At 67.7% G+C, this 55,748-nt stretch carries 64 protein-coding genes (1 of these 64 only partly in view); 48 read left to right on the top strand and 16 right to left on the bottom strand.

All coding sequences use genetic code 11. The features are described from left to right. The 21 genes from rplD to map all read left to right on the top strand — a co-directional run. Positions 1-99: the 3' portion of a 50S ribosomal protein L4 gene (rplD, locus tag RS86_RS04560; RefSeq protein WP_045271041.1), read on the top strand. Its footprint begins 558 nt before the window's first position; only the last 99 of its 657 coding nucleotides appear in the window; its start codon lies off the left edge, out of view; its stop codon occupies positions 97-99. Further along, positions 96-413: a 50S ribosomal protein L23 gene (rplW, locus tag RS86_RS04565; RefSeq protein WP_045249924.1), complete on the top strand. Its 318-nt coding sequence runs from the start codon at positions 96-98 to the stop codon at positions 411-413. The genes rplD and rplW overlap by 4 nt, the downstream gene beginning before the upstream one ends. A gap of 20 nt (positions 414-433) precedes the next feature. Continuing rightward, a complete protein-coding gene (rplB, locus tag RS86_RS04570) occupies positions 434-1,273 on the top strand; it encodes a 50S ribosomal protein L2 (RefSeq protein WP_045271042.1) in 840 nt (279 codons plus the stop codon). A 12-nt stretch (positions 1,274-1,285) separates the two neighbouring features. Then, the gene (gene rpsS, locus RS86_RS04575) at positions 1,286-1,567 is read left to right on the top strand and encodes a 30S ribosomal protein S19 (protein WP_045271043.1); all 282 of its coding nucleotides are present in this window, start codon (positions 1,286-1,288) and stop codon (positions 1,565-1,567) included. Continuing rightward, positions 1,567-1,947: a 50S ribosomal protein L22 gene (gene rplV, locus RS86_RS04580; RefSeq protein ID WP_045271044.1), complete on the top strand. Its 381-nt coding sequence runs from the start codon at positions 1,567-1,569 to the stop codon at positions 1,945-1,947. The genes rpsS and rplV overlap by 1 nt, the downstream gene beginning before the upstream one ends. Next, positions 1,947-2,702, top strand: a complete 756-nt coding sequence (gene rpsC / locus RS86_RS04585; RefSeq protein WP_045271045.1) for a 30S ribosomal protein S3 — start codon at positions 1,947-1,949, stop codon at positions 2,700-2,702. Before rplV ends, rpsC begins: the two co-directional genes overlap by 1 nt. Next, on the top strand, positions 2,702-3,121 hold the full coding sequence (gene rplP / locus RS86_RS04590) for a 50S ribosomal protein L16 (protein WP_045271046.1): 420 nt from the start codon (positions 2,702-2,704) through the stop codon (positions 3,119-3,121). The genes rpsC and rplP overlap by 1 nt, the downstream gene beginning before the upstream one ends. Continuing rightward, entirely contained in the window at positions 3,121-3,435 is a 315-nt protein-coding gene (rpmC, locus tag RS86_RS04595; RefSeq protein WP_045271047.1) for a 50S ribosomal protein L29, read from the top strand. The genes rplP and rpmC overlap by 1 nt, the downstream gene beginning before the upstream one ends. Continuing rightward, a complete protein-coding gene (gene rpsQ / locus RS86_RS04600; RefSeq protein WP_052680074.1) occupies positions 3,435-3,752 on the top strand; it encodes a 30S ribosomal protein S17 in 318 nt (105 codons plus the stop codon). Before rpmC ends, rpsQ begins: the two co-directional genes overlap by 1 nt. After that, the gene (rplN, locus tag RS86_RS04605; protein WP_045271048.1) at positions 3,749-4,117 is read left to right on the top strand and encodes a 50S ribosomal protein L14; all 369 of its coding nucleotides are present in this window, start codon (positions 3,749-3,751) and stop codon (positions 4,115-4,117) included. Before rpsQ ends, rplN begins: the two co-directional genes overlap by 4 nt. A gap of 3 nt (positions 4,118-4,120) precedes the next feature. Then, entirely contained in the window at positions 4,121-4,480 is a 360-nt protein-coding gene (gene rplX / locus RS86_RS04610; RefSeq protein WP_045271049.1) for a 50S ribosomal protein L24, read from the top strand. Then, the gene (rplE, locus tag RS86_RS04615; protein WP_045271050.1) at positions 4,480-5,070 is read left to right on the top strand and encodes a 50S ribosomal protein L5; all 591 of its coding nucleotides are present in this window, start codon (positions 4,480-4,482) and stop codon (positions 5,068-5,070) included. Before rplX ends, rplE begins: the two co-directional genes overlap by 1 nt. A 151-nt stretch (positions 5,071-5,221) precedes the next feature. Beyond that, positions 5,222-5,620, top strand: a complete 399-nt coding sequence (gene rpsH, locus RS86_RS04620) for a 30S ribosomal protein S8 (RefSeq protein ID WP_045271051.1) — start codon at positions 5,222-5,224, stop codon at positions 5,618-5,620. Between the two features lie 6 nt (positions 5,621-5,626). After that, positions 5,627-6,163, top strand: a complete 537-nt coding sequence (gene rplF, locus RS86_RS04625; protein ID WP_045271052.1) for a 50S ribosomal protein L6 — start codon at positions 5,627-5,629, stop codon at positions 6,161-6,163. A 2-nt stretch (positions 6,164-6,165) separates the two neighbouring features. Beyond that, entirely contained in the window at positions 6,166-6,525 is a 360-nt protein-coding gene (gene rplR / locus RS86_RS04630; RefSeq protein WP_045271053.1) for a 50S ribosomal protein L18, read from the top strand. Beyond that, positions 6,522-7,211, top strand: coding sequence for a 30S ribosomal protein S5 (rpsE, locus tag RS86_RS04635; protein WP_045271054.1), 690 nt, complete (start codon positions 6,522-6,524; stop codon positions 7,209-7,211). The genes rplR and rpsE overlap by 4 nt, the downstream gene beginning before the upstream one ends. Next, entirely contained in the window at positions 7,211-7,396 is a 186-nt protein-coding gene (gene rpmD, locus RS86_RS04640) for a 50S ribosomal protein L30 (RefSeq protein WP_018171461.1), read from the top strand. Before rpsE ends, rpmD begins: the two co-directional genes overlap by 1 nt. Then, positions 7,396-7,917, top strand: coding sequence for a 50S ribosomal protein L15 (gene rplO, locus RS86_RS04645; protein WP_082076561.1), 522 nt, complete (start codon positions 7,396-7,398; stop codon positions 7,915-7,917). Before rpmD ends, rplO begins: the two co-directional genes overlap by 1 nt. Before the next feature lie 103 nt (positions 7,918-8,020). Next, on the top strand, positions 8,021-9,343 hold the full coding sequence (gene secY, locus RS86_RS04650) for a preprotein translocase subunit SecY (protein ID WP_045271055.1): 1,323 nt from the start codon (positions 8,021-8,023) through the stop codon (positions 9,341-9,343). After that, a complete protein-coding gene (locus RS86_RS04655; protein WP_045271056.1) occupies positions 9,340-9,954 on the top strand; it encodes an adenylate kinase in 615 nt (204 codons plus the stop codon). Before secY ends, RS86_RS04655 begins: the two co-directional genes overlap by 4 nt. Position 9,955: 1 nt before the next feature. After that, the gene (gene map, locus RS86_RS04660; protein ID WP_082076562.1) at positions 9,956-10,807 is read left to right on the top strand and encodes a type I methionyl aminopeptidase; all 852 of its coding nucleotides are present in this window, start codon (positions 9,956-9,958) and stop codon (positions 10,805-10,807) included. A 387-nt stretch (positions 10,808-11,194) separates the two neighbouring features. On the opposite strand, the gene RS86_RS04665 is transcribed toward map, so the two are convergent. Beyond that, the gene (locus tag RS86_RS04665; RefSeq protein WP_235281616.1) at positions 11,195-11,896 is read right to left on the bottom strand and encodes a hypothetical protein; all 702 of its coding nucleotides are present in this window, start codon (positions 11,894-11,896) and stop codon (positions 11,195-11,197) included. Between the two features lie 266 nt (positions 11,897-12,162). On the opposite strand from RS86_RS04665, the gene RS86_RS04670 reads away from it, so the two are divergent. From RS86_RS04670 to rplQ, 7 genes are all read left to right on the top strand, one after another. Continuing rightward, positions 12,163-12,834 (top strand): DsbA family protein, encoded by a 672-nt coding sequence (locus tag RS86_RS04670; RefSeq protein ID WP_045271057.1) that lies wholly within the window; start codon positions 12,163-12,165, stop codon positions 12,832-12,834. 145 nt (positions 12,835-12,979) lie between these two features. Then, positions 12,980-13,201 (top strand): translation initiation factor IF-1, encoded by a 222-nt coding sequence (gene infA / locus RS86_RS04675; protein WP_018171468.1) that lies wholly within the window; start codon positions 12,980-12,982, stop codon positions 13,199-13,201. Between the two features lie 66 nt (positions 13,202-13,267). After that, the gene (gene rpmJ, locus RS86_RS04680; protein ID WP_005050492.1) at positions 13,268-13,384 is read left to right on the top strand and encodes a 50S ribosomal protein L36; all 117 of its coding nucleotides are present in this window, start codon (positions 13,268-13,270) and stop codon (positions 13,382-13,384) included. Between the two features lie 163 nt (positions 13,385-13,547). Next, a complete protein-coding gene (rpsM, locus tag RS86_RS04685) occupies positions 13,548-13,922 on the top strand; it encodes a 30S ribosomal protein S13 (protein WP_045271058.1) in 375 nt (124 codons plus the stop codon). A 30-nt stretch (positions 13,923-13,952) separates the two neighbouring features. Continuing rightward, positions 13,953-14,351, top strand: coding sequence for a 30S ribosomal protein S11 (gene rpsK, locus RS86_RS04690; RefSeq protein ID WP_017829189.1), 399 nt, complete (start codon positions 13,953-13,955; stop codon positions 14,349-14,351). A gap of 126 nt (positions 14,352-14,477) precedes the next feature. Continuing rightward, complete coding sequence (locus tag RS86_RS04695; RefSeq protein WP_045271059.1) at positions 14,478-15,467, top strand: DNA-directed RNA polymerase subunit alpha; 990 nt, start codon at positions 14,478-14,480, stop codon at positions 15,465-15,467. A 33-nt stretch (positions 15,468-15,500) separates the two neighbouring features. Further along, complete coding sequence (gene rplQ / locus RS86_RS04700) at positions 15,501-16,034, top strand: 50S ribosomal protein L17 (protein ID WP_045271060.1); 534 nt, start codon at positions 15,501-15,503, stop codon at positions 16,032-16,034. Between the two features lie 167 nt (positions 16,035-16,201). On the opposite strand, the gene RS86_RS04705 is transcribed toward rplQ, so the two are convergent. Further along, positions 16,202-17,755, bottom strand: a complete 1,554-nt coding sequence (locus RS86_RS04705; protein WP_045271061.1) for a hypothetical protein — start codon at positions 17,753-17,755, stop codon at positions 16,202-16,204. Then, positions 17,752-18,558, bottom strand: coding sequence for a glycosyltransferase family 2 protein (locus tag RS86_RS04710; RefSeq protein WP_082076563.1), 807 nt, complete (start codon positions 18,556-18,558; stop codon positions 17,752-17,754). Before RS86_RS04710 ends, RS86_RS04705 begins: the two co-directional genes overlap by 4 nt. Positions 18,559-18,699: 141 nt before the next feature. Here RS86_RS04710 and RS86_RS04715 point away from each other — a divergent pair, with 141 nt between their 5' ends. Beyond that, the gene (locus RS86_RS04715; protein WP_160299668.1) at positions 18,700-19,176 is read left to right on the top strand and encodes a GtrA family protein; all 477 of its coding nucleotides are present in this window, start codon (positions 18,700-18,702) and stop codon (positions 19,174-19,176) included. A 69-nt stretch (positions 19,177-19,245) separates the two neighbouring features. Here RS86_RS04715 and RS86_RS04720 read toward each other — a convergent pair whose 3' ends face one another. Then, entirely contained in the window at positions 19,246-20,820 is a 1,575-nt protein-coding gene (locus RS86_RS04720) for an AMP-binding protein (RefSeq protein ID WP_045271064.1), read from the bottom strand. A gap of 199 nt (positions 20,821-21,019) precedes the next feature. Here RS86_RS04720 and truA point away from each other — a divergent pair, with 199 nt between their 5' ends. The 5 genes from truA (at position 21,020) to RS86_RS04745 (ending at position 26,508) form a co-directional block, all read left to right on the top strand. Beyond that, positions 21,020-21,895, top strand: a complete 876-nt coding sequence (truA, locus tag RS86_RS04725; protein ID WP_045271065.1) for a tRNA pseudouridine(38-40) synthase TruA — start codon at positions 21,020-21,022, stop codon at positions 21,893-21,895. 212 nt (positions 21,896-22,107) lie between these two features. Next, a complete protein-coding gene (locus RS86_RS04730) occupies positions 22,108-23,037 on the top strand; it encodes a hypothetical protein (RefSeq protein WP_045271066.1) in 930 nt (309 codons plus the stop codon). A gap of 52 nt (positions 23,038-23,089) precedes the next feature. After that, on the top strand, positions 23,090-23,758 hold the full coding sequence (locus RS86_RS04735) for an endonuclease/exonuclease/phosphatase family protein (RefSeq protein WP_045271067.1): 669 nt from the start codon (positions 23,090-23,092) through the stop codon (positions 23,756-23,758). Between the two features lie 123 nt (positions 23,759-23,881). After that, entirely contained in the window at positions 23,882-25,192 is a 1,311-nt protein-coding gene (locus tag RS86_RS04740) for a UDP-glucose dehydrogenase family protein (RefSeq protein ID WP_045271105.1), read from the top strand. A gap of 113 nt (positions 25,193-25,305) precedes the next feature. After that, the gene (locus RS86_RS04745; RefSeq protein WP_045271068.1) at positions 25,306-26,508 is read left to right on the top strand and encodes a hypothetical protein; all 1,203 of its coding nucleotides are present in this window, start codon (positions 25,306-25,308) and stop codon (positions 26,506-26,508) included. 26 nt (positions 26,509-26,534) lie between these two features. Here the strand turns inward: RS86_RS04745 and RS86_RS04750 are convergent, their stop codons facing one another. Both RS86_RS04750 and RS86_RS04755 read right to left on the bottom strand, forming a co-directional pair. Further along, entirely contained in the window at positions 26,535-28,457 is a 1,923-nt protein-coding gene (locus RS86_RS04750; protein ID WP_045271069.1) for a DUF4012 domain-containing protein, read from the bottom strand. Between the two features lie 135 nt (positions 28,458-28,592). Continuing rightward, on the bottom strand, positions 28,593-28,901 hold the full coding sequence (locus RS86_RS04755) for a PqqD family protein (RefSeq protein ID WP_045271070.1): 309 nt from the start codon (positions 28,899-28,901) through the stop codon (positions 28,593-28,595). Positions 28,902-29,231: 330 nt separating this feature from the next. On the opposite strand from RS86_RS04755, the gene RS86_RS04760 reads away from it, so the two are divergent. The 6 genes from RS86_RS04760 to RS86_RS04785 are packed head-to-tail and all read left to right on the top strand — an operon-like array spanning position 29,232 to position 35,956. Continuing rightward, complete coding sequence (locus RS86_RS04760) at positions 29,232-31,118, top strand: nucleoside-diphosphate sugar epimerase/dehydratase (RefSeq protein WP_235281617.1); 1,887 nt, start codon at positions 29,232-29,234, stop codon at positions 31,116-31,118. Further along, complete coding sequence (locus RS86_RS04765) at positions 31,111-32,244, top strand: DegT/DnrJ/EryC1/StrS family aminotransferase (RefSeq protein ID WP_045271071.1); 1,134 nt, start codon at positions 31,111-31,113, stop codon at positions 32,242-32,244. The genes RS86_RS04760 and RS86_RS04765 overlap by 8 nt, the downstream gene beginning before the upstream one ends. Positions 32,245-32,247: 3 nt before the next feature. Then, entirely contained in the window at positions 32,248-32,862 is a 615-nt protein-coding gene (locus tag RS86_RS04770; RefSeq protein ID WP_082076566.1) for a sugar transferase, read from the top strand. After that, on the top strand, positions 32,855-33,499 hold the full coding sequence (locus tag RS86_RS04775; protein ID WP_045271072.1) for an acetyltransferase: 645 nt from the start codon (positions 32,855-32,857) through the stop codon (positions 33,497-33,499). Before RS86_RS04770 ends, RS86_RS04775 begins: the two co-directional genes overlap by 8 nt. Before the next feature lie 20 nt (positions 33,500-33,519). After that, the gene (locus RS86_RS04780; protein ID WP_160299669.1) at positions 33,520-34,662 is read left to right on the top strand and encodes a glycosyltransferase family 4 protein; all 1,143 of its coding nucleotides are present in this window, start codon (positions 33,520-33,522) and stop codon (positions 34,660-34,662) included. Next, the gene (locus RS86_RS04785) at positions 34,655-35,956 is read left to right on the top strand and encodes a lipopolysaccharide biosynthesis protein (RefSeq protein ID WP_045271074.1); all 1,302 of its coding nucleotides are present in this window, start codon (positions 34,655-34,657) and stop codon (positions 35,954-35,956) included. The genes RS86_RS04780 and RS86_RS04785 overlap by 8 nt, the downstream gene beginning before the upstream one ends. 42 nt (positions 35,957-35,998) lie before the next feature. Here the strand turns inward: RS86_RS04785 and RS86_RS04790 are convergent, their stop codons facing one another. The 3 genes from RS86_RS04790 to RS86_RS04800 all read right to left on the bottom strand — a co-directional run bounded on the left by RS86_RS04790 (position 35,999) and on the right by RS86_RS04800 (position 40,120). Further along, complete coding sequence (locus tag RS86_RS04790) at positions 35,999-37,270, bottom strand: glycosyltransferase (RefSeq protein ID WP_045271075.1); 1,272 nt, start codon at positions 37,268-37,270, stop codon at positions 35,999-36,001. Further along, the gene (locus tag RS86_RS04795) at positions 37,267-38,469 is read right to left on the bottom strand and encodes an O-antigen ligase family protein (RefSeq protein WP_045271076.1); all 1,203 of its coding nucleotides are present in this window, start codon (positions 38,467-38,469) and stop codon (positions 37,267-37,269) included. The genes RS86_RS04790 and RS86_RS04795 overlap by 4 nt, the downstream gene beginning before the upstream one ends. A 340-nt stretch (positions 38,470-38,809) precedes the next feature. Then, complete coding sequence (locus RS86_RS04800; protein WP_082076567.1) at positions 38,810-40,120, bottom strand: glycosyltransferase; 1,311 nt, start codon at positions 40,118-40,120, stop codon at positions 38,810-38,812. Positions 40,121-40,134: 14 nt separating this feature from the next. Here RS86_RS04800 and RS86_RS19790 point away from each other — a divergent pair, with 14 nt between their 5' ends. The 7 genes from RS86_RS19790 to RS86_RS04835 all read left to right on the top strand — a co-directional run bounded on the left by RS86_RS19790 (position 40,135) and on the right by RS86_RS04835 (position 47,987). Then, complete coding sequence (locus tag RS86_RS19790; RefSeq protein WP_082076568.1) at positions 40,135-41,091, top strand: glycosyltransferase; 957 nt, start codon at positions 40,135-40,137, stop codon at positions 41,089-41,091. Between the two features lie 23 nt (positions 41,092-41,114). After that, positions 41,115-42,023 carry a nucleotidyltransferase family protein gene (locus RS86_RS04810; RefSeq protein ID WP_082076569.1) on the top strand — a complete coding sequence of 303 codons (909 nt, stop codon included), beginning with the start codon at positions 41,115-41,117 and terminating at the stop codon, positions 42,021-42,023. A 74-nt stretch (positions 42,024-42,097) separates the two neighbouring features. Then, positions 42,098-43,390, top strand: coding sequence for a nucleotide sugar dehydrogenase (locus RS86_RS04815; protein WP_045271077.1), 1,293 nt, complete (start codon positions 42,098-42,100; stop codon positions 43,388-43,390). A gap of 35 nt (positions 43,391-43,425) precedes the next feature. Beyond that, on the top strand, positions 43,426-44,037 hold the full coding sequence (locus tag RS86_RS04820) for an acyltransferase (RefSeq protein WP_045271078.1): 612 nt from the start codon (positions 43,426-43,428) through the stop codon (positions 44,035-44,037). After that, a complete protein-coding gene (locus tag RS86_RS04825) occupies positions 44,034-45,131 on the top strand; it encodes a DegT/DnrJ/EryC1/StrS family aminotransferase (protein ID WP_045271079.1) in 1,098 nt (365 codons plus the stop codon). Before RS86_RS04820 ends, RS86_RS04825 begins: the two co-directional genes overlap by 4 nt. Beyond that, positions 45,128-46,117: a Gfo/Idh/MocA family protein gene (locus tag RS86_RS04830; protein ID WP_200892749.1), complete on the top strand. Its 990-nt coding sequence runs from the start codon at positions 45,128-45,130 to the stop codon at positions 46,115-46,117. Before RS86_RS04825 ends, RS86_RS04830 begins: the two co-directional genes overlap by 4 nt. Before the next feature lie 58 nt (positions 46,118-46,175). Beyond that, positions 46,176-47,987, top strand: a complete 1,812-nt coding sequence (locus RS86_RS04835; protein WP_045271081.1) for a DUF4012 domain-containing protein — start codon at positions 46,176-46,178, stop codon at positions 47,985-47,987. A 10-nt stretch (positions 47,988-47,997) separates the two neighbouring features. On the opposite strand, the gene RS86_RS04840 is transcribed toward RS86_RS04835, so the two are convergent. The 7 genes from RS86_RS04840 to rplM all read right to left on the bottom strand — a co-directional run bounded on the left by RS86_RS04840 (position 47,998) and on the right by rplM (position 54,076). After that, the gene (locus RS86_RS04840; protein ID WP_160299670.1) at positions 47,998-48,474 is read right to left on the bottom strand and encodes a VanZ family protein; all 477 of its coding nucleotides are present in this window, start codon (positions 48,472-48,474) and stop codon (positions 47,998-48,000) included. Between the two features lie 28 nt (positions 48,475-48,502). Beyond that, the gene (locus RS86_RS04845) at positions 48,503-49,606 is read right to left on the bottom strand and encodes a glycosyltransferase (protein WP_045271082.1); all 1,104 of its coding nucleotides are present in this window, start codon (positions 49,604-49,606) and stop codon (positions 48,503-48,505) included. 17 nt (positions 49,607-49,623) lie between these two features. Continuing rightward, positions 49,624-51,081: a sugar transferase gene (locus RS86_RS04850; RefSeq protein ID WP_045271083.1), complete on the bottom strand. Its 1,458-nt coding sequence runs from the start codon at positions 51,079-51,081 to the stop codon at positions 49,624-49,626. A 238-nt stretch (positions 51,082-51,319) separates the two neighbouring features. Beyond that, positions 51,320-51,769 carry a VanZ family protein gene (locus RS86_RS04855; RefSeq protein WP_045271084.1) on the bottom strand — a complete coding sequence of 150 codons (450 nt, stop codon included), beginning with the start codon at positions 51,767-51,769 and terminating at the stop codon, positions 51,320-51,322. Next, positions 51,750-53,105, bottom strand: coding sequence for a phosphoglucosamine mutase (glmM, locus tag RS86_RS04860; protein ID WP_045271085.1), 1,356 nt, complete (start codon positions 53,103-53,105; stop codon positions 51,750-51,752). The genes RS86_RS04855 and glmM overlap by 20 nt, the downstream gene beginning before the upstream one ends. A gap of 15 nt (positions 53,106-53,120) precedes the next feature. Next, complete coding sequence (gene rpsI / locus RS86_RS04865; RefSeq protein WP_045271086.1) at positions 53,121-53,603, bottom strand: 30S ribosomal protein S9; 483 nt, start codon at positions 53,601-53,603, stop codon at positions 53,121-53,123. Positions 53,604-53,629: 26 nt separating this feature from the next. After that, positions 53,630-54,076: a 50S ribosomal protein L13 gene (gene rplM / locus RS86_RS04870; protein ID WP_045271087.1), complete on the bottom strand. Its 447-nt coding sequence runs from the start codon at positions 54,074-54,076 to the stop codon at positions 53,630-53,632. 365 nt (positions 54,077-54,441) lie between these two features. Between rplM and RS86_RS04875 the strand changes: the two genes are divergently transcribed. Next, positions 54,442-55,644: a glycosyltransferase gene (locus RS86_RS04875; RefSeq protein ID WP_052680079.1), complete on the top strand. Its 1,203-nt coding sequence runs from the start codon at positions 54,442-54,444 to the stop codon at positions 55,642-55,644. The last annotated feature ends 104 nt before the right edge of the window (positions 55,645-55,748 follow it).

The following is a 55,748-nucleotide window of genomic DNA, read 5'->3' on the forward strand; positions in this document are numbered from 1 at the left end:
TACGACGTGGTCAACTCCGACGACATCGTCTTCACCAAGGCGGCCTTCGACGCGTTCGTCGCGCTGAAGTCCGGCGCAACCGAGGAGGTCTCCGCATGAGCGACAACATCCTCGCCGCGGCTGCCAACAAGGACCCGCGCGACATCATCCTGAAGCCGGTCGTCTCCGAGAAGAGCTACGGCCTGATCGACGAGGGCAAGTACACCTTCCTGGTGGACCCCCGCGCCTCCAAGACCGAGATCAAGCTCGCCATCGAGAAGATCTTCGACGTCAAGGTCGCGAGCGTCAACACGATCAACCGCGTCGGCAAGGCTCGCCGCACCCGCTTCGGCACGGGAAAGCGCAAGGACACCAAGCGCGCGATCGTGGCCCTGAAGTCGGGCACCATCGACATCTTCACGGCAGTGAACTGACCGGGGGATAAGGACAGAACATGGCTATTCGCAAGTACAAGCCCACGACCCCGGGTCGCCGCGGCTCGTCGGTGGCAGACTTCGCCGAGATCACCCGATCGACGCCTGAGAAGTCGCTGCTGCGCCCGCTGAGCAAGACCGGTGGCCGTAACAACCAGGGCCGCATCACGACCCGTCACATCGGTGGTGGCCACAAGCGCCAGTACCGCGTCATCGACTTCCGTCGCAATGACAAGGACGGCATCGACGCCAAGGTCGCTCACATCGAGTACGACCCCAACCGCACCGCGCGCATCGCGCTGCTGCACTACTTCGACGGCGAGAAGCGCTACATCATCGCGCCGAACAAGCTGAAGCAGGGCGACATCGTCGAGTCGGGTGCCGGCGCTGACATCAAGCCGGGCAACAACCTGCCGCTGAAGAACATCCCGACGGGTACCGTCATCCACGCCATCGAGCTCCGCCCCGGCGGCGGCGCGAAGATGGCCCGCTCGGCCGGCGTCTCCGTGCGCCTGGTCGCGAAGGATGGCGCCTACGCCCAGCTGCGCCTGCCCTCGGGCGAGATCCGCAACGTCGACGCGCGCTGCCGTGCGACGATCGGCGAGGTCGGCAACGCCGAGCAGTCCAACATCAACTGGGGTAAGGCCGGCCGCAAGCGCTGGTTGGGCGTTCGCCCGACCGTCCGCGGTGTCGCGATGAACCCGGTGGATCACCCGCACGGTGGTGGTGAGGGCAAGACGTCCGGTGGACGTCACCCCGTCTCCCCGTGGGGCCAGGCTGAGGGACGCACCCGTCACGCCAACAAGGAAAGCGACAAGTACATCGTGCGTCGCCGTAACGCTGGCAAGAAGCGCAAGTAGGAGTAAGAGAAGATGCCTCGCAGTCTTAAGAAGGGCCCCTTCGTCGACGAGCACCTGCTTCGCAAGGTGATCGTTCAGAACGATGCCGGTACCAAGAACGTCATCAAGACCTGGTCGCGCCGGTCGATGATCATCCCCGCCATGCTGGGACACACCATCGCCGTGCACGACGGACGCAAGCACATCCCCGTGTTCGTGTCCGAGACCATGGTCGGTCACAAGCTGGGCGAGTTCGCGCCCACCCGCACCTTCCGCGGCCACGAGAAGGACGACAAGAAGGGGCGGCGCCGCTAATGGTCGAATCCGTCGCACGCGTGAAGCACATCCGCGTGACCCCGCAGAAGGCTCGTCGTGTCGTCGCCCTCATCAAGGGCAAGCAGGCGCAGGAAGCCCTCGCCATCCTGAAGTTCGCGCAGCAGAGCGCCTCCGAGCCGATCTACAAGCTCGTGCACTCCGCGATGGCCAACGCTCAGGTGAAGGCCGATCGTGACGGCGAGTTCCTCGATGAGCAGGATCTCTACATCAAGAACGCCTTCGTGGACGAGGGGACGACGCTCAAGCGTTTCCAGCCCCGCGCCCAGGGCCGCGCGTTCCAGATCAAGAAGCGCACGAGCCACATCACGGTCGTGCTGGCCACCCCTGAGGTCGCCAAGAACGAGAAGGCGAGCAAGTAATGGGACAGAAGGTAAACCCGTACGGCTTCCGCCTCGGCATCACCACGGACCACGTGTCCCGGTGGTTCTCTGACTCGACCAAGCCGGGTCAGCGCTACGCCGACTACGTCGCCGAGGACATCAAGATCCGCAAGCTCCTGCAGACGCAGCTCGACCGCGCCGGCGTGAGCAACATCGAGATCGAGCGCACCCGCGACCGCGTGCGTGTGGACATCCACACCGCGCGCCCGGGCATCGTCATCGGCCGCCGCGGCGCCGAGGCCGAGCGTATCCGCGGTGACCTCGAGAAGCTCACCGGCAAGCAGATCCAGCTGAACATCCTCGAGGTGAAGAACCCCGAGGCCGACGCTCAGCTGGTCGCCCAGGGCATCGCCGAGCAGCTCTCTGCTCGTGTCGCCTTCCGTCGCGCCATGCGCAAGGGCCTCCAGGGTGCCCAGCGCGCGGGTGCGAAGGGCATCCGAATCCAGGTCTCGGGCCGCCTCGGCGGCGCGGAGATGAGCCGGTCGGAGTTCTACCGCGAGGGTCGTGTGCCGCTGCACACGCTGCGCGCGAACATCGACTACGGCTTCTACGAGGCCAAGACCACCTTCGGCCGCATCGGCGTGAAGGTCTGGATCTACAAGGGCGACCTCACCAACAAGGAGCTTGCTCGCGAGCAGGCCAACGCACCGAAGTCCCGTCGTGACGACCGTGGTGGCGACCGCCGCCGTGGCCCGCGCAGCGAGGCTCCCGTCGCAGAAGGAGCGTCTGCCTGATGCTTATCCCTCGTAAGGTCAAGTACCGCAAGCAGCATCACCCCAAGCGTGATGGTGCTGCGACCGGCGGCACGAAGGTCTCCTTCGGCGAGTTCGGCATCCAGGCCCTCACCCCCGCTTATGTGACCAACCGTCAGATCGAGTCCGCTCGTATCGCGATGACCCGTCACATCAAGCGTGGTGGAAAGGTGTGGATCAACATCTACCCCGACCGTCCGCTCACGAAGAAGCCTGCCGAGACCCGCATGGGTTCCGGTAAGGGTTCCCCCGAGTGGTGGGTCGCCAACGTCAAGCCGGGTCGCGTCCTCTTCGAGGTCGCGGGCGTCAGCGAGGAACTTGCTCGTGAGGCCCTGACCCGTGCCATTCACAAGCTGCCGCTCAAGGCACGCATCATCAAGCGCGAGGAGGGCGACGCGTAATGGCGATCGGCACCAAGGAGCTCGGTGTGACCGAGCTCGACACGTTCGAAGACCAGCGCCTCGTCGAGGAGCTGCGCAAGGCCAAGGAGGAGCTGTTCAACCTCCGTTTCCAGTCGGCCACCGGCCAGCTGGAGAGCCACGGCCGCATCCGCGCCGTCAAGCGCGACATCGCGCGCCTGTACACCGTGATCCGCGAGCGCGAGCTGGGCATCCGTGCGACGCCCGCTCCGGTCGAGGCTCCGGCCAAGAAGGCGTCCAAGGCAAAGGCGAAGAAGGCCGACGAGGCTGACGCGCCGAAGGAGGAGGCCGAGTAATGGCTGAGAAGAAGGCTGCTGCCGCTGAGGCAGAGGTCGTCTCGCACGATGTGCGTGACGCCGATGCTCGTGGCTACCGCAAGTCGCGCCGCGGCTACGTCGTCAGCGACAAGATGGACAAGACCATCGTCGTCGAGGTCGAGGACCGCGTGAAGCACCCGCTGTACGGCAAGGTCATCCGCCGTACGACGAAGGTCAAGGCGCACGACGAGAACAACGCCGCCGGCATCGGCGACCTCGTTCTCATCAACGAGACCCGCCCGCTGAGCGCCACCAAGCGCTGGCGTCTGGTGGAGATCCTGGAGAAGGCAAAGTGATCCAGACCGAGTCCCGACTCAAGGTCGCCGACAACACCGGCGCCAAGGAGCTCCTCACCATCCGCGTGCTCGGCGGCTCCAGCCGTCGTTACGCGGGCCTCGGCGACATCATCGTCGCCACGGTCAAGGACGCGATCCCCGGTGGGAACGTCAAGAAGGGCGATGTGGTCAAGGCCGTCATCGTCCGTACCAAGAAGCAGACCCGTCGTCCCGACGGCTCGTACATCAAGTTCGACGAGAACGCCGCCGTGATCCTGAAGAACGACGGGGAGCCCCGCGGCACCCGTATCTTCGGTCCGGTCGGCCGCGAGCTTCGTGACAAGAAGTTCATGAAGATCGTCTCGCTCGCCCCGGAGGTGCTGTAACTCATGGCGAACATCAAGAAGGGTGACCTGGTTCAGGTCATCTCCGGCCGCAAGCAGGAAAAGGGCGGCGACCGCGGCAAGCAGGGCAAGGTCCTCGAGGTCCTCGTCGAGCAGAACCGCGTGATCGTGGAGGGCGTGAACTACGCCACCAAGCACACCCGCGTCGGCCAGACGCAGCGCGGCACGAAGACGGGCGGCATCGAGACCATCGAGGCCCCCATCCACATCTCGAACGTCGCCCTGGTCGACCCCGAGACGAAGAAGCCGACCAAGATCGGCCACCGCGTCGAGGAGCAGGTCAAGGACGGCGTGAAGCGCACGGTCCGCGTGCGCTACGCGAAGAAGAGCGGTAAGGACCTCTGATGGCGGCTGCTGACGCCGCGGGCGCTGTCAAGGTGCAGCCCCGCCTGAAGGCGAAGTACAACAACGAGATCAAGAAGGCTCTGCAGGACGAGTTCGGCTACGAGAACGTCATGCAGATCCCCGGCCTGGTCAAGGTCGTCGTCAACACCGGTGTCGGTGAGGCGGCTCGCGACTCCAAGGTGATCGATGGTGCGGTCGACGACCTCACCAAGATCACCGGCCAGAAGCCGATCGTCACGAAGGCCCGCAAGTCCATCGCGCAGTTCAAGCTGCGCGAGGGTCAGCCCATCGGCGCGCACGTCACCCTCCGCGGTGACCGCGCCTGGGAGTTCGTGGACCGCCTCGTGAACCTCGCACTGCCCCGTATCCGCGACTTCCGCGGTCTCTCGGACAAGCAGTTCGACGGCAACGGCAACTACACCTTCGGTCTCACGGAGCAGAGCGTGTTCCACGAGATCGATCAGGACCGGATCGACCGCGTCCGCGGTTTCGACATCACTGTCGTGACCACGGCGAAGAACGACGACGAGGGTCGCGCCCTGCTGCGCCTCCTCGGCTTCCCGTTCAAGTCGGCCGACGCGCAGGCGTAAGACCATGTTCTGAAGGCCGGATCCCGGGGTTCTCCTCGGGATCCGGTCTTCGGGCGTGTCTCGCTTGACGTACAATTGAATATTGCGTGCTCATCGCAGGCCGTCTGCCGTGTAACGGCAGTCGGAACCTCATGAACGAAAGAAGACAACTATGACGATGACAGACCCGGTCGCAGATCTGCTGACCCGTCTGCGCAACGCGAACTCGGCGCATCACGACTCCGTGACCCTGCCGTCGAGCAAGCTGAAGACCCACATCGCTGAGATCCTCCAGCAGGAGGGCTACATCTCCGGCTGGGAGGTCACCGACGCCCGCGTCGGCACCAACCTCACCATCTCGCTGAAGTACGGCCCGAACCGCGAGCGGTCGATCGCCGGCATCAAGCGCGTTTCCAAGCCCGGCCTCCGCGTGTACGCGAAGTCGACCGAGCTGCCCAAGGTCCTCGGTGGCCTCGGCGTCGCGATCCTGTCCACCTCCTCGGGGCTCCTCACGGACCGCCAGGCAGAGCAGAAGGGCGTGGGCGGAGAAGTTCTCGCCTACGTGTGGTGATCTGAAATGTCGCGTATTGGACGACTTCCCATCGAGATCCCCGCGGGCGTGACCGTTTCGGTCGACGGCCGTGCGGTTTCGGTGAAGGGCCCTAAGGGCGAGCTCGCGCTCACCGTGGCCTCTCCCATCGAGGTGTCGGTCGAGGAGAACCAGGTTCTCGTCACCCGCCCGGACGACGAGCGCTCCTCGCGTTCGCTGCACGGTCTGACCCGCACGCTCATCAACAACGACATCATCGGCGTGACCCAGGGCTACTCCAAGGGCCTCGAGGTCGTCGGCACCGGTTACCGCGTGCAGCAGAAGGGCAGCTCGGTCGAGTTCGCCCTCGGCTTCTCGCACCCGGTCCTGATCGACCCGCCCGCCGGCATCACCCTGACGGTCGAGGGCAACAACAAGCTCACCGTCAGCGGCATCAGCAAGCAGGCCGTCGGCGAGGCGGCTGCGAACATCCGCAAGATCCGCAAGCCCGAGCCGTACAAGGGCAAGGGTGTGCGCTACGCCGGCGAGATCGTGCGTCGCAAGGCCGGAAAGAGTGGTAAGTAACGATGGCTATCAAGACGAAGTCCGACGCCCGCTCGCGTCGTCACGCCCGTCTTCGCAAGAAGATCCAGGGCACCGAGGCGCGTCCGCGCCTGGTCGTCACCCGTTCGGCCCGCCACGTCTTCGTGCAGCTGGTCGACGACAGCAAGGGCCGCACCGTGGCCAGCGCCTCCACCCTCGAGACCGACCTGCGCGGCTTCGACGGTGACAAGACCGCCAAGGCCCGCAAGGTCGGCGAGCTCGTCGCCGAGCGTGCGAAGGCCGCCGGCGTCTCGGAGGCTGTGTTCGACCGTGGCGGCAACCGGTACGCCGGTCGCGTCGCGGCCATCGCCGATGGCGCCCGTGAAGGGGGGCTGGCACTGTGAGTGACATCAAGGAGAACGAAGTGACCGAGACGGCTCCTGCCGCCGAGAACGCGGCCGGTTCCGAGGCCCCGCAGCGCGATGAGCGCCGCGGCGGCCGTGGTGGCCGCGACCGCGGCCAGGGCGGCCGCGACCGCAACTCCCGCGACCGTGGGGACAACCAGTTCCTCGAGCGCGTGGTGACCATCAACCGTGTGTCGAAGGTCGTCAAGGGCGGCCGTCGGTTCAGCTTCACCGCGCTCGTCGTGGTGGGTGACGGCAACGGTCTCGTGGGCGTCGGCTACGGCAAGGCCCGCGAGGTCCCGCTCGCCATCTCGAAGGGTGTCGAGGAGGCCAAGCGGAACTTCTTCCGCGTGCCGCGCTCCGCGAGCACCATTCCGCACCCGGTGCAGGGCGAGGCCGCTGCCGGCGTCGTGCTGCTCCGTCCGGCCGCTGCCGGTACCGGTGTCATCGCCGGTGGTCCGGTCCGCGCCGTGCTCGAGTGCGCCGGTATCCACGACGTGCTGTCGAAGTCGCTCGGTTCGTCGAACACGATCAACATCGTGCACGCGACGGTGGCGGCCCTGAAGCAGCTCGAGGAGCCCCGTGCGGTCGCCGCGCGTCGTGGCCTCGAGTTCGACCAGGTCGCCCCGGCGCGTCTCGTCCGCGCAGAGGCCGAGGCCATCGCTGCGCAGAAGGCAGGTGCCTGATGGCTGCGCGCCTCAAGGTCACGCAGGTCAAGTCCAAGGTGAGTGAGAAGCAGAACCAGCGCGACACGCTGCGTTCGCTCGGCCTCAAGCGGATCGGCGACTCGGTCGTCCGTCCCGACGATGCCCAGACCCGCGGTTACGTCCGCACGGTCGCTCACCTCGTCAAGGTTGAGGAGATCGACTAATGGCTGAGAAGAAGGAAGCGGCCACCAAGACCGCTGCCAAGAAGCCCGCCGCCAAGAAGGCCGAGGAGACCACGGTCTCCCGTCCCGGCGTCCTGAAGGTGCACCACCTGCGTCCGGTCCCCGGCGCCAACACCGCGAAGACCCGTGTCGGTCGCGGTGAGGGCTCCAAGGGCAAGACCGCCGGTCGCGGCACCAAGGGCACCAAGGCCCGCAACACCGTTCGCGTCGGTTTCGAGGGTGGGCAGATGCCGCTGCACATGCGCACCCCGAAGCTGCGCGGGTTCAAGAACCCGTTCCGCGTGGAGTACCAGGTCGTGAACCTGGAGAAGCTCGCCGAGCTCTACCCGGCCGGTGGCGACGTGACCGTCGCCGACCTGGTCGCCAAGGGCGCGGTCCGCAAGAACGAGAAGGTCAAGGTCCTGGGCAACGGCGACATCGCCGTGGCTCTGACCGTGTCGGTCGACAAGGTCTCCAGCTCTGCGGAGCAGAAGATCGTCGCCGCCGGCGGATCCGTCAAGTAACACCCGTCGAGAGGGGCCGGAGATATCTCCGGCCCCTCTTGCGTTACCCTGGGTAATTGACTGTCCCTCGTCGGGCGTCATCCCTTTGCAGGAAGGCAAGCTTTTGTTCAGCGCCATCGCGCGGATCTTCCGCACGCCTGATCTTCGACGCAAGATCGGCTTCACGATCGCTATCATCGCGATCTACCGCCTCGGATCCACCGTGCCCGCCCCGTTCGTGAGCTTCCCGAACGTCTCAGAGTGTCTCGCGCAGAACAGCGGCACCGAGGGACTGCTCGGGCTCGTCAACCTGTTCTCCGGCGGCGCGCTGCTGAAGCTGTCGATCTTCGCCCTCGGCGTCATGCCGTACATCACGGCCTCGATCATCACGCAGCTGCTCCGCGTGGTCATCCCGCACTTCGAGGCGCTGCACAAGGAGGGCCAGGCCGGCCAGGCACGGCTCACGCAGTACACGCGCTACGTCACCATCGCGCTGGCGCTGCTGCAGTCCACGACCCTCGTCACGGTCGCGCGCACCGGCCAGCTGTTCGGTCAGACCGGCGTCGCCGCGTGCAACCAGCTGCTCACCAACGACGTGTGGTGGGCGCAGCTGCTCCTGATCATCACGCTGACCGCCGGCACCGGCCTCATCATGTGGTTCGCCGAGCTCGTCACGGAGAAGGGCATCGGCAACGGCATGTCGCTGCTGATCTTCACCTCGATCGCCGCGACGTTCCCCGGCGCCATGTGGGCCATCTGGCAGACGAAGGGCTTCGAGGTCTTCTTGCTCGTCCTGCTCGTCGGCATCATCGTGATGACGCTGGTCGTCTTCATCGAGCAGTCGCAGCGCCGGATCCCGGTGCAGTACGCGAAGCGCATGGTCGGTCGCCGCACGTACGGCGGCACCAACACTTACATCCCGATCAAGGTCAACATGGCGGGCGTGATCCCGGTCATCTTCGCCTCGTCGCTGCTGTACATCCCGATGCTCGTCGCGCAGTTCAACATCCCGCAGGACGGCAAGACGCCGCCCGCGTGGGCGACGTGGATCATGACGTACTTCGTCAAGGGCGACCACCCGATCTACATGATCACGTACTTCCTGCTGATCATCGGCTTCACCTACTTCTACGTCGCGATCACGTTCAACCCGACCGAGGTCGCGGACAACATGAAGAAGTACGGCGGCTTCATCCCGGGCATCCGTGCTGGACGTCCCACGGCCGAGTACCTCGACTACGTGCTCACCCGCATCACGCTGCCCGGATCCCTCTACCTCGGTCTCATCGCGCTGATCCCGTTGATCGCACTGGCCACGGTCGGGGCGAACCAGAACTTCCCGTTCGGCGGGGCGTCGATCCTGATCATCGTCGGCGTCGGCCTGGAGACGGTCAAGCAGATCGATGCACAGCTGCAGCAGCGACACTACGAAGGGCTCCTACGATGACGGCATCCGCAACCTCCACCGCACGCCTGCTGATCGTGGGCCCGCAGGGCTCCGGCAAGGGCACGCAAGGAGTGCGGGTCGCTGAAGCGTACGGTGTTCCGGTGGTCTCCACGGGTGACATCTTCCGCGCCAACATCAAGGCGGGCACGCCGCTCGGCAAACAGGTCACAGCGATCCTCGATGCGGGCGACCTCGTCTCGGACGAGCTGACCGGCGAACTCGTGCGCGACCGTCTGTCGCAGCCCGACGCCGAGGCCGGCTTCCTCCTGGACGGCTATCCCCGCAACGCCGCGCAGGTCGTGCACCTGGACGCGTTCCTGGCCGAGTCGGGCACCGCGCTCGACGCGGTGATCCTGCTCGACGTGCCGCGCGAGGAGAGCATCGCCCGCCTCGAGCTGCGCGCGACCGAGCAGGGCCGCGCCGACGACACCCCCGAGGCGATCGCGCACCGTCTGGACATCTACGAGGCGCAGACCGCCCCGATCCTCGACGCCTACGGCGCGCGCGGCATCGTCGACACGATCGACGGCGTCGGCAGCCTCGACGAGATCACCGAGCGCATCTTCGCGGCGCTGGGCGCCCGCGGTCTCGTGCGCACGGCTGCGGTCTGACGTGGCGTTCCGCCGCTCCATCTACAAGAGTCGTGCCCAGTTGGGGACGATGGTCGAGCCCGGCCTGATCACGGGCGCGGCGCTCACAGCGGTGCGCGCGGCCGTGCGTCCCGGCATCACGACGGGGGAGCTCGACGCGATCGCCGAGCGCGTGATCCTGGATCGCGGCGCCGAGTCGAACTTCAAGCTCGTGCGCGGCTACCGGCACACCACCTGCATCTCGGTCAACGACCAGGTCGTGCACGGGATCCCCGGATCGCGCGTGCTGCAGCCCGGTGACATCGTCTCGATCGACTGCGGTGCGCAGTTCCGCGGCTGGAACGGCGACAGCGCGATCACCGTGATCGTTCCCGACGAGGCGCAGGCGGAGGTCGTCGCCGCGCGACAGGCCCTGTCCGACGCGACAGAGGGATCCATGTGGGCCGGGATCGCCGCGATGGCGTCCGCGAAGCACCTGGGCGACATCAGCGCGGCCATCGAGGACCACATCCTCGGCGCGGGCCCCTCGCCCGTCTCGGGGAAGCCCTACGGGATCCTGCGCGAGTACGTCGGACACGGCATCGGCCGCAAGATGCACGAGGCGCCGAGCCTGTTCAACTACCGCACGCCGGACCGCGGCGCGGAGGTGCGCCCCGGTCTCGTACTCGCGATCGAGCCCATGGTGACCGCGGGCTCCGACCAGACGTACGTCGAGGACGACGACTGGACCGTCTCCACGACCGACGGATCAGACGGCTCGCACTGGGAGCACAGCGTCGCTCTGCACGACGACGGCATCTGGGTGCTCACCGCCGCCGACGGGGGTGCGGCGGGCCTCGCCGCCTACGGCATCACGCCAGCCCCGATCGCCTGACGGTCGGCCCGCGCTCGTACGAGAAACCACCTCCCGCACGAGGCACCACGACTGACATGGTGTCTCATGCAGGAAGTGGTTTCTCGCGTTCTGGTCGCACGGCACGAGGTCGGGTGCGGAGCGTAGCGAGCATTGCGAGCTGAGGCGGGCGCAGGAGGGGCACGCCGGCAGCCGACAGAGCGCGCTGCAGGGGCGCGATGCGCCAGACGTCGCTCAGATCCCACCGTGCGAACGGGTGTCCGCGCCGACGCAGACGATCCTCGCGGCGTTTTTCGTCCTTGAGACGCGCGGCCGCGTTCGCCGCGTCTTGGAAGTCGTACTTGCGCCAGCCGTCGCTCTCGCCGATCGCGCCGACCGAGGGGAAGAAGAAGTCCACACGGTCGCGTACTACCTCGTAGTGGAACTTCTCCTGGAGTTCGGGGTCCTCGAATCCGCACCACTCGATCGCGGCACGGCTGACGCTTTCCGCAGCGACTCGGAGCGGCCGTCCGCCCGTTCCCAGAGCCAGCGCTGCCGCGCGGAGCCCCTGGTCGTGGTCTGTGCGGCGGCGTGCTCGCGCAACTCCGTCAGGTCAAGCGGGCCACCCTGCGTCCGGGACATCGCCGCGTCCACGACCGCCAAAGCCTCGGCGGGAGGCAGGACACGGCTGAGGTCGATGACCGTGTCGATCATCGAGGTGCAGAGGAGCGAGCCTCGGCGAGCGACCGCGCGGTCGTGCATGCTCGTGTGCACGCACACATCGCCGAAGCGCCGCGATCGACTGCGGTCCGCGTCGAAGACGTGGATGTCCCGTGTCTCGCCGAAGAGTGGAAGCCCCCACATGACCGCCGCCGACTCCAGGCACAGCACGGCGGCGGGGTGCGCGCGGACGAAGGCGTGCACGCGCGCCGCATAGCGTTCCCATGGGGGCAGTGTCAGATACGCGGTGCGCGGCGCGTAGATCCCCGAACGTACTCGGACATGCGCCGTGGAGGCGACGCGGATCCCCAGCATGCGGGCCTCCGCGGACGTCACGAGCGGCACGGGAGAGGTCAGCGCGGCGCGGTCGGAGAGCAGGAGCGGCATGATCGCATCCTGCGCCTTCAGCACGATCCAGATCCTGCCCGCCTCGCAATCTGTGCAGAACCTCGGCGCGCAGGTTCGCGAGTGGACCGAATGGACGTCGGCGAGAAACCAGATCCCGCGTGACACACCAGGCGTGCCACGATGTCTCACCCAGGATCTGGTTTCTCGCGAAAAGAGACCCCGAGGGAGCGAATTCTGCGCTCCCACGACCCTCAAAGGCTGGACACGGCACAATGGGGAGACATAGCTGAGCGGATCCGCCGGGCGGGTCTGGACAAGGAGACACACACATGGCCGCTGCCAAGGGCAGGACCAACGGGTTCGCCATCGGGATCACCGCCGCCGTCGTCGCCGTGCTCATCGCACTCGTCGGCGTCGTCGTCTGGCTCAACAACAAGGCCACGGATCCCGGCGCTGTGCCGAAGAGCGCGATCATCAACACCGACACCGGCGCCGTCACCACGGGCTCCGGCAAGGACAAGGTCGCCGTCTTCGTCGACTTCCAGTGCCCGATCTGCAAGACCTTCGAAGGCGAGTACGGCTCGAAGCTCCAGGCGCTCGCGAAGGAGGACAAGATCACGCTCGAGTACCACCCGATCGCGATCCTGGACCGCTTCTCGCAGGGCACGAACTACTCGTCGCGCGCGGCCGCGGCCGCCTACAGTGTCGCTCAGGAGACCCCGGACAAGTTCCTCGACTACCTGAACCTCCTCTTCGAGAACCAGCCGACCGAGAATACGCCCGGTCTCACCGACCAGCAGCTGATCGATTACGCGAAGCAGGTCGGCGCGGACAAGGCAGAGGCCACGATCAAGGCGAACACCTTCTTCAAGTTCCCGACGGCGCAGGCCACGGCCCACAAGATCCAGGGCACGCCCACGATCGAGATCAACGGTCAGCGCCTCGACACCAGCAAGCAGAGCGACGTCGCGAAGCTGCAGGCCATCGTCGACCAGAAGTAACCACGCCGCATTTTGCGGATCCGCGGATCCGGACTACCATAGATCCTTGGTGCTTTGCGCCTTGGTCCGGCGTGTCCGGATCCGCACAGTTCCACTCCATCCACCCACCGCAGATCGACCGGTCTGCAGAAGCGTCAGCGAGGCTATGGCTAAGAAAGACGGTGTCATCGAGATCGAAGGCGTCGTGTCCGAGGCGCTGCCCAACGCGATGTTCCGCGTTGAGCTCTCCAACGGACACAAGGTCCTTGCAACGATCTCCGGAAAGATGCGGCAGAACTACATCCGCATCATCCCCGAGGATCGCGTCGTCGTGGAGCTCTCGCCCTACGACCTCACGCGCGGCCGCATCGTCTACCGCTACCGCTAGGCCGGTCGAGAAGTAACACCCCAGGCGTCCGCGCCTGCCCGGTGAAGACAGCGATAAGGAAACAACATGAAGGTCAACCCCAGCGTCAAGCCGATCTGCGACCACTGCAAGGTGATCCGCCGCCACGGCCGCGTCATGGTGATCTGCAAGAGCAACCCGCGCCACAAGCAGCGCCAGGGTTGAGCAGCGGGCTCCGGCCCGTCACTCTCGCAATCTCACAACTCAAAATGAAACGGCAGGATCAGACGTTTCGACCGGCTCCGCAGTTGGAAGAAGCCGACACCTCGGGCGGAGGCCCGGGCACCGATCCTGCTCCACACCTCCACAACACTCCAGGAGTTACCGCATGGCACGTCTTGCCGGCGTCGACATCCCGCGCGACAAGCGCGTGGTGATCGCCCTCACGTACATCTACGGCATCGGCCGTACCCGCTCGGTCGAGATCCTCGCCGCCACCGAGATCGACGAGTCGATCCGCGTCAAGGACCTCTCCGACGACCAGCTCGTCGCCCTCCGCGACTACATCGAAGGCACCTACAAGGTGGAGGGTGACCTCCGTCGCGAGGTCGCCGCCGACATCCGTCGCAAGGTCGAGATCGGCTCCTACGAGGGCATCCGCCACCGTCGTGGCCTGCCGGTCCGCGGTCAGCGCACCAAGACCAACGCGCGCACCCGCAAGGGCCCCAAGCGCACCGTCGCCGGCAAGAAGAAGGCCCGCTAAGCGGCGGCCAGGGAATAGGAGAAAACTTTCATGGCTGCACCTAAGGCCGCCGCGCGCAAGCCGCGCCGCAAGGAGAAGAAGAACATCGCGTTGGGCCAGGCCCACATCAAGTCGACGTTCAACAACACCATCGTCTCGATCACCGACCCGTCCGGCGCTGTCATCGCCTGGGCGTCCTCCGGTGGCGTGGGCTTCAAGGGCTCGCGCAAGTCCACCCCGTACGCCGCCGGCATGGCCGCGGAGTCGGCCGCCCGTCAGGCCGCCGAGCACGGTGTGAAGAAGGTCGACGTCCTCGTGAAGGGTCCGGGCTCCGGTCGCGAGACCGCGATCCGCTCGCTGCAGGCCGCCGGCCTCGAGGTGGGTTCGATCCAGGATGTGACGCCGCAGGCGCACAACGGCTGCCGTCCGCCGAAGCGCCGCCGCGTCTGACGCGTCTTGAGGATCCTCGGATCTCGATCCTGTCGAGACCGGGGATCCTCACCCGCGTTTCTTCCACAACTCAAGACCTCACCCACACGTGTCATATAGCGGGCACGTGATCGAAAGGAACACACAGTGCTCATCGCACAGCGTCCCACTCTCACCGAGGAAAAGATCTCCGAGAACCGTAGCCGGTTCGTCATCGAGCCGCTCGAGCCCGGCTTCGGCTACACGATCGGCAACGCGCTGCGTCGCAGCCTGCTCTCCTCGATCCCCGGCGCGGCCGTGACCAGCGTCCGCATCGACGGCGTCCTCCACGAGTTCAGCACCATCCCCGGTGTCAAGGAGGATGTCACCGAGATCATCCTCAACATCAAGCAGCTGGTCGTCTCCTCGGAGCGCGACGAGCCCATCACGGCCTACCTGCGCAAGACCGGCGCCGGCGAGGTCACCGCGGCGGACATCTCCGCTCCGGCCGGCGTCGAGGTGCACAACCCCGAGCTGGTCATCGCGACCCTCAACGACACCGCCAAGTTCGAGCTCGAGCTCACCATCGAGCGCGGCCGCGGCTATGTCTCCGCAGCGCAGAACCGCAGCGAGTACGCCGAGGCCGGCCAGGTGCCGATCGACTCGATCTACTCGCCCGTGCTCAAGGTCAGCTACCGCGTCGACGCCACCCGCGCCGGCGAGCGCACCGACTTCGACAAGCTGGTGCTGGACGTCGAGACCAAGAACTCGATCGCCCCGCGCGACGCCGTCGCTTCGGCCGGCCGCACGCTGACCGAGCTGTTCGGTCTCGCCCGCGAGCTGAACGTCGAGGCCGAGGGCATCGAGATCGGCCCGGCGCCGGTCGAGGCCGTGCTCTCGAACGAGCTGTCGATGCCGATCGAAGACCTCGATCTGTCGGTCCGCTCGTACAACTGCCTCAAGCGCGAAGGCATCAACACGGTGTCCGAGCTCGTCGCCCTCTCGGAGACGCAGCTCATGAACATCCGCAATTTCGGACAGAAGTCGGTGGACGAGGTGCGCGACAAGCTCGTCTCGCTCGGCCTGTCGCTGAAGGATTCGGTGCCCGGTTTCGACGGCGCCCACTTCTACGGCGGCTCCGAAGACGAGTCCTTCTGATACCCGAACCTTTCCGATCCAGGAGTAAGAACAATGCCTAAGCCCACCAAGGGTCCCCGCCTCGGAGGCGGCCCGGCCCACGAGCGTCTGCTGCTTGCGAACCTCGCCGCCCAGCTGTTCGTTCACAAGTCGATCAAGACCACCGAGACCAAGGCCAAGCGCCTGCGTCCGCTGGCCGAGCGCCTCGTTACCTTCGCCAAGCGCGGCGACCTGCACGCACGCCGTCGCGTGCTGACGGTCCTGCGCAGCAACAAGGAGGCGACGCACATCCTGTTCGCCGAGATCGCGCCGCTCGTCGCCGAGCGTGAGGGCGGCTACACCCGCATCACCAAGGTCGGCAACCGCAAGGGCGACAACGCGCCCATGGCCGTGATCGAGCTCGTGCTCGAGCCCGTCACCCCCAAGGTGAAGAAGGCCGCTGCGAAGCCCGCCAAGGCTGAGAAGGCTGCCCCGGCCGCCGAGGCTACCGAGGCTCCGGCTGAGGTCGTCGAGGAGGCCGTCGAGGCCCCCGCCGCCGAGGCGGCTGAGGCTCCGGCCGAGGCTGCCGCGGAGGAGAAGGCCGAGTAAGGTCCCTCGCTCGTACGAAGCCCGTCGCCCCCTGTGGGGCGGCGGGCTTCGTCGTTCCCCGCCGGTGCCCTGCCCTCTCTCGCGCCGCCGACGCCACTTCCGAGTCGTCCCTGTGAGCGCACGCCATAGAGTGCGCTCACAGGGACGACTCGGAATGTAGGCAGGCGTCAGGGAGCGGGGCAGATCACGATGCCGTTGGCCGCGACGAGGGGGGATCCGGTCGCGCATGTGCCGTAGCCGAGAGTCGGCGTGTGGCGCATCGCGGGGGCGTCGAACAGCCCGAGGTGCGCGCCGGTCAGCACGACGGACGACACCGGCCCGCCCCAGGGCTTCGCCGCGAGCCACTCCACGTCGTTGTCGCGCACCCACTCCGCGAGCGGCGCGACCGCGGCCCGCTGCTGAGCCAGGGTCTCGGCAGGGGTCCGTGTGGCGCGCACGGCGTCTCCGACCGCACCGCCGGACACCACGGCGGCCAGTGCGAGGGCCGCGGCGACGGCCGTTGTGCGCATGAGGCCGCGCGCGCCGGAGGTCCCGCGCCGACGCCACAGCGCCACCACGGCGCGCACCGCGATCGCGGCGAGGATCGGAGCGAACGCGAACACGCCCACCGCGGGATGGCGCACCCACAGCGGCAGCTGAGCGGCCTGCGACCACCAGCCGACGAACGCGAGCAGACCGACGGCGGATCCGAATCCGAGCGCGAGCAGCTGCGGATCCCGTTCCCACCAGCGCGGGCGATGCAGCTGCGGGAGGGAGTCGGCGCCCTGCGGATCCGGCGCGCGCAAGCCTCGTTCGGCATTCCTCCGTCGACCGGGCAGCGCCGCCCACACCACCACGACGGCGGCGAGCAGGACCGCGACGGCGACGAGCCACCACGGCAGGAACCAGGATCCGGCCAGCGTGCCGAGCTTCTGCGGCACCGTGGTCGGCTCGATGTGCTGGCCGCCGCTCAGCAGGAAGCCGCCCAGTGCGCGCACGTGGCGGGCATAGCCCGTGACGCCGAGCGAGACGAGCGCGATCAGCTCCATCAGCACGGTGGGCGCGGCCACGAACGCCAGTGGCACGATCGCGCGACGCAGGGTCGCGCCGAATCTCTGCCGGAACGGCGCGGCGGGGGTGAGCAGGAACAGTGCGACGGCGAACGCAGGCAGGGCGAGCAGCGCGATGAGCTTCGCCTGCACCGCCAGTCCGAGCAGCAGCCCCGCGAGCCAGGCGCGGCGCGGCAGCACGATCAGCGCCCACACGATGAGCGCGGCCGCGGCGATCTCGCCGAGCAGGTCCGCGGGGCCCTGGATCGGCGAGACGCTGTCGGCCGTGTTGAACGCGAGCGGGAGCGCCACCGCGATGAGCGCTCCGAAGCGGCCGGCGAGACGCCGTCCGAGGACGCCGAGTCCGACGAGCAGCAGCACCCAGTACGCGAGGGGCACGAGACGGGCGCCGATCACCGGATCCGCGCCCAGCGCCAGCACTCCGGCGACCGGCAGCAGCACGACGGGACCGGTGGAGATCCGCGGATCGAACGGCGTCAGGGTCGAGCCCGACAGCGTGCCGTCGCTCGCATAGCCGAGGCCGGCGAGCAGGTTTCGCGGCACGGTGAGGTTGAAGGCCTCGTCCTCCCAGAATCGCAGCACGGTCAGGCTGTGCCACATCACGATCGCGTTCGCGACGATCAGCAGCCCGAGCAGGACCCAGAACGCGATTCCGGAGAGGCGTCGAGTCATGCGGATCCAGGTCCCTCGAACTCGAGCGCCCGCAGCGGCGCTCCAGGGCGCAGCGACCAGGTCCAGGCCTCGCGCAGCGCGCTGAGCGCGAAGAGCACGAGCTTCTTGGGCGGCAGCGACGGGCGGGCGACCTTGCCCCACATCGTTCCGGTGCTCGACGCACCGCGGCGGGGGATGCTGCGCACGCTCAGGTAGCGCACCGCGAACCCGGCCCGCACCTCGGCGAAGGAGAAGTGCACGTGCGGCACGAGGGCGTCGGACGGCACGGCGTTCACGAGGATCTGCAGCGCCTCGGGGCGGTAGGCGCGCAGAGGGGTGTTCACGTCGGGGACACCGCGTCCGACGATGACCGCGGTGAGCAGGCGCACGCCGGCGGTGAGCAGGCGGCGGTACCAGGCATCGGTGCGGGAGTGGCGCACGCCGTGCACGACGTCCGCGCCCGTGCGGCCGAGGGCGCGCACGGCGGACGCGATCTCGGATCCGAGGAACTGCCCGTCGCCGTCGACGTGCACGATCGCATCGGGGGAGAGCGCGAGCCCCCCGCGGTACGCGGCGAGAGCCGTGGGGCCGTGGCCGCGGTTGGCCGGCTGGGTCTGCACGTCGATGTCGACGATGCCGGACAGGGCGGCGGCCGTGCCATCGGTGGAGCGGTCATCGGCGACGACGAAGGTCACGCGTTCCGCCAGCGGGGCGACGGCGGTGCGGATCTCATCGATGAAGCCGCCGATGCCCTCGACCTCGTTGTAGGCCGGCATGACGACGGCCAGATGGGCGTACTGCACTCGAACCTCGAGCCTTCTCATGGAGGGCCCGTGCGGGCCGGGGCGGGACCCGTCGGAGCCACGGCGGCACCGGCGGAGTCTTCGCGGAGGAAGGAGCGGGGATCCGCCCGTTCATGCCAAGCGTCCTGGGCCGCACCGTCCCCCGGGTATTCTAGTAGGGCTATGGATCGCCGCTCCCGGTTGCGCCGTCTGGCGGGAGTCGGCACCCGCTTCCTGATCGTCGGCGGCATCAGCACGCTCATCGAGGTCGGTGCGTTCAATCTCTTCGTCTACGCCTTCGGGTGGGACCTCGTGGTCGGCAAGATCGCCGCGAGCCTCGTCGCACTGGTGAATGCGTACATCGGAAACCGCGAGTGGGCGTTCCGCGGACGCGACCGGCGCGGACGTGTTGCGGAGATCGTGCTGTTCGTCGCGGTCAACCTGGTCTGCACCGGGCTCGGCGCGGGCATCGTCTGGCTCGGCGCCGACGTGGTCGAGGGCATGACCGGTCACGCGCCAGGGCCGGCGATGGTGAACCTGATCAACCTCGGCAGCATCGCGGTGATCGTGCTGGTGCGTTTCGTGCTGTACCACTACATCGTCTTCCGGCACACGCCCAAGCCGGCACCGGCTACGGCCGACACCTCGCGAGACGCCTGATCCTGCGTGAGACACCACGCCTCGTGCGGTGTCTCACACAGAACGTGGTGTCTCACGGATCCGGATCGGTCAGGCGCGGGCGCGGAGGTCCTTGCGCAGGATCTTCCCCGAGCTCGACTTCGGGATCACGTCGATGAACTCCACCAGGCGCACCTTCTCGTGCGGGGCGACGTGGGCGGCGACGTGCGCCTTCACGCCCTCCGCGTCGAGCTCCGCGCCCTGCTGCAGCACCACGAACGCCTTCGGCACCTCCTGGCCGTCCTCGTCCGAGACGCCGATCACGGCGGCGTCGGCGATCGCGGGGTGCTCGAGCAGCACGGCCTCCAGCACGGCGGGCGCGACCTGATAGCCCTTGTACTTGATCAGCTCCTTGAGCCGGTCCACGATCCGGAACACCCCGCCCGCCGTCACGGTCGCGACGTCGCCGGTGTGCAGCCAGCCGTCCGCATCCAGCATGTCGGCGGTGGCGTCGGGACGGTTGAGATACCCCTTCATGACCTGCGGTCCGCGGATGAGCAGCTCTCCCGGTTCGCTGGCGCCGTCGGCCGGGACGACGACATCGGATCCGTCCTCGGCGAGCAGGCGGGCCTCGGTGTTCGGGATCAGCAGCCCGACCGAGGAGAGGTCGATGTCGTCGCGCTCGACCGGGATCGTGTGCGTGACGGGGCTGGTCTCGGTCATGCCGTAGCCCTGCCGCACGATGCAGTCCAGGCGCTCCGCGACCGCGTGCGCGAGGGCGCCGTCGAGCGGCGCCGCGCCGGAGAACACGACCTTGACCGCGCTCATGTCGTACTGCGCGACGAGCGGATGCTTGGCGAGCGCGACGGCGATCGGCGGTGCGATGAAGAGCCAGCTCGTGCGCTGCTCCGCGATGATGCGCAGGAACTCGACCAGATCGAACCTCGGCATCGTGACGAGCGTGGCGCGCAGCCGCACCGCGAGGTTGAGCAGCACGGTCATGCCGTAGATGTGGAAGAACGGCAGCACGGCGAGGATCCGATCCTCGTCGCTCAGATCGATCGAGACCGTGCTCTGCGCGACGTTCGCGACGAGGTTGCGGTGCGTGAGCATCACGCCCTTGGGGCGTCCCGTCGTGCCGGAGGAGTAGGGGAGCACGGCGACGTGCGTGGCGGGGTCGAACGTGATCGCGGGGGCGTGGTGCCCTTCGGAGAGCAGGTCGCGCAGCGAGGGGTGCCCCTCGGCGCCGTCCAGGACGATGAGCTGGTCGGCGGGCAGGCCCAGCTGGGCGGCGGCGGCCTCCGCCTGCGGCAGCAGCGGGCTGACCGTGATCAGCCAGAATGCGGAGGCGTCGCGCAGCTGGTTCGCGATCTCGTCCGCGGTGTAGAGCGCGTTGATCGTGGTCGCCGTGGCGCCGGAGCGCAGGATCCCGTGGAACACGGTCGCGAACGCCGGGACGTTCGGACAGAGGAGCCCGACCGCGTCGCCGACGCCGATGCCGCGCGCCGCGAGCGCCCCCGCGAACAGGTCGATCTGTCCGATCAACTGGCGGTAGGTGGTCTCGGCACCGGACATGCCGTCGACGAGCGCGACCCGGTCGAGGTCGTGCTCCGAGATGTCGCCGAAGAGGTACTCGTGGATCGGGACCGCGGGGATCTCGATCTCGGGGTGGAGGCTGCTGACCATGGGATCTCCTTCGATCTCGGTCGCGTGCGGTCGGGCGCCGCGCCGCTTGCGATTCAGTGTCGCATGAAACGGCACTGGGTGTCAGGGCTGGTTTCGAGGGCGTCCCGGACCCTCGCGGCGCGAGGGAAGCGGATCCCCCGAGTGATCGCCGGTACGGCCTCGGCAGTACGCCGCGGATGGCCCCGGGTACCCTGGATCCGTGCGCATCCGTCTCGACATCGCCTATGACGGCACCCACTTCCGGGGCTGGGCGAAGCAACCGGGGCTGCGCACCGTGCAGGGCACGATCGAGCAGGCGCTCGCCCGCATCGTCGGACCGTCGGCCGGTGACGACACGGCGGGCGGATCCGATCCGCGCCTCGTCGTCGCCGGGCGCACCGACGCAGGAGTGCACGCGACGGGGCAGGTCGCGCACGTCGATCTCGACGAGCAGCAGTGGGCCCGCGTCATCGCCCGCAGCGGGCGGGTGGCGTCGGATCCGGCCGGTTCGCTCGCGTCGCGGATCCGCGGAGTGCTCGGCCAGTATCCCGACGTCACGGTCTCGCGCACGTCGTCGGCGCCGGAGGGCTTCGACGCCCGGTTCTCGGCGGTGTGGCGCCGCTACCGCTACCGCCTCGCCGATGCGCGCGCCGGTTACGACCCGCTGCTGCGGCACGACACCACCACCATCCGCGGGTCCCTCGACGAGGCCGCCATGGACGCCGCGGCGCAGACCCTCATCGGCCTGCACGACTTCGCTGCCTATTGCAAACCGCGCGAAGAGGCCACCACGATCCGCACGCTGCTGGACTACCGGTGGACGCGCGACGCGACCGGCGTGCTCGTGGCCGAGGTGAAGGCCGACGCGTTCTGCCACAGCATGGTGCGCGCCCTCGTCGGCGCGTGCGCGGCGGTGGGGGAGGGACGTCTCGAGGTGGCCGACCTCGCCCGCCTGCGCGATGAACTCACCCGGACGAGCGCGTTCAAGGTGCTGGCGGCGCGCGGACTGACGCTCACCGAGGTGGGGTACCCCGCCGACGAGCTGCTCGCCGTCCGCGCCGAGCAGACCCGTAACCGCCGCGATCGCGAGGATTGAGGGAGTCCGGGATCCCGGGATCCTGGGATGGCGCGGCGGCCCCCGATCCTCCCCGGTTCGAGGGCCGCTGCCGTCCCCTGGTTCCGGCTCCGGCATGGAAGGAGCGGGTCGGCCTCCCCAGCACCGACCTCCGACACTCCTCGGGTCCCACGCGCGTGAACCGTATGCTGAATCTACGTGCTGGCTCTTCACAGGCGACGAGGGGGACTGTGATGGCGGATCCCGAGGCCCGCGCACAGGATTTCGCCCTCGCATTGCGGCGGGCCATCGCGGACAGCGGCCTGACGCTGAGCGGCACGCACCAGCGCCTCCTCGCGAACGGCAATCGCGTCGCGCTGACCACCCTCAGCTACTGGCGTTCCGGGGACAGGCTTCCGGAAGGCGCTGCCTCCCTGAGCGCCGTGGAAGATCTGGAGCGGATCCTCCGAGTCGACCGGGGATCGCTGAGGGACCGGATCCCGCCGGCCGCGCGACTCGGAACCCTCGCCGCCCCGCGCGTGCCCTTCGACGAGGAGCGCGAGCGCCGCGAGACGGAGGAGACGCTGGCGGCACTGGACGCCGCTCCGCAGCTCGCGATCCGCGATCTCTCCACGCATATGACCGTCTACACCAGGCCCGACGGCGCGGTGGAGCGCACGGAGTTCCAGTGCGTGATCCAGGTCACGCGCGGGATCGTGTCGGAGATCCCGCTGATCGACGTCGCGCCGGAGGAGACGGACACGATGAGCGAGATCTTCGACGTCGTGGGCGGTCGGCTCGACCGGGAGTATCAGCACCCCGGACGGCTGCTCTCGGGGATCGTCATCGCGCTGGACGAGCCGGTCGCGGCCGGCGAGACCTTCACCCTCGACTTCGCCGAGCGGCTGCCGCCCGGCTATCCTGCACGCCGAAGCGCCTGGCATGCGACGGCGAGGCGCGCGAAGGAGACCGTCATCCGGGTCATCTTCCCTGAAGGGGCGGAGCCGGACTGGTGCGAGGAATACGTCGAGACCGAGTCCGGCGAGGAGTACTCGGGCCCTGCCGCGCTCCGCGGTCGCATCGCCCACACCGTCCGGCACGGTTTCGGTCCCGGCGTGCTGGGGCTGCGCTGGGGCGGCACGACGCAGAACGGCAGGACGCCGGCAGACCCTAACACCGGGTGAATACCGTGCGCGCGCCCAGGGTACGAGGAGAGCGCGCGAGTAGCGTGGGAGCGTGCGGATCATCTCCTACAACCTGCGCAAGCACCGGGCGGCGCATGAGCTCGACGACCTCGTCGACGCGCATGACCCCGACGTGCTGTGCCTGCAGGAGGGGGACACCGCCTCTCTGCCGGAGCGCGCCGGAGGCCTGGTGCTCGCCCACACGACGCAGCGCAACCGACTGGGGCTCGCGATCTATTACCGCTCCAGCGGGTTCCGCCTCGTCGACATGGCGGCGGTCTCGGTCAAGAAGTCGCTGCACGATCACGTGCTCCGCCCCGCCCACGAGCGCCTCCTCGGCGTGCGCCTGCGAGACATCGACGCGGGACGCGACTTCCTCGTCGCGTCGCTGCACGCGGCACCACTGACCGCACGCAACGCGCTGCGACGGGATCAGATCCGCGCGGCATTGTCGGAGCTCTCCGAGCTCGGCTGGGGCCTGCCGCAGCTCATCGTCGGCGACTTCAACTACCCGGTGTTCAAGGAGCGGCTCAGCGAGCACATGCGCGATGTCGGCTACGAGCTGGTCATGAGCGACCAGCACACCTACACGCGCTATCGGGTCTTCCGCGGGTTCTACGACTTCGCCGCCGCGTCCGGGTTCATCGTCGAGTCCGTGCGCACCCTGCCGCAGGGGGAGTCGGACCACCTGCCGATCCTGGTCACGGCGACGCCGAAGTAGCCTGCCCCGCGGGTCTCCCGCACGGCGCGACCATCGCGCCGTGCGCCGATCGTTCATCCGCAGGTCACCCTGCGGTCGCCTCGAGGCCGCATGCGCGAGAGGGAGCCGCGGTGGACTCGCTTCATGCGGATGTCTGTGATCGGCTGCGGGTATCTCGGGGCCGTGCACGCGGCGGCCATGGCGTCGATCGGCCACGAGGTGGTCGGCATCGACACGGATCAGGGCAAGATCGCCGCGCTCGCCGAGGGGCGTGCGCCGTTCTTCGAGCCGGGGCTGGACGAGCTGCTGGCGAGCGGCGTCGAGAGCGGGCGCCTGACCTTCTCCTCCGATATCGCTCAGGCGCGCGGCGCGCAGGTGCACTTCCTCGCCGTGGGCACCCCGCAGCAGGCGGACTCGTCGGCCGCCGACCTGCGCTTCGTGCATGCGGCGATGGACGCGCTGCTCCCGCAGCTGCGCCCCGGCGACGTGGTGGCAGGCAAGTCGACCGTGCCCGTCGGCACCGCCGCTGCGCTCGCCGCCGCCGTGGCCGGTACCGGTGCGGCCCTGGTCTGGAACCCTGAGTTCCTCCGTGAGGGCTGGGCGGTGCACGACACGCTCCGCCCCGATCGTCTCGTGGTGGGCGCTGCTGCGGATGAGGCCGGTGCGCGCGCGACGGATGTGCTGCGAGACGCCTACGCTGACGCGATCGCCGCCGGCAGCCCGTTCCTCGCGACCGACCTCGCCACGGCCGAGCTCGTGAAGGGTGCGGCGAACGCGTTCCTCGCCACGAAGATCTCGTTCATCAACGCGATGGCCGAGATCGCCGAGGCCTCCGGGGCCGACGTCACCCTGCTCGCGGACGCGATCGGCCATGACGAGCGGATCGGCAGGCGCTTCCTCGGCGCGGGGATCGGGTTCGGCGGAGGCTGCCTGCCCAAGGACATCCGGGCGTTCGCCGCGCGGGCGGAGGAGCTGGGCCGAGGGGCGTCCGTAGGCTTTCTCCGCGAGGTCGACGCGATCAACCTGCGCCGCCGTGAGCATGCGGTGCGGCTCGTCGTCGACGCGTTCGGCGGCAACGTCGTGGGACGGCGGATCACGATGCTCGGCGCCGCGTTCAAGCCGCACAGCGACGATGTGCGCGACTCTCCGGCGCTCGAGGTCGCGACCCGTCTGCGCGGGCTCGGCGCGAAGGTGACGGTGACGGATCCCGAGGCGATCCCGAACGCGAAGCGTCTGCATCCGCAGCTCAAGTACAAGGCCGACCGCGATGAGGCGATCCGCAAGGCCGAGGCGCTCGTGCTGGTCACCGAGTGGGATCTGTACCGTCGCGAACTGGATCCCGCGCACGCCGCGGCCCTGGCGGCGGGGCGCATCATCGTCGACGGACGCAACTGCCTGGAACCCGCAGCATGGCGCGCGGCGGGCTGGACGTACCTCGGGATGGGACGGCCGTAGCGACCGTCGGTCGAGCACGCCACGCATCCCGGGGATCGGCAGGCGACACGACCCGGGAGCCCACCGCTTTGTCGATAGAGTCGAGTACCGCATCGACGTGGGAAGGGGGCGAGATGCCGGATGACGAGCGGCCCGGAGACGGGCATGGCACCGCGGAGACTGCGGGCCTCGATCCTCTGCAGCCCGAAGACGGGCGCGACTTCGATCTCTCCTCGCTGTTCCCGCACGAGCACGAAGAGCTCCCGGATGCGGACCGGCACGACGACGTGGGCACCCTGTTCGCGGATCCGACTCCGACGCCCTCGCGTCCCGCGACGCTCCCGGGGCCGATCGACGACGACCTGCGGCTGACTCCCGCGACTGTTCTCATCGACACGGCCGAGGGCCACCTGTTCGACGAGGCCGCGACCGAGGCGCACCCGTACACGCACGCGTTCCCCGCACCCGTACCGGCCAGGCCCGAACCGCAGCACGCCCAGTCCTACGGCTTCGCGCGACCGCAGCTGATCGCGATGGCCATCGGGCTCGTGATCACCGCCGCCGGCGCCGGATGGGCGCTCGCATCGCCCGTCGCCTCGGCCCCGGTAGCCGTGCAGGCGTCCCCGACCCCGACGGTCGACCCCGACCGTGTGGCGAAGGTCGACGGATCGGTGGACGCGCTCGCCGCCGCGGTCGCGACCGCGCAGGCGAGTGCGGATTCGTTCGCGGCGCCGTTGGCGGCGATGGCCGGATCCAGCGATGAGTCGGCCCGCGTCGCTGCGGATGCCGCTCGCCAGGCGTACGTCGCCGCGCTCGCCGCGGTGAAGGTGCCCAAGCCCGCAGGCAAGAACGCCACCAACACGTCGCTGGATCAGCTCGAGCGCGACGTCGCCGCGGCGAATGCGTCGCTCACGGCAGCGGGCGCGGGCTTCCGCAGTGCGATCACCACCTTCCGGCAGTCGCTCCCGGCGTTCGCCGCGACGGCTGTCGCCGACAACGCCGACGCGGCGGAGCCGTTCCGCACGGCGGTCACCGATGCTGCGGCAGCCGCGGCCGCCGCGGATCCGTTCGGTCCGACCCCGTTCGCGGCGATGGACGCCTGGCGGAACGCGCTCGCCGCGCTCATCGCCGACCAGGCGCGCGCCGTCGCCGAGGCGGGTTCGAGCGGATCCGGTGGGTCGGGCGGAACCGGCGGCAACGGGGGAACCTCGGGCGACACCACGACGGAGCCGACCACGACGACGCCTCCCGCACCGGAGACGTCGACGCCGCCGACGACCCCGACCGATACCGGGACCAATCCGCCGCTTCCGGTGGATCCTCCGCCGACGTCCTAGGCCGTGCGGGAGTGCCCGACGGGCTCCTACTTCTTCCCCGGCCCGCATCCCGGCGTGTCGATCGTGACGGGCGTCGGCTTGACCATCGGGGTGCGGCGGACCTCGAGTGGACCGTAGGTTCCGGCCGGCGCGCTGAACGTCGCCACGATGGTCGCGGTCTGCCCGGGGTGGATGACCAGGACGCTCAGTTTGACGGCGGTGCGACCGAGGTGCGGCTGTGCGGACGAGGGATACGGCTGCCCGTCGACCGTGATCCCCGTGAGGGTGGATCCGACCGGTCCGTAGAGGTACACGTCCGTCGCCACGTCGCCCTTCGGGAAGAAGCGCCCTGGTGCGATGTACACGGGCAGGTTCGCGGCCGCACCGGGGTCCAGCGTGTTCTGCATCGTGACCGTGGTGGTGAACGTCGGCGCGGCGCCCTTCTGGCACTGGGTGCTCGACGCCGCGATGCCCATCTGCATGTAGTAGTCGAGCTTGCCCTCGGTGATGTCGTCGATGTAGACGCCGAGGGCGGTGGTCTTGGCGTTGTCGGCGGGCATGTTGCCGCCGACGGGCGTGCCGGCCAGCAGGTCTGCCTGCGCCTTGTCGCTGGGCGAGTACATCAGGCGCCCCTCGTTCGAGGCCTGGACCAGGGCCGTCAGCAGCGCCTTGGGTTCGGCGTGCGTGGTGAGCAGCGCATCGAAGACGCTCTTGGCGGCCGCGGCGAAGAACTGGTCCTGCACGGCGGGATCCGGATACCTCGCATAGACCTCGTTGAGCAGCAGCGGCACGGCGCTGTCGGCGGTGAGGGTCTCGCCGAACGGCGCGGGCATCGTCACCGGTCCGATCGCGCGCAGCAGGTAGCTGAGCGCGACCGGATCGAACGACGCGACGGCGTCGATCGGGGTGCCGAACGACTCTGCCCAGTAGGCCCGCACGATCTGCGCCGTCTCGCTGAAGTCGGGGGCGAGGGTGGAGTCCTGGATGTAGCGCCCGATCTTCGTGCCGTACAGAGCCTCGGTCTCGGGATCGAGCGGGATGATCGGATCCGTCCGCCCGTTGTGGAAGTCCTGCGACCCCGCCTGCTGCGTCATCGAGATCTTGCCGTTCTCGGCGGTCAGCATCGCGATCGCGGCGGGGTTGCCGCCGGTGCCGCGGGACTCCGCGTTGTTCTGGAAGATCAGCAGGTAGTGCTGCGGTCCATCGGCGCCGAGGGCTTTGGGCAGGATCGTGAGCGCATTGTGGATCGGGGTCACCGTCGGCTCGATCTTCGCCATGGCGGCGTCGAGCTTGGCCACGCCAGAGGCGACCTGGTCGATCAGCGCGGAGCGGTCGAGCTTGTCGAGGCTCGTACGGATCCGGGTGACGCTCGCGTTCGCGGTCTCGATCGTCGCGGCGAGCTTCTGGAGGTTGGCGACGTCGATCGCGCCGTCCTTCGGCATCAGCGCCTTCAGATCGATCGCCGTGAGCGGCGTGATCGCGTGGGTGACGAGGTCGTTGACGGATCCGGCGACCACCCGCGCCGCGACGAGATTCGGCCCCGCCACCGGCACCCATTCCGCGCTCTTCCACAGCTGGCCCGTCGTCTCCTTCTCGGCGGAGGCGGTCAGCTGCGAGATCTGCGCGATCGTGACCTTGGCTCCCGCGGTGTTGCCGTCGATCATCTGCTGCTGGACCGTGTCGACGAGCGGGATCGCCTTCTCGAGGTCGGCCTTGGCAGACATGGCGTGCCCGTACAGCTGCTTCGCGGCGAGGAAGCCTGCGATGGCGATGCCGATCAGCACCAGCAGGATCACGATCGGCACCCAGAACCGGGCGCTCTTCAGCAGCGGGCGACGGTACCGGTGCGGATGCTCTCCTGATGCGTCCGGATGCGTGGAACCGTGCTCGAGGGACGCGAGGAGGTCGTCCGCCTCGGGTGCGGATGCTGCCTTGGCACGATGCTCATCGTGCGCGTTGCGGGCGTGCATGGCTCTTCTCGGACGCGAGCTACGGCACCACGGGTCGGGTGTTCATGTCGCCATTGTGATCCTCGCGAGAGGCCACCGCTACTGGCAAAAGACGCCGTTCGCATCGCGGCGTTGCGGCAGAAGGGTGCGCGAGGGTTAGCCGACGGTCGTCGAGACCTGCGTCGTCGCCAGACCACCGTCACGGAGAGTCGCGAGCAGGTCGATCACGTCGGCGCGGATCTCATCGACGCCGACCTCGAAAGCCATGGCGATGTTCCTCAGGAGATGCTCTGTGTCGATCGGACCGTTCGCATCCAACTCGTCCCAGATGAACGCCGCCGTTCCGAGGAGAGCGGTGGGATGGGCGGTCTCCGACTCGAGGTCGAGCGCCACGATCCCGTCCGAGTTCGACGTCCAGGCCACGGCGTCGGCGATGCGCCATTGCTGTGTCTCACTGTGACCCATGGGGCCAGCCTAGCGAGACGCCGCAGCGGCGCAGGCGGGGCGGCGCGCTCCACACGGCCCTGGCGCGCTGGATTTCGGGCCTCCTGGTCGACCGACGGCTGCTTCTCCGGGCTGCCCTCCCAGGTGCTGAGCGTTGTCAAAAACATGCGAAATGCGAACGAAGACCGTACGCGAAGCGTCACTTTCCGGACAATGGCACTCGGCGTTCTCACAGCTATGAGATCCTGGAAAGGCAGGGGGAGTGGCACGGAGCACCGCTCCACGCCTCGGGATTGCTGACGATTAGCGTCCGCGCGTAGACGCGTCGCGGAACCATGAGGGGGGATTGCGGTGCAGAGCGGCAACCGAGATGAGACGGCGACGACAGCGCGCGCGCTGGTGACCCGGCAGCGACGCCGACGCTGGGTGGCCGCGCTGGACGCTTTCGCCTGGGTGCTCGGAACCTTCCTCGCCGTCGGCCTGCGGGTCGACTTCACCCTGCCGCTCTCCGGGTGGATCGCCACGCTCGCCCTCGGCGTCGTTGCCGCGGCGATTCAGCTGATCGTCGGCTACGTGCTCGCCCTGTATCGCGGTCGCTACCCGTATGGCTCGTTCAGCGAGGTGTGGACGCTCGCCCTCGTCGTGGCCGGGATCACCCTCATCCTCTCCTCGGTCGTCGTGCCGTCCGGGAACCTGATCGGCCTTCCCCGCGCGACAGTGCTGCTGGCCGGTCCCTTCGTCCTCCTCCTCATGTTCGGCGTGCGCTACATCGCCCGTCTGACCATCGAGCGCTCACGGAAGCCCTCGAGTGATGCGGAGCGCACGCTCGTGCTGGGAGCCGGCTATCTCGGCGACCGGTTGCTGCACACGATCACCACCGATCCCGGCTCGCCGATCCTCCCCGTCGGACTCATCGACGACGACCCTGCGAAGAAGAACCTCCGTCTGCGGGGCGTGCCCGTGCTCGGGCGTCGCGCGCAGCTCGCGGAGATCGCGGCCCGGACGGGCGCGACGAGGCTGGTCATCGCGCTCGGCAACGCCGACAGCGTGCTGCTGCGCGAGCTGAGCGATGCCGCCGATGCTGCGGGGATGAGCGTGTCGGTCACGCCGACCATCACGGACTACATGCTCGAAGGGCACGCCGCCGTCGATGTCCGAGACATCGAGATCGAAGACCTCATCGGTCGGCACCCGGTCGACACCAACGTGGAGCTCATCGCCGGCTACATCACCGGCAAGCGCGTGCTCGTTACGGGGGCGGGCGGATCCATCGGATCCGAGCTGTGCCGCCAGCTCGCGAAGTTCGGCCCCAGCGAGCTGATCATGCTCGACCGCGACGAGACGGGGCTGCAGACCGCTCAGCTGGGGACGACCGGCAACGGCCTGCTCGACTCGAACGAGGTCGTCCTGGCCGACATCCGCGATGTCGCCGTGCTGAACGCCATCTTCGACGAGCGCCGCCCGGAGGTCGTCTTCCACGCGGCCGCACTCAAGCACCTGCCGATGCTCGAGCAGTACCCCGATGAGGCGTGGAAGACGAACGTCCTCGGCTCGCTCAACGTGCTCCAGGCCGCACGTCGCGTCGGGGTGAGCCACTTCGTCAACATCTCCACAGACAAGGCTGCGAACCCGACGAGCGTGCTCGGCCACTCCAAGCGCGTCGCGGAGAAGCTCACCGCGTGGGCGGGGGAGCAGACCGGGATGCAGTACCTCTCGGTGCGCTTCGGGAATGTGATCGGCAGCCGCGGATCGATGCTTCCCACGTTCCAGCGCCTGATCGCGGACGGGCGGCCGATCACGGTCACGCACCCGGACGCGACGCGGTACTTCATGACGATCCCCGAGGCATGCCAGCTGGTGATCCAGGCGGGCGGTATCGGCCGTGCCGGCGAGGTGCTCATCCTCGACATGGGGGAGCCCGTCTCGATCCTCGAGGTGGCCAAGCGCATGATCTCGATGTCGGGCAAGGACATCGAGATCGTCTTCACGGGTCTCCGCCACGGCGAGAAGCTGCATGAGGAGCTGGTCGGAGCCCGCGAGAACCTCGAGCGTCCGTTCCACCCGCAGATCTCGCACGCCCACGCGGACACGATCAGCCCCGAGCGCCTCGACAAGGCCGGCTGGGAGGCGCGGATGAAAGCCGAGCCGCGCAACAACGACACCGCCGTGGTCGACCGGATCGTGGTGGATCAGGTCGTCAGCAGCGCCCCGTACCTGGGAGAATCGCCGAATGGCTGACCGCATCCTCATGTCCTCGCCGGATGTCACGCAGAGCGAGGAGGACGCTGTCGTGGCGGCCATCCGCTCCGGGTGGATCGTTCCGCTCGGCCCCGACGTCGACGCGTTCGAGGTGGAGCTCGCAGATCGGGTCGGGGTGGGGCACGGTGTTGCGCTGAGTTCGGGCACGGCAGCCCTGCACCTCGGGTTGCTCACGCTCGGTGTGAAGCCTGGCGACATCGTGGTGACGTCGACCATGACTTTTGCGGCGACCACCAACGCGATCATGTACGCGGGCGCAGATCCGTTCTTCATCGACGCCGACGAGGCGACAGGGAACATGGACCCCGAACTTCTCCGGTCGGCTCTCGACGAGCTGCGTGATGAAGGATCCCGGGTCGGCGCGATCGTTCCGGTGGATCTGCTGGGCAAGACGGTCGACTATACGGCGATCCTCGCCATCGCCGAAGAGTTCGGCGTTCCGGTGTTGGCGGATGCCGCGGAGTCTCTGGGGGCCACGCACAAGGGCAAGGCGGCCGGGAGCTTCGGGCAGATCTCCGCGGTGTCGTTCAACGGCAACAAGGTCATGACCACCTCGGGCGGCGGGATGCTTCTCACAGACGACGGTGACATTGCCGAGCGCGTCCGCTATCTGGCGACGCAGGCTCGTCAACCGGTCGCACACTACGAGCACGTCGACGTGGGCTATAACTACCGCATGAGCAACCTGCTGGCTGCCCTTGGGCGTGCACAGCTTCGACGGCTCGACTCGATGCTCGCGCGCCGCCGTGAGATGCGCGAGCTCTACAAGGACGTGTTCCGTGAGGTGCCCGGTGTCGAGGTCTTCGGTGGGGCAGACGACGCGGAGGACAATGCGTGGTTGACTTCGATCCTCGTGGATCGGGAGACCGCAGGATGGAACGCGAACGAGCTGTCGATCGCCTTGGCGGCGGACGACATCGAGAGCCGCCCCGTCTGGAAGCCGATGCACCTGCAGCCGGTCTTCGCTCACTACCGGGGCGCGCTCACGGGCGCCTCCGAGCGGCTCTTCGCTCGCGGGCTCACGTTGCCCAGCGGTTCCGCGCTGACGGAGACTCAGCGCGGGCGCGTCTTCGACTCCATCGACCGCTTCCTCCGGACTCGCTGAACGATGACGACGCGTGCCTACGATCTGTTCAAGAGGCTGCTCGACATCGTCGCCGCGGGGATCGCCCTGGTGGTGCTGTCACCGGTGATGGTCATCGTGGCGCTCCTGGTCGCGACGCGACTCGGGCGCCCCGTGCTGTTCGTTCAACCGCGCCCGGGAAAGAACGGGAAGATCTTTCGGCTGCGCAAGTTCCGGTCGATGCGCGACATCGATCAGGCCAGGGGGCTCGTCAGCGATGCCGAGAGGCTGACGACGTTCGGGCGCAAGCTGCGTTCGACCAGCCTCGATGAGTTGCCGTCGTTGTGGAACGTGCTCCGCGGCGACATGAGCGTCGTGGGCCCACGGCCACTCCTCGTCGAATATCTGTCGAAGTACTCGCCCGAACAGGCACGCCGTCACGAAGTCCGCCCAGGTATCACCGGCCTTGCACAGGTGAGCGGGCGCAACGCGCTGAGCTGGGAGGAGAAGTTCGCGCTGGACGTCGAGTACGTCGACAATCGGAGCCTGGCCCTCGACGCGCGTCTGGTTCTGGCGACCGTGCGAGCGGTCTTCGTGCGTGAAGGCATCTCGGCAGAGGGCCATGCGACCATGCAGAAGTTCGGGGAGACCAATGCCTGAAGACATCATCATCGTCGGCGCCGGCGGATTCGGGCGTGAGACGATCGACGTCGTCCGTGCGATCAACGCGACCGCGACGGAGCCTGTCTGGAACGTGCTCGGAGTGGTCGATGACGGTCCATCGCCGGTTCATGGGGCACGGCTCGCGGCGCTGGGGATCCCGCATCTGGGCGATATCGAGGAGCTGCGCTCTCACGTTGCTTCCGCGAGGTACGTGATCGGCATCGGTTCTCCGTCGGTGCGGGCTCAGCTGAGCGAGAGGATCGACTCCTGGGGTGGTCGTGCCGCCACGCTGATCCATCCAGCCGCCGTTGTCGGTTCCGAGGTTCGGATCGGCGAAGGATCCGTGGTGTGCGGCGGGGCCCAGATCTCTACGAACATCGTGCTCGGTCGCCACGTGCACATCAACCCGGGCGCGATCGTCGGCCACGACTGCCGGCTTGAGGACTATGTCTCGATCAACCCCGGAGCTGTCATCTCGGGGGATGTCCGGGTGGATTCCGGCACCTTGATCGGTGCCGGAGCGGTCATCCTGCAACTGCTTGAGGTCGGCCCCGGCGCTCTCGTCGCCGCGAGCGCTTGTGTGACGAAGAACGTGCCGGCCGGTGCGACCGTGCGAGGAGTTCCTGCGCGATGACGGGCCGGCGACTGTGCTTCGTGATCACGAACGACATCAGCACCGTCTTCTATCGCGGCTACCTCGGCTACCTCCGGGAACGCGGGTGGAACGTGACGATCATCTCGCGCGATACCGGCAAACTGACTGCGCTCGGTGAAGCTGAGGGCGTCGACATCGTAGATGTGGACATGGTTCGGGATCCCTCACCGATCCGCGATCTGCGATCGCTCATCAGGCTCACGCGCGCGATCCGACGTGTCCGTCCGGACGTCCTTGTGTTTTCCACACCCAAAGCGTCGCTCCTGGCGTCCGTGGCCGGATGGCTGCTCCGCGTACCCGTGCGGATCTACCACATCCTCGGTCTGCGCTATGAGACCGAGTCGGGCATGCGTCGGCGCGTCTTCCGGTCACTGGAGAAGACAGCTGCGGGGCTGGCGACAGAGACTCTCGCCGTCAGCCACAGCCTTGCCGAGCTCGTGCGCGAGGAACGCCTCACGTCGCGCGTCGTGGTGCTCGGGGAGGGAAGCCCCTTTGGCACCGACCTGCGCCGCTTCAGCCCGGATGCCTTGGACATTCCGGCGCTGGACGCGGACACGGATGCATTCCTGGCGGGCCAAGGCGCTGCGTTCCGGTTGCTGTTCGTCGGCCGAATCACGCGAGACAAGGGTGTCGGCGACCTTCTCGATGCCCTCGCCCTCCTTGCAGATCGCGGCGTCGAGGTGGCTTCCGTCATCGTCGGGCCCGGCGAGGATGCGGGGCTGGAACGCCGGATCGAAGACTTCGCGGCGGAGCACGCCGTCCAACGGGTGGGGTCTGTCGCAGACCCGCGAGCCTACATGCGCGCGGTCGACATGCTCTGCCTGCCCACTTTGCGTGAGGGGTTCGGCCAGGTGATCGTCGAAGCCGCCGGACTAGGAGTTCCCACCATCACCACCCAGGCGACAGGCGCCCGAGACGTGGTCGTCGACGGAGAGACCGGTCTGATCGTGCCGGTGAAGGACGGGATCGCACTGGCGGCCGCGATCGAGCGCGCGGTCGCCGACCGCGACGACGTGCGTCGATGGGGTTCGGCGGCGAGGGCGCGGGCCGAGGAGTACTACTCGACGGATCGCGTGTGGCGCCAGTACGCGGATCATTTCGAAGGTCGGCTGCGCGCGGGAGAAGATTCTTCCGATGGCTGAAGATGACAACGACCTGAGCGTCGCGCCTAAAGAGTCCAGGAGATCATCGCGAAAGGGTGGCTCGTCGACCGTTCGCAGTATCGCGACTCTGCTCACCGGGACTGTGGCCTCCCAGGTCATCGGCGTCATCACCATGCCGATCCTCAGCCGGATCTACGGCCCTGGTGCGTTCGGCATTCTGGCGATCTTCCTCTCGGTGAGCGCAGTGGTCAGCATGGTCGCGGCGCTGCGCTACGAGTATGCGATCGTGCTCCCGGAGCGCGAGGAGGACGCGCACCGGCTACGACAGCTCTCCACGGGTTTGGTCAGTGTCATCTCGGTACTCACCGTTGTCGCGACGATCCTGGTGTTCTGTCTGTCCGGGCCAGCCAATCAGCACTGGTGGGTGCTGCTGATCGGCGTGAGCGTCTTCCTCGCCGGGGAGACGACGATTCTGTACTTCTGGCTGACTCGAAAGCGTCGCTATCGGATGCAGAGCGTCTCACGCATCGTCCAGGCGCTGGTCACCGCGGTCACCCAGGCTGGCCTGGGGCTGCTCATCGCTCCAACCGGCGAGTGGCTCATCGTCGGCTATCTCGTCGGTCAGGTCTTCGGCGTCGGTCTCCTGCTCGTCACGGACGATGCTCGCAAGACCGCACCCGTCCGGGACCATCGCAGCTGGTGGGAGCTCATGGTTCGCTACCGCAAGATGCCGCTCCTCAACGCGCCTAATGCGCTTGTCGACTCCTTGCGGCTGAACGGGATCAACATGATCATCGGAGGCCGTTCGCTCCATGCGCTAGGCCAGTTCTCGATGGCGTGGAAGCTCGCTCAGGCGCCGATGGCGCTAATTGCGAGCGCGATCTCCCAGGTGTATTACCAGCGGATGGCGGTCGCTGAGCCGGGGACGCTCAAGACCCTCGTGAGGGGCGTGACGAGGCGCGCATTGCTCCTCGCCTTCCTCCCCTTCCTGGTGCTCGGCGTTGTGGCACCCGTCGTTGTGCCGTGGTTCCTCGGCGAGCAGTGGGCAGAGGCGGGGCTCATCGTGCAGGCACTCACGCCGTGGCTCTACCTGAACGTCGCGACCGCACCCCTGTCGACCGTGTTCATCGTCGCCGAGCGACAGGGCGCCATGCTGATCTTCGCGATCGTCTATCTCATCGTGCCGATCACGATCCTGCTTGTTGCGGGCGGCGACCTCGTTCGCGCGGTGTGGTTCACGAGCGCTGCCATGACGCTGTTGCTCGCTTTTCTGATTGTGCTAGCCCATCGCGTGGCTGCGCGCGTCGACCACGAGCAGGTCTCCCGTGCGTAGTAGGGCCGTGTACTCGGGCTAAGGGCTCGTGGCGGTGTCCGGTTAGGGCTGGATACCTGCGACCGCCGCTGCTGCGGTGTGCGAATTCACCGTGGAGTCGTAGCGTTCCGCCCACACTCGACGCGAGTCGAAGAGGGCGGGCGAGTCGAGGACGCGTTCCACCGCCGACGCGATCGTTTGGATGTCATCATCCATTTCGACGAGTAGGCCTGAGCCGAGCTCGTCCCCGACGAGCTCGTCCGTCGAGCCGACATCGGTTGCCACGATCGGAATGCCGAAACAAGCGGCTTCCATCGCGCTCACCGGGATGCCTTCGTCTGCGCTGAGGTTGATGAACACGGACGGGCGCTCCGCTCGATAACGCTCCATGAGCGCGGCCGTGGATACCCGTCCTGGTAACTGCACGGTCAAGTCAGGAATCTCGGACGCCGCGCGCTCGGCGTTTCCGCGAAGTTCCTCGAAGAGAGGTCCGTCCCCGAAATGCGTCCATCGGATTGTCCGCCCTCGTCGCGCGAGTTCGATGGCGGTCGCGAGGATCCGATCGACCCGCTTTCGTTCGATGGCTGAGGAACAACTGACGAGGTGGACGGTCCGACCTTCAGGCATCTGCTCCAGCTCCCGAGGCTGGGCCGGAATGCCGAGACGGCGGACCACGATCTTCTCAGGAGAGATGAACGGAGCGCGCTCGAGTAGATACTCTCGACCGCTGTCTGAGATGGACAGGACGACATCGGCATTGCCGAGGACGCTGCGTCTGATCGGGCGATACCCTGCGGTGCGCTCGTCAAGGTCGTAGCGGTGGACCCTGACTGCGACGCGATCGGCACCGGAGCGTAGCCAGGGGAGGACGTACGCGATATCGACGCCCCAATAGCTGTAGACAGTGACCGGCCGTTCGGTGCGCATTGCTTCGCGGACCGAACGATGCGATGCGAAGTAAGCACCGGAGAGCGTCGCGATGAGATCTCTGCGCAACTGGGCAGTCGAGCGCTGTCCGCCCTCCGCGCCGAAGACTCTGAGAGCGCGTAGGGCACGTTTCGGGCTGAGCATCCCTCGGATCGCTCGCGCTGCGGTGGGAGTGCCCACGGCGCCCAAATACGTCACATTGGCAGGCAGGGGGAGCCTCGGAGCATCCGGCGATGTGAGGGAGACGATCACCACTTCCGCGAATGCTTCTGACAGAGCCTGGATCTCATTGCGTACGAAGGCAGCATCGCCGATGTCGAAAGGGTACTCATGCGTCAGCAAGAGCAGCCTCGTCGGCTGACCGTCGTTGGCCGAATCGGGCATCGATGTCCTGTCCGTAACGCTCACGGTGTCGCCTCGCCTTCCTTCACCGTCGGGCGGGCCCCTGAAAGGTGGATGCCGATGACGACGAAGGTCGCGAAGCCGATCCACTCGTGCGGGATATTGATGAAGGTGCTGTGCATCACGAAGACAAGCGGCAGCATCACGATGACGCTGATCGTGGCGGTGGCGAGACTGCGCTCGGCGCGCGAGCGCGATGACGTGCCGTTAGCGCGGATCGCGCCGATGAAGAGGGCGATCGTCACGATGAAGGCCAGAGCACCGAGAATGACCCCGTACTCGGTGAAGAACTCCATCGCTCCATTGTGCGGGTTGATCATGTTGAAGGTCTGCCGAGACGTTCCCTGCGCGATCGCCGTCAGCTCGTAACCGCCTGGACCGCTGCCCAGCGGTGTCTGAGCGAGCATGTCGAGGCCGTTCAGAGACAGGTTCCATCGAGCGAGAAAGGAACTGTCCACGGGAATCTGAAACCCGAGGACGCCGATGATGTAGCCCCCGCCTGCGCCGGCACCGGAGATCTCTCCTGCAGACCGTCCCTGCAGGAAGACCAGCGTGAAGATCGCGCCGAGCACTGCGAAGGCCAGCACGATGGCCTGCCCGATATGAGAGCGGATTCTGAGGACGATCCATATCGAGACACCGAGGATCAGGGCTGCGAGACCGAAGCGGCTGCTGGTCAGGATCATGATCGGCGCCGAGACAAGCGCGGCCAGATAGTAGATCCGGCGAACCCAGGTTCGCGTCGTCAACGCGGCTCCCGCCAGCAGGAGAGGGATCGTGATCGTCAGGAAGGCCGCGTAGTTGTTGGGGTTGAAGAACACCGTGACCACGCCGGTCTTGGTCGCACCGGGATTGGCGTCCAGATAGGTCGAACCGAAATGCAGTCCCGTGCTGAGCTCGATCGCTGCCAGTGCGGTCGTGGAGAGTGACGCGAGGAGCCAGCCTGCCAGGACGGCCCGGATGGTTTCCTTGGTTGCGGGCAGCGAAACCATCCCAAGTACGATCAGGATCCCACCGGAGACGACCACCGAGTTCCCGAAGATGTATGGCGCGCCAAAGTTCGTCATCAGGGTTACCAGCGAGATGACGAGGACCGGAAGGCAGAAGATGACGATGACCCGCCGCAGCCCGACGGGGGGACGGCGGCGCAGGTGCAGGAATCCGTAGACGAAGAGGATCACCGCGTAGGCGGTGAATGAGGACACGGGACCAACGTGGGGTAGGAGCGGGTTGAGCGCCGCGACGGGTGCGGCGAGTATCAGAAGAAGGCGGCCGATGGCCGTCAGACGCTGTCCCTTGACGGACGGAGGCGCGGTCCCCGAATCCGTGACCGACGAGTCGTCATCGACGCCGGTTCCCGATTGCGCTGCCTCCGCAGCCGAACTGTGGACGACGGAGGCGCGAAGCGCGCCCGTGTTCCGTCGAGAAACGTCCCGGCGAGAAGCGGGGTGCGATGCGGATTTCATCGAAGGCAGTGCCCGTCCGTAAATGCGTGAGCGACATACGGCCGTCGAAGGGACGGCGGGGCCAGGAGAGTCCCCACGTTCAGCCTAGCGTTGCTCGACGAGGGCCACGTGGCGATGGTTGGGAGCTGCCGTGAGCTCCCCCACAGCGCCGCACCTCTTCGATCTCCGCTAGTAGGAGTGCGCTCTGAGCCTCACGGGTAAAGGGCGAGGTGCGGATGCCGGAAGGCGAGGGTACGGCGCCGCTCTCGCGCTTCTCCTGGGCCAACGCAAGCAGATACCGAGAGATGTCCTCCGCTGTGTTGCTGGCGAGCCCGAGTTCGTTCTCGCGTACCGCGCGGGCGGCATCTCCTTCCTGGTATCCGAGCATCAGGATCGGGCGCTGGGCGCCGATGTACTCGAAGAGCTTGCCGCCGAATACACCAACTGCGCGGGGATCGTTCCAGAGGAGCAGCAGGAGTACGTCGGCCGATGACTGAGCCTCGACGGCCTCACGATGCGGAACCTCCCCGTGATCGATGACGAAAGCACCTGCACCACAGGAATCGGCCATCGTCATGAACTCCGCCGAGCTGCGACCGTAGTAGTGCACTTCCACGCGGACCCCGAACGGGTCCGCGTTTGCTGACCGTATGGCGTCGAAGAGAGGTCGGTACTCCGTGTTGTTCGGATAGATCCGTCCGGTGTAGATGATCTTCAGCAGCGTCGAGTCCGTATCCGGCGTGGGGGGCACTGTCTCCTCGGCGTCATATCCGTTCATGATCACGACGACCGGCCGAGTGTGCAGTTCAGAGAGCTGGGCGGCGAGCGCGGGACCGACGGTGCAGGCGATATCCACGGATCTCATGGCGCGTCGTTCCAGAACGGTATCGAGCGCCGTCCGTAGCCGTCCTCGAGGGTTCATCGGATTGCTCGCCACAGGATCACGGAAGTCGAAGACGAGGGTGCTTCGATGGCGCCGGGCGAGGTGGGCGCCCAGTAGCAGCGCGCTGAGCGGGCCGCCGCTGGCGACGACCACGTCCGCCTCGGGCACCTCGCGCCGACTCCGCCAACCCGACCGCAACGCCCAGGCGACGAAGATGTCCGGGACGATGAAGGCCTTCCCGAAACGGACGATCCTCTGCCGCAGCCGACCCGATACGCCGAGTGTTGATCGGCTGGTGGTGGCGGACGTCGCCGAATGGTTGCGGGAGAACCGCATGAGAGGGTCCGGGATGCGCGTCACGGTGATGTTCGGATGCGTCGGCATGACCGTCCCCGTGGAGAGCGGTTCGCGGGTGAGCACATGTACTTCATGGCCTGTTCTCGCCCAGTGCTTTGCAAATTCCCCGATGCGTAACGCGGCGATCTCGCCTTCCGGAGGATAGAACGGGCACACAAGAAGTATTCTCACCGGCTCCCCCTCTCATGACGTCGTACACGTTCCCGCGAACTCGCCTCGGGCGCCCCCTCGACAAAAGTCCCCGGATTCGGTCGAAGAATGGGAACAGCTTAATCGAACTGCCCGGGCGAGCCGGGCAGAGGTACGTCTCGACGGGCGAACGATATGTTAACGCCGTGGCACATCCTGGGACTCCTCCTCCGATCTCGGTCCTCATGGCTGAGTACAACACCGAGCCCGATCGCCTGCGGGCCGCGATCGGTTCGATTCTCGCTCAGACCGAGCGGCGGTTCGAGTTCGTCATCGTCGACGACGGTTCTCAAACCGATGTCCGTGGAATCGCAGCCGAGTTCGATGACGATCGTGTTCGCGTAGTCGGCTACGGCGAGAACAGAGGTTTCGTGGCTGCGCTCAACTACGGTGTCGAGCAGGCCCGTGGCGAGTACATTGCGCGCATGGATACCGACGACACGGTCGAGCCCGATTACCTCGAGTCGGTCTACGGCTGGATCTCGCAGCACCCGGAGTATGCAGTCGTGTCTGGTCAGGCGCGCGAGACCTCCTCTGATGGGCCGGGGCTCGTGTTCGGGCGACCCGGCGAGCAGACCGCCAAGATGGCCATGCGAGGATTCACGCCCATTCATGCCGCGTCGATCATGCGAGCGAGCGCGGTCAAAGCCGCCGGTGGATATCAGTCCTACAAGCGAGCCGAAGATCTCGCTCTGTGGTGCGAGATGCTCCTGCGCGGCTATCGCCTTTACGTGATTCCGAAGGTGGTGTATCACTACCACGTCGAGAAGGCCGACTTCGCGAAGCGGTCCTTGCGTCACCGCGGTGACGAGATCCGAGTTCGCCTGCGGTACTATCCGAAGCTCGGCGCAGGGCCCAGGGAGTACTTGCGTGTGGGGAAGTCGATCCTGAGCGGTCTCCTTCCGGTCTCTGCGGTCAGGGCGATCCGGGGGCGGCTGCATCCGCATGGCTGACCGATCGGACGATCGTCCATAGGATGAGCACCGTGGGTTCAGGAACATTCGAGTTGGACGCCGCGACGCAGCTTGCACATGCGCTCGCCGCGACCATTGCTCGGGGGCTGGGAGTGCGCGCCCTCAGCCTGAAGGGGCCGATCGCCTCGCACTATGAGCTGCGTCCGCCGCGCGCCTCGGCAGACGCAGATGTCCTGATCGAACCGGAGCGCTTCGCCGAATACTGCGAAGCGCTCGAAAGCCGCGGTTGGCACACCCGGGTCGGTCGTGAGACCCCCGCGCTGATCCCTCAGCACTCCATGACATACATCCACCCGGACTGGCCGTGCGATATCGACGTTCACTGGATGTTCCCGGGCTTCTTCGCCGATCCCGCGGCGGCGTTCGACGCGCTCTGGTCGTCGCGTAAGCAGGTCTCCGTCGCGCACTCACCCGTGCAGGCGCCGTCGAAGGCGGGCAGCGCCGTGATCATGGCGCTGCACGCTGAGCGCGATCGGCGATCGCCGAAGCACATCGAGGAAAGGGAACTCGTCAGCGCGGCGCTGAGCGACATATTCACCGCAGGGGAACGCGACGAGTTCATGACGATCGCGCGCGCCGGGAGAGCGGCCTGGACGTTGCGGGACTACATCGTGGCCGCCGATCTCGGGCCTGTCGTGATCGACGCGGATGCTGACCAGCAGCGCCGATGGGCTCTCTTCTCGAACCGGGTCGATGACGCGTCGAGCGTGGCGTGGTGGCAGCGGGTGCGCACATCTCCGTGGCCGCAGAAGGCCCGATGGATCCTGAGGGCGATCTGGGTGTCGCGGAAGGACATGCCGAGGAACGACCCGGCGACGCTGCCATCGCGAAATGAGATGTGGTCCTACCAGGTGCACCGATGGCGCCGGGGCAGCCGAGCGACGCTGAGGTACTTCCGCGACAAGCGGTGAAGGCAGTGGCTCGGGCACTCCTGACGGGGACAGCGGCGCCGAAGATCGCCCGAGTGCACCGATAGCATGACTCCATGCGCATCGCTGTCGTCGCCCTGGGAAAGATCGGGCTTCCCCTCGCTGTCCAGTTCGCTTCGTCGGGCCATGACGTGATCGGTGTCGACGTCAATCAGAAGGCTGTCGACACGATCAACGCGGGGCTGGAGCCGTTTCCCGGCGAGGCGCACCTGCAGGAGAAGCTCGCCGAACTGATCCCCTCGGGCCGGCTCCGCGCGACCACCGACTACGCCGAGGCGATTCCCGGTGCTGACGCCGTCGTTCTGGTCGCTCCGGTCTTCGTGAACGACGAGACGTGGGAACCCGACTTCAAGTACATGGACGCGGCGACCGCGTCGCTCGCCGAGCACCTCACAGCGGGAACGCTCGTCTCGTACGAGACGACGCTGCCGGTCGGCACCACGCGCAACCGCTGGAAGCCCATGATCGAGGCCGGCTCCGGGCTGACGGAGGGTGTCGATTTCCACCTCGCCTATTCCCCCGAGCGGGTGCTCACCGGGCGGGTGTTCGAGGATCTGCGCAAGTATCCCAAGCTGATCGGTGCGCTCTCGCCGGAGGGCACCCGGCGTGCGCGTGAGTTCTACGAGGCGGTGCTCCAGTTCGACGAGCGTTCCGACCTGCCGCGTCCCAACGGGGTATGGGATCTGGGGACGACGGAAGCGTCCGAGATGGCGAAGCTCGCCGAGACGACCTATCGCGACGTGAACATCGGCCTCGCGAACCAGTTCGGACTCTTCGCCGCCGCCAACGGGATCGACGTCTACAAGGTGATCGAGGCATGCAACTCGCAGCCCTACAGCCATATTCATCGTCCTGGCATCGCCGTGGGCGGACACTGCATCCCGGTGTACCCGCGTCTGTATCTGTCGACTGACCCCGACGCGGACATCGTGCGGACGGCGCGACAGCTCAATGCGTCGATGCCGGAAAGACTCGTCGCTCAGGCGGAGACGCTTCTCGGTTCTCTCTCCGGCATGACGGCCGTCGTGCTGGGCGCGGCCTACCGTGGCGGCGTGAAGGAGACAGCGTTCTCGGGGGTGTTCCCGACCGTGCAGGCTCTGCGCCAGCGCGGCGCCGACGTCCGCGTGCATGATCCGCTGTACACGGACGACGAGCTGCGCGCGCTCGGTCTCGAACCCTTCGCGATCGGCGAAGCGGCGGATGTCGCGGTGCTGCAGACCGACCACGCCGACTACCGCACGCTGTCGCCCGCTCAGATCCCCGGGGTGAAGCTGCTCCTCGACGGGCGCGCGGCGAGCGATGCCGCGCTTTGGGCCGGCACACCTCGGATCGTCGTCGGATCCGCCTGACTTCCGACATTTCATCAACTGGGGGGCGCTGAAGAATGACCGAAAGAGCTGGCGTGCGGATCGTCGAGTCCGCTGACGTATCGGATGATGCCGAGATCGGAGCGGGGTCGTCCATCTGGCACCTCGCTCAGGTGCGGGAACGAGCCCGGCTGGGCGAGAACTGCATCGTCGGCAGAGGCGCATATGTCGGCACGGGTGTCGTCATGGGCGACAACTGCAAGGTGCAGAACTACGCGCTCGTCTACGAACCGGCACGTCTCGCCGATGGCGTCTTCATCGGCCCCGCGGTCGTCCTCACCAACGACACCTATCCGCGGGCGATCAACGCGGACGGAACGCTCAAGAGCGCGCATGACTGGGAACCGGTCGGCGTGACGATCGGGACCGGCGCGGCCATCGGAGCGCGAGCCACGTGCGTCGCCCCCGTGACGATCGGCGCGTGGGCGACAGTGGCCGCGGGCGCGGTCGTCGTCAAGGACGTCCCGGACTATGCACTCGTCGCGGGGGTCCCCGCGAAGCGCATCGGCTGGGTCGGAGAGGCCGGTGTGCCCCTGACCACGGGCGACGAGGCCGACACTTGGATCTGTCCCCAGAGCGGCACCACTTACCGTGAGCAGAACGGCACCCTGACGAAGGAGAACGCGTGAGCGACTTCATTCCCCCCGCCAAGCCGATCATCGGCGACGACGAGCGCGAAGCCGTCGATCGAGTCCTCCGCAGCGGCATGGTCGCGCAGGGGCCCGAGGTCGCCGCCTTCGAGGCCGAATTCTCCGCACACTTCGTGCAGGGTCGTCCGGCGGTCGCCGTGAACTCCGGAACCGCGGGCCTCCATCTCGGTCTGCTCGCCGCCGGCGTCGGCCCCGGCGACGAGGTCATCGTGCCGTCGTTCACTTTCGCGGCGACCGGAAACTCGGTCGCGCTCACGGGTGCGACGCCGGTGTTCGTCGACATCGAGCCGGATACCTTCACGTTGGACCCCGATGCGGTCGCCGCAGCGGTCACATCGAAGACCCGCGGCGTGCTGCCGGTGCACCTCTACGGGCACCCCGCGCGCATGCGCGAGTTGGAGGCCCTTGCCGCCGCGACGGGTATCGCCCTGTACGAGGATGCGGCACAGGCGCACGGCGCCGCGCTGGACGGCCGTCCTGTCGGCACATTCGGCGAGTTCGCGATGTTCAGCCTGTATCCGACCAAGAACATGACCAGCGGCGAGGGCGGGATGGTCTCGACCGCGACGGACGAGACCGCGCGCATGGTCAAACTGCTGCGGAACCAGGGCATGGAGCGGCAGTACGAGAACGAGGTCATCGGTTTCAACGCACGCATGACCGACATCCACGCGGCGATCGGCCGCGTGCAGCTCACGAAGGTCGATGGCTGGACGAAGACGCGACAGGACAACGCCGCGTTCCTCGACGCGAACCTGCGCGGCGTGGTCGTCCCTCCGGTCGCCGACACCGCGGTGCACGTCTATCACCAGTACACGGTCCGCGTTCCGGAAGACCGGGATGGCTTCGTGAAGGCGCTCAAGGAGGAGTACAGCGTCGGTGCGGGTGTCTACTACCCCATCCCCAATCACCGCCTGCCGTCGTTGGCGCATTTCGCGCCGGGGGTGGAACTGCCGGAGACCGAGCGAGCGGCTCGCGAGGTCGTCTCCCTGCCCGTGCATCCGTCGCTGTCCCAGAACGACCTCGAGCGCATCGTCGCAGCCGTGAACGCCGTCGCAGGGGCGGGCGCCTGATGGCGCTGCGCGCCGGCCTGCTCGGCGTCGGCATGATGGGGCGCCACCACGCTCGCGTCTTGCGTGAGATCGATGGCGTCGAGCTCGTCGCTATTGCCGACCCGGGTGGGGATCCGCATGGCGTGGGCGGCGAACTGGAGATCCTGCCCGACATCGATGCGCTGATCGAAGTCGGCCTCGACACCGCCGTCGTCGCGGTGCCGACCCGATTCCACGAGGAAGCGGCGCTCAAGCTCGCCGCCGCCGGAGTGCATGCGCTCGTCGAGAAGCCGATCGCGCACACCCTCGACGCAGGACGACGCATGGTGGAGGCCTTCTCGCAGGCCGGACTGGTCGGTGCCGTCGGGCACATCGAGCGCTTCAACCCCGCCTTGCAGGAGCTGCGCCGAAGGCTCGAAGCGGGCGAGCTGGGCGCGGTCTATCAGGTGGTCACGCGGCGTCAGGGTCCTTTCCCCTCGCGGATCGCGGACGTCGGCGTCGCGAAGGATCTGGCGTCGCACGACGTGGACCTGACGGCGTGGGTCGTCCAATCCGACTATGAGCGCGTGTTCGCGCAGACCGCATTCAAGAGCGGTCGTGAACATGAGGACATGATCACGATCACGGGACGCACGGAGAGCGGCGTGATCGTGAACAACATCGTGAACTGGCTCAGCCCGATGAAGGAGAGGGTGACCGTCGTCACGGGGGAGAAGGGCGCGTTCGTCGCCGACACCGCGACCGGCGACCTCACGTTCTTCGCGAACGGCACGATTCCGCTCGAGTGGGAGTCGGTGTCGAGCTTCCGCGGCGTCTCGGAAGGAGACGTCATCCGGTACGCGTTCACCAAGCGCGAGCCGCTCCGCGTGGAGCATGAGGCCTTCCGCGATGCGGTGCTGGGCGACCGTTCGGACGTCGTGACGATGGAGCAGGGGCTGCGCACGCTCGCCGTCGTCGAGGCGGCTCTGGAATCGTCCCGGCTGATGGAGACCGTCAAGATCGGCTAGGTCCTTTGGCTGTGAACCCGCACGGGGGAAGCGCTGCCGGTGATGATTGGATGGACCCATGAGTAGCACGCCCCCCTCGCGCCGTGAGCTCCGCGATCGGAAGGCGGAGCGCATCGAGTCGAAGCCCCGTCGTCGCCGTCGGACCTGGCCCTGGATCGTGGGCGGTGTGTTCCTCCTGCTCGTCGTGCTTGCGGTCGCCGGAGGGATCATCGGCAAGCAGGTCTACGACAAGGCGATGTCTGCCCGCGGCCATCTCGAGACCGCGATGACCGGCGTGCAGCAGGTGCAGAAGTCTGTGCTCGCCGGCGACCTCGACGCGGCGGCGAAGAGTTCCAGCGTCGTCTCGGCCCAGACGGCGGCCGCCGTCGCCGCGACCAAGGGGTGGCAGTGGGACTTCGCGGAGAAGCTCCCGATGGTCGGCTCCAATCTCTCTGCGGTCCGCACCGTCGCCGAGGTGACGGACGGGCTCGCGACCGACGTCGTGCGCCCCGCCGCGAGCGTCAAGCTGAGCGATCTGAACATCGCCGGCGGGAGGATCGATCCCGCGGCGATCACCGCTCTCTCGAAAACCTTCGAGTCCGTCGATGCGGGGATCCAGAAGGCGACCGCCGCTCTCCGCAAGGTCGACAAGGCCCAGCTCGTCGGCCAGGTTGCCGATGGCGTCACCAAGCTCGACACCGAGCTGACGAAGCTGAAGCCGACCATGTCCACCGCGCGCGAGGTGCTGAGCGTCCTGCCGGATGCGCTCGGTGCGAAGGGCCCCCGCACCTACCTCCTGATGTTCCAGGGGAACTCCGAGGCGCGGAGCCTCGGCGGCAACGCGGCGCAGTTCCTGCCGATCACGGTCGACAACGGCACGATCACCCGCGGCACGGTGGTGAGCAGCTCCGACTTCAAGCACCAGGGCAGTCCGGATCCCGTCGTGGATCTGGATCCGCAGGCCGTCAACATCTTCGGCGACAAGATCGGGCGCTACACACCCGACTTCACGATGGTGCCGAACCTGCCGGACGCGGTCCGGATCCTGCGCGCGTGGTGGGCGCGGGACATCGGGACGAACATCGACGCGGTGCTGTCGATCGACCCTGTCACGCTCTCCTACATCCTCGAGGCGACCGGTCCTGTGACGCTCGCGACCGGTGATCAGCTGACCGCCCAGAATGCGGTGCCGCTGCTGCTCAACGAGGTGTACTCCCGGTATCCGACGGGAGTGGAGCAGGACGCCTTCTTCGCCTCTGCTGCCGACACGATCTTCGATGCCGTCACCTCGGGCAAGGCGTCGCCGGTGAAGCTCATCCAGTCCCTGTTCCGGGCTTCGGACGAGGGGCGTCTTCTCTACCTGAGCAACGACCCGCAGCAGACCCAGTTGGTCGACAACTCCCGGATGAGCGGGATCATGCCGGCGACGGACAAGGAGCAGAGCGTCCTCGGCGTCTATCTGAACGACAACACGGGTTCGAAGAAGAGCTACTACCTCGACATGAAGATCGACGCCTGCCGCACGGACCAGGTCGTCAAGGGCACGATGACACTCACCTCGAACCTGACCGAGGAGGCGGCGGGGCAGCTGCCGCCGTACATCACGGGACCTTACTTCGCGGCCGGCGATATCAGCAGCTTCGCGGTGTTCTACGGTCCCGCCGGCGGGTCGCTCTCCAGCATCACCATCGACGGGCAACCCGCGAACATCCTCAGTCAGGGGGAGCACCTCGGGCGCCCGGTGGTGAAGATCGAGGTCTTCCATCATTTCGCCGAGACGCACACCGTGAACGTGGAGTTCACCGCGCCCGGCCCTGGCGGGCCGCTCAAGGTCTGGACGACCCCGATGTCCCGGGCGACGCCGACCACTGTCGAGCCGACCTGCAAGTAACGCCGGCGGTTCAGGCGTCGTCGACCGTGGGCCGACGGAAGACCGCTCGAGCGATAACGAGGCCCACGGCAGTACCGAGCGTGTTGGCGATCACGTCGGAGAGCGTCGAATATCGACTCGGCATGGTCAGCTGCACGAGTTCGATGATCGTGCTGGCGGCGCAGCCCGCAGCGATGATCGCCATTGCGGGCATGCGCGGCCAGCCCACGGCAAGGAGCACTCCCAGCGGGACGAACAGGGCGATGTTCGCCGCGAACTCGAACACCGTGTAGGCGGCTTCCACCGGGACACCCCACGTCGCGACCAGTCGCGCGAGCGTGGCGACGATGCCCGTCACCTTGCCCGCTTCCTCGGCGGGCAGCCAGGTGAGCAGCAGCACGGCGATCGCATATGGCACGAGCACGATCCGTGCGGTCAGGACGATGCGTCGCGACGCAGGGCGCGCCGGCCTTCGAACGTCGGGCGTCGGCGGGGAGGCAAGGGGCACGAACAGCAGGATAGGCGCCCCAGCGTCCTCAGACCTGGACGAACTCCCGCAGCTCGCGCGCGAAGCGGTCCGCCCCGAACCTCTCGGTCAGGATCTCGGAGTCGAACGGGGCGAGCCGCAGCGCGGCGTCGATCGCCGCAGCGAGGTCCGCAGGATCCGTGGACGCGGCGATCACCCCTGAGACGCCCGGCATGATCGCTTCGATCTGCCCGCCGACCGGTCCCGTCACCACAGGAGTTCCTGCCGCCTGCGCCTCGACGGGCACGATCCCGAAATCCTCGATGGGCGGGAACACGAAGACCGCGCTCCGCTGCATGAGGGCGTACATGAGCGCGTCCGAGGGACTGATCACGAACTCGACCGGTATGTGCGCCTCATGCGCGCACGCGCGGAGGCGCAGCTCGTCCGGTCCCCGCCCGACGATGACCGCGGGCAGACCCGCGCGATCGGCGGCGGCGATGACGAGGTCCAGGGCCTTGTACGGCGTGAACCGCGACGCGCCCATGACGAAGGTCTCCGGGAGCCGTTCGAGGATGCGGCGCTCGTCGGCGTCGAGGACCTGCCCGCTCCAGTCCGCCTGGGCGCGGATCGCCTCGACGGCCACGGGCGGGTGGATCACGGTCGCGTCGCGTCGCCACGCCCGCGCGATCCGGTCGCGGACGAACTCGCTGTTCGCCGCGATCGACGTGGCCTCCTGCGCTCTGCGACGGTCGATGCCACGGAACAGCGGCGAGGCGGCGCGGACGATCGCGTGCCGACCGCGCTCATCCGACTCCGGATCCCACAGGTAGCGGGCGGGACTGTGTGCGTAGACGAACTTCGGCACCGACGGATCGGGCATACGCACATGGTGGGCGAAGACGTAGGAGCTGGCCAGCACCCAGTCGACGTCGTCACGCACCGGGGCGCGGCGCCACGTCGCATCCAGCAGGGGGAGGGCCGCGGCCTTGTGCCTCCGGAACGGGGTGCGGGAGAGCCAGGATTCGGAGACGCGCCCCGGGTCGAACCGGCCGGGGGCGTCGTCCCACAGACAGAAGATCTCCGAGTCGCGGAAGACCTCGCCCATGGAGTCCAGAACCCGCTCTGCGCCTCCGGACGTCTCGATCCACTCGGTGACGATCAGCCCGGCCATGTCGCGCTCGCAGCGGGTCAGTAGGCGCCGGCGCCGGTGAGGACCACGCGCATCGTGCGCCAGAGGATCACCAGGTCGCCCGTCAGCGACCAGTTCTCCACGTAGAACAGATCGAGTCGCACGCTGTCGTCCCAGGACAGGTCTGACCTGCCGTTGACCTGCCACAGACCCGTGATGCCGGGACGGACGAGGAACCGGCGCTGCGTGCGGTGGTCGTAGTGCTCCACCTCCGACGTGAGCGGAGGGCGCGGGCCGACGAGGGACATATTGCCGCGCAGCACGTTGATCAGCTGCGGCAGTTCGTCGAGGCTGTGCCGGCGCAGGGCGCGTCCGACCGCCGTCACCCGAGGGTCGTTCCGCATCTTGAAAAGCATGGCGTTGCCGTCGCTCTGGTCGAGCAGCGAAGGCAGCTGATCCTCCGCGTTCACGACCATGGTGCGGAACTTGAGCATCTCGAAGCGTCTGCCGCCGACGCCGATGCGCTGCTGGCGGAAGAGCGCCTTCCCTCCGTCCTGCCGGACGCACACAGCGAGCACGGCGAAGATCGGGCTCAGCACGACGAGGGCGAGCACGGAGCCCATGACGTCGAACGTGCGCTTGGCGAGGTACTTGGTCCCCTCGAAGGCGGGGTAGTCGACCTGGATCAGCGGAAGACCCGGTGCGGGGATGGAGTGCAGCCGCGGACCGGCGATGCCGGTGAGGGCGGGAGCGACGAGCAGCTCGATCTTCGCCGCCTCCAGCTCCCAACCGAGCTCCTGCAGAGCCTCGGGGCTGAAACGATCGGATCCGCTGTATACGACCGTGTCCGCACCCGAGGCGAGAATCGCTTGGAGCGCGCTGTCGAAGCCGGCGAGCACCGGCACCCCCGGGAGGAGATCCTGGTCGCTGCCGGTCTCTGTCACCGCACCGAGAAGTTGTACGCCCAGGCCGGGCTCGCGCATGATCGATGCGCCGACGTGACGGGACTTCTCGCGTTCGCCCAGCACCACGGCGTGATGCGCGAAGAGACCGCGGGTGCGCTGGGTGAGCAGCCAGCGCCGCCACTGCCAGCGGCCGAGGAACAACAGGACGAGCCCGATCGGGAACGCGACGAGCACGTAGCCGCGGGCGAGCTGCAGCTGGAACCCGAAGGCGAGGATCGCGAGCACACCGAACAGCCGGATCGTCGCATCCGCGACCCGCTTGTACTCGAGCGAACCGCCGCCGACGACCTTCGCGTTCCGCGAGCCGGACAGCTGCAGCGAGAGCGACCACACCAGGGCCAGCGCGATCGAGAACATCGAGTACTCGAGTTCCGCGTTCAGGAGGTTGAGCCCCACGACGCGGGAGTCACCGAATCCGAATCGCGCGATCTGCGCGAAGGCGACCACCGCACAGACGATGATCGTATCGGTGACGGCGAGGCGCTTCGCGTACGCGTGGCGCCAGAGGGCGACGGTGTGCGCCGTCGCTACGAAATCGACTTTTCCAGACACTCCCCAGAACTCCCCAGAACCGTTCCCACAACGGCGGATGGCAGGGGCCATCCTCCCAGGACCACGGACTCTCCCAAAGAACCGTCGTCCATCCCTGATCGGCGGCTGCTCGTTCGGGCTGAGAAGCTTTCGAGCCGGGGTCCGCATCCTCCCAAAGGATGCGGCGTGGCTTCATGCTAGTCCGGAGACGCCGCGGAAACCAGAGTGCGGAATATCGGATCTCGCGCGTGCCGTCGATTCAGCGCCCGGCGCGGCGTCGCCGGAGCGCGTCGACGACCTCGATCACGAGCAGCCCGATGCAGGCGCCCGCGGTGTTCGCGATGACGTCCGCGACGGTGGCGCTGCGATCGGACAGGAACAGGCCCTGCACCGACTCGATCAGGCAGGTCGCGAGGAATCCGATCGGGACGACGAGATGGCGATGCCGGGGGAGGAGCATCGCGAGGAAGAGCCCGAGCGGGATGAACATCGCCACGTTCGCGATGAACTCGACGCGCACGAGCGTCAGCCCGGGCAATCCCGCGGTCACCCTGCGGATCCAGGGGTCGAGGGCGGAGAGGAACGGCTCGGGCCAGAACACGATCACCGCCACGACGATCGCGTACGCGATCATCCAGAACAGTGCCCGGCGCAGCCGAGGCTGCCCGGGCACTGCTCCGGTGGTGTGCTCAGAGAGCGAGTCGCTCACGCACGACCTCGGCGAGCTGGTGCGCGTAGCCGTGCGCGGAGGACTCGTCCGCCGCTTCGACCATGACGCGCACGAGCTGCTCGGTGCCGGAGGGGCGCAGCAGCACCCGGCCGGTGTCGCCGAGCTCGGCCTCGACGGCCTTGACGGCCTTCTGCACGTGCTCGTCGTCGGTGCGGGTGCGGTCGACACCCTTCACATTGATGAGCTTCTGCGGGTAGACGGTCATGACCGAGGCGAGCTCGGCCAGCGTCTTCTTCTGACGCGCCATCTCGGCCACGAGGTGCAGACCGGTGAGCACGCCGTCGCCGGTGGTGGCGAAGTCGCTCATGATGACGTGGCCGGACTGCTCACCGCCCAGCGAGTAACCGCCGGCGTTCATGTCCTCGAGCACGTAACGATCGCCGACCGCGGTCTGGCGCACGGTGATGCCCTGCTCGCGCATCGCGACGTGCAGACCGAGGTTGCTCATCACGGTGGCGACGAGGGTGTTCTCGGCGAGGCGTCCGCGATCCTTCATCGCGACAGCCAGGATCGCCATGATCTGGTCGCCGTCGATGATGTTTCCGTCGGCATCGACGGCGAGGCAGCGATCCGCGTCGCCGTCGTGCGCGATGCCCACGTCGGCGCCGACGCGCACGACCTCGGCGGCCAGCTTGTCGAGATGCGTGGATCCGACGCCGTCATTGATGTTGATCCCGTCGGGATCCGCACCGATCACGGTCACCTTGGCACCCGCGTTGTTGAACGCCTCGGGGGAGGCGCCGCTGGCGGCCCCGTGCGCGCAGTCGAGCACGACGTGGAGGCCGTCGAGACGATGCGGAAGCGACGCCAGCAGGTGCATGACGTAGCGGTCCTCGGCGTCGGAGAAGCGGCTGACCCGCCCGACGTTCGCGCCGGTGGGGCGTAGCTTCTCGCCGGCCATGGCCTCTTCGATGCGCTTCTCGACGAGGTCGGGGAGCTTCACGCCTCCGCGGGCGAAGATCTTGATGCCGTTGTCCGGCGCCGGGTTGTGCGACGCCGAGATCATCACGCCGAAGTCGGCGTCGATGTCGGCGATGAGGAACGCCGCGGCCGGGGTCGGCAGCGTGCCCGCATCGAGCACGTCAACGCCGGAGGAGGCGAGACCCGCCTCGACGGCGGCGCTGAGGAAGTGCCCCGAGATGCGCGGGTCGCGTGCGACCACGGCGGTGAGGCGCTTGCCGGCGGCCTTGCGCGCCTCGGCAATACGGCCCTGGCCCAGGACGACAGCAGTCGCCTGGGCCAGGGTGAGCGCGATATCGGCGGTGAGGGGGCCGTTGGCCAGCCCCCGCACCCCGTCCGTACCGAACAGAGCCATAGAGGTCTGCGCGGCTTAACGCTTCGAGTACTGAGGCGCCTTGCGGGCCTTCTTGAGACCAGCCTTCTTGCGCTCCTTGACGCGAGCGTCGCGCGAGAGGAAGCCGGCCTTCTTGAGGGTCGGCCGGTTGTTCTCCTCATCGATGCCGTTCAGCGAGCGGGCGATGCCGAGGCGCAGTGCGCCGGCCTGGCCCGAGGGGCCACCGCCGGAGATGCGGGCGATCACGTCGTAGGCGCCGGCGAGGCTGAGCACCGTGAACGGGTCGTTGATCAGCTGCTGGTGCAGCTTGTTCGGGAAGTAGTCCTCCAGCGTGCGGCCGTTCACCGTGATGGTGCCGGAGCCGGGGATCAGGCGCACGCGGGCGATGGCCTGCTTGCGACGGCCCACGGCAGCGCCGGGAACGGTCAGAACGGGACGCGGAGCGGTCTCGACGGCGGCGGCCTCAGGGGTCTCGGTCGAGAAGGTCTGCGGGAAATCGGTGGTGTCGTTGTCAGCCACGAGTATGTCCTTATTCGTAACGGCGCTTACTGGGCGACCTGGTCGAGGGTGTACGTCTTCGGCTGCTGAGCGGCGTGCGGGTGCTCGGATCCGGTGTAGACCTTGAGCTTCGCCAGCTGCTGGCGGCCCAGGCTGTTCTTCGGGAGCATGCCGCGGATGGCCTTCTCCACAGCGCGGACGGGGTTCTTCTCGAGCAGCTCGGAGTAGGCGACGGCCTTGAGCCCGCCCGGGTAACCGGAGTGGCGGTAGGCGATCTTCTTCTGGAGCTTCTGACCGGTGAGCGCGACCTTGTCGGCGTTCACGATGATGACGAAGTCACCCGAGTCGAGGTGGTTGGCGAAGGTGGCCTTGTGCTTGCCGCGCAGGAGCGCTGCGGCGTGCGAGGCAAGGCGGCCGAGAACGACGTCGGTGGCGTCGATGACGACCCAGTCACGCTGGATCTGCCCGGCCTTCGGGGTGTAAGTGCGCGTCACGATAGTGCTGCTTTCTTGATTCGAACGGAGAGGTTCGTGAATCCCACTCCGGGGTGGTTCTCATCGGTCCTCGAGCTTGTCGAGGGGCCGAAGGGGAACACGCCAGTGGAGGGCTCACGTTCGCGCGTGCGACCAGCAGTGATCGCACACCAAAGAGAAAGCCTACGGCATGGATCCGCATCCTCCAAAACGACCGGCGTCCCTCCGGTTCTGCATCCGCGTGGCACCTGGCCGCAAGAGACCCGTGTGCGGCTTTGCCCGAGACGCTTTCGGTCGCGCGGGTTGTGACGTAGTCTGCACAGTGCAGCCGGCCTGAGGCTGCGATGCCTGTGGGAGGCATCTGCTGTGCCACTGGGGAGGCACTGATGAGTGACGCTGCGCGACCGCTGAAGGCGGTCGAGACGCCGACGATCGATGAGCGGGCGGAGGCGCGTGCTCCTGCGGCGCTCGTGCCGTTCGCCGAGCAGGCCCAGCCGTGGGCGCTCGCCGAAGCCGCGCACTGGGCCGCACGCCAGAGCCCTGCCCGCTTCGAACGCGTCTACGTCGCCGCGAACAACGGCGGCATCGGCGGAGGCGAGGTCATGCTGCTGCGCCTGGCCGGAGCGATGCAGGCGCTGGGCGTCGACGTCACGGTGGTGGCCCCTGCGCCCTCGGCGGTGCTGAACGAGGCCGCGCACCGCGGGCTGCCCGTGATCGGGCTGCCCGCCCGCAGGCGCCTCACCTGGATGTGGGCGCTGCGACGGTGGGACCGCGCGCGCCCGGAGGGCCTGCTCTGGTGCAACGGCCTCGTGCCTGCGCTCGCGACCGCACGCCGGCCTGGGCGGCTGGTGCATCTGCATCAGGAGCCGACCGGTATCCGCCGGCTCCTGGCGAGGCTTGCGCGACGCGACGCGGTGACGACGCTCGTGCCGTCCCGCACGATGCTGGAGACCGTGCCGGAGGCGCAGGTGCTGCCGAACTGGACCGAGCGGATCCGCCGGGCGAAGCCGACCCCCGACAAGGACGGACGGATCCGCATCGGCTTCCTGGGACGGCTCGGGCTCGACAAGGGCGTGCACGTGCTGGCCGACGCCCTCGGGCTGCTCGAGGATCGCATGCCGGGACGCTTCCGGCTCGTGCTCGCAGGGGAGCCGCTGTTCGTGCCCGAGGAGGACCTCGAGGTCATGGAGGAGGCGCTCGGACCCGTCGCCCGTCTCACGCACCGCGCGGGCTGGGTCGACGCGGCCGACTTCTTCGACACGATCGACCTGCTCGTGGTGCCGTCGATCATCGCGGAGTCGTTCGGACTGGTCGCGGCCGAGGCGATGGCTGCCAGGGTGCCGCTGATCGTGAGCGATGCGGGCGCGCTGCCCGAGGTCGTCGGGGACGCCGCGCAAGTGGTGCCGGCGGGGGATGCCGCCGCACTCGCGGATCGGATCGCGGCGCTCGCGACGGGCGAGACGCCGGCCCACCGGGGTCCGCTGTTCGAGCGCTGGTTCGCGGAGTTCTCTCCGGCCGCGGGAATGGCCCGGACGCGGGAACTCGTGGACATGCTGGGCGTACGGCGGGGCGGACTGCCGCACGCCTGACCGTGGCCGGGCCGGGTTCGCTCCTGGGGCCGCCGCGTCTGCGACGTGCGCTGTGTGTGTGCGCCGCGTGCACGCCGCCTGCGCGCCGCGTCGTGCTGTCCGCC

This window comes from Microbacterium azadirachtae, from assembly GCF_000956505.1.
In the GTDB taxonomy this organism is placed as follows: domain Bacteria; phylum Actinomycetota; class Actinomycetes; order Actinomycetales; family Microbacteriaceae; genus Microbacterium; species Microbacterium azadirachtae_A.

Coding starts and splice junctions, on each gene's coding strand:
- rplW (WP_045249924.1), top strand. CDS start 96: ATGAGCGACAACATCCTCGCCGCGGCTGCCAACAAGGACCCGCGCGAC.
- rplB (WP_045271042.1), top strand. CDS start 434: ATGGCTATTCGCAAGTACAAGCCCACGACCCCGGGTCGCCGCGGCTCG.
- rpsS (WP_045271043.1), top strand. CDS start 1,286: ATGCCTCGCAGTCTTAAGAAGGGCCCCTTCGTCGACGAGCACCTGCTT.
- rplV (WP_045271044.1), top strand. CDS start 1,567: ATGGTCGAATCCGTCGCACGCGTGAAGCACATCCGCGTGACCCCGCAG.
- rpsC (WP_045271045.1), top strand. CDS start 1,947: ATGGGACAGAAGGTAAACCCGTACGGCTTCCGCCTCGGCATCACCACG.
- rplP (WP_045271046.1), top strand. CDS start 2,702: ATGCTTATCCCTCGTAAGGTCAAGTACCGCAAGCAGCATCACCCCAAG.
- rpmC (WP_045271047.1), top strand. CDS start 3,121: ATGGCGATCGGCACCAAGGAGCTCGGTGTGACCGAGCTCGACACGTTC.
- rpsQ (WP_052680074.1), top strand. CDS start 3,435: ATGGCTGAGAAGAAGGCTGCTGCCGCTGAGGCAGAGGTCGTCTCGCAC.
- rplX (WP_045271049.1), top strand. CDS start 4,121: ATGGCGAACATCAAGAAGGGTGACCTGGTTCAGGTCATCTCCGGCCGC.
- rplE (WP_045271050.1), top strand. CDS start 4,480: ATGGCGGCTGCTGACGCCGCGGGCGCTGTCAAGGTGCAGCCCCGCCTG.
- rpsH (WP_045271051.1), top strand. CDS start 5,222: ATGACGATGACAGACCCGGTCGCAGATCTGCTGACCCGTCTGCGCAAC.
- rplF (WP_045271052.1), top strand. CDS start 5,627: ATGTCGCGTATTGGACGACTTCCCATCGAGATCCCCGCGGGCGTGACC.
- rplR (WP_045271053.1), top strand. CDS start 6,166: ATGGCTATCAAGACGAAGTCCGACGCCCGCTCGCGTCGTCACGCCCGT.
- rpmD (WP_018171461.1), top strand. CDS start 7,211: ATGGCTGCGCGCCTCAAGGTCACGCAGGTCAAGTCCAAGGTGAGTGAG.
- rplO (WP_082076561.1), top strand. CDS start 7,396: ATGGCTGAGAAGAAGGAAGCGGCCACCAAGACCGCTGCCAAGAAGCCC.
- RS86_RS04655 (WP_045271056.1), top strand. CDS start 9,340: ATGACGGCATCCGCAACCTCCACCGCACGCCTGCTGATCGTGGGCCCG.
- RS86_RS04670 (WP_045271057.1), top strand. CDS start 12,163: ATGGCCGCTGCCAAGGGCAGGACCAACGGGTTCGCCATCGGGATCACC.
- infA (WP_018171468.1), top strand. CDS start 12,980: ATGGCTAAGAAAGACGGTGTCATCGAGATCGAAGGCGTCGTGTCCGAG.
- rpmJ (WP_005050492.1), top strand. CDS start 13,268: ATGAAGGTCAACCCCAGCGTCAAGCCGATCTGCGACCACTGCAAGGTG.
- rpsM (WP_045271058.1), top strand. CDS start 13,548: ATGGCACGTCTTGCCGGCGTCGACATCCCGCGCGACAAGCGCGTGGTG.
- rpsK (WP_017829189.1), top strand. CDS start 13,953: ATGGCTGCACCTAAGGCCGCCGCGCGCAAGCCGCGCCGCAAGGAGAAG.
- rplQ (WP_045271060.1), top strand. CDS start 15,501: ATGCCTAAGCCCACCAAGGGTCCCCGCCTCGGAGGCGGCCCGGCCCAC.
- RS86_RS04705 (WP_045271061.1), bottom strand. CDS start 17,755: ATGACTCGACGCCTCTCCGGAATCGCGTTCTGGGTCCTGCTCGGGCTG.
- RS86_RS04710 (WP_082076563.1), bottom strand. CDS start 18,558: ATGAGAAGGCTCGAGGTTCGAGTGCAGTACGCCCATCTGGCCGTCGTC.
- RS86_RS04715 (WP_160299668.1), top strand. CDS start 18,700: ATGGATCGCCGCTCCCGGTTGCGCCGTCTGGCGGGAGTCGGCACCCGC.
- RS86_RS04720 (WP_045271064.1), bottom strand. CDS start 20,820: ATGGTCAGCAGCCTCCACCCCGAGATCGAGATCCCCGCGGTCCCGATC.
- RS86_RS04730 (WP_045271066.1), top strand. CDS start 22,108: ATGGCGGATCCCGAGGCCCGCGCACAGGATTTCGCCCTCGCATTGCGG.
- RS86_RS04740 (WP_045271105.1), top strand. CDS start 23,882: ATGCGGATGTCTGTGATCGGCTGCGGGTATCTCGGGGCCGTGCACGCG.
- RS86_RS04745 (WP_045271068.1), top strand. CDS start 25,306: ATGCCGGATGACGAGCGGCCCGGAGACGGGCATGGCACCGCGGAGACT.
- RS86_RS04750 (WP_045271069.1), bottom strand. CDS start 28,457: ATGCACGCCCGCAACGCGCACGATGAGCATCGTGCCAAGGCAGCATCC.
- RS86_RS04755 (WP_045271070.1), bottom strand. CDS start 28,901: ATGGGTCACAGTGAGACACAGCAATGGCGCATCGCCGACGCCGTGGCC.
- RS86_RS04765 (WP_045271071.1), top strand. CDS start 31,111: ATGGCTGACCGCATCCTCATGTCCTCGCCGGATGTCACGCAGAGCGAG.
- RS86_RS04770 (WP_082076566.1), top strand. CDS start 32,248: ATGACGACGCGTGCCTACGATCTGTTCAAGAGGCTGCTCGACATCGTC.
- RS86_RS04775 (WP_045271072.1), top strand. CDS start 32,855: ATGCCTGAAGACATCATCATCGTCGGCGCCGGCGGATTCGGGCGTGAG.
- RS86_RS04785 (WP_045271074.1), top strand. CDS start 34,655: ATGGCTGAAGATGACAACGACCTGAGCGTCGCGCCTAAAGAGTCCAGG.
- RS86_RS19790 (WP_082076568.1), top strand. CDS start 40,135: ATGACGTCGTACACGTTCCCGCGAACTCGCCTCGGGCGCCCCCTCGAC.
- RS86_RS04810 (WP_082076569.1), top strand. CDS start 41,115: ATGAGCACCGTGGGTTCAGGAACATTCGAGTTGGACGCCGCGACGCAG.
- RS86_RS04815 (WP_045271077.1), top strand. CDS start 42,098: ATGCGCATCGCTGTCGTCGCCCTGGGAAAGATCGGGCTTCCCCTCGCT.
- RS86_RS04820 (WP_045271078.1), top strand. CDS start 43,426: ATGACCGAAAGAGCTGGCGTGCGGATCGTCGAGTCCGCTGACGTATCG.
- RS86_RS04835 (WP_045271081.1), top strand. CDS start 46,176: ATGAGTAGCACGCCCCCCTCGCGCCGTGAGCTCCGCGATCGGAAGGCG.
- RS86_RS04845 (WP_045271082.1), bottom strand. CDS start 49,606: ATGGCCGGGCTGATCGTCACCGAGTGGATCGAGACGTCCGGAGGCGCA.
- glmM (WP_045271085.1), bottom strand. CDS start 53,105: ATGGCTCTGTTCGGTACGGACGGGGTGCGGGGGCTGGCCAACGGCCCC.
- RS86_RS04875 (WP_052680079.1), top strand. CDS start 54,442: ATGAGTGACGCTGCGCGACCGCTGAAGGCGGTCGAGACGCCGACGATC.